The organism is Actinoplanes sp. TFC3, assembly GCF_001553785.1.
GTDB lineage: Bacteria > Actinomycetota > Actinomycetes > Mycobacteriales > Micromonosporaceae > Actinoplanes.
In genome coordinates this window covers 1,949,584-1,992,735 of the sequence record NZ_LOJP01000001.1, presented here as the reverse complement: position 1 = coordinate 1,992,735, position 43,152 = coordinate 1,949,584, and the positions used below count along the sequence as shown (strand labels likewise).

Genomic DNA, 43,152 nt, shown 5'->3' with positions numbered 1-43,152 from the left:
GGGCCCGACCACCCCGCCCCCCAGCGGCAGTGGCAAGAACGTGGTCGGCTACTTCGCCGAGTGGGGCGTCTACGGCCGCAATTACCACGTGAAGAACCTGGTCACGAGCGGCTCGGCGGCCAAGCTGACGCACATCCTGTACGCGTTCGGCAACACCACCGGCGGCCAGTGCTCCATCGGTGACTCCTACGCCGACTACGACCGGGCCTACAGCGCCGCGGAAAGCGTCGACGGCGTGGCCGACACCTGGGACGCCGGCGCGCTGCGCGGCTCGTTCAACCAGCTGCGCAAGCTCAAGAAGCAGTACCCGAACCTCAAGGTGATCTGGTCGTTCGGCGGCTGGACCTGGTCCGGCGGCTTCACCCAGGCCGCGGCGAACCCGACCGCCTTCGCCAACTCCTGCTACAACCTGGTCAAGGACTCCCGCTGGGCCGATGTCTTCGACGGCATCGACGTGGACTGGGAATACCCGAACGCGTGCGGCCTGGCCTGCGACAGCAGCGGCCCGGCCTCGTACAACAACGTGATCACCGCGCTGCGCAACAAGTTCGGCAACAGCTTCCTGGTCACCTCGGCGATCTCGGCGGACGGCTCCAACGGCGGCAAGCTGGACGCGGCCGACTACGCCTCGGGCATCGCGAAGCTCAACCTGGTCTTCCCGATGACCTACGACTACTACGGCGCGTTCAACCCGCAGGGCCCGACCGCCCCGCACTCGCCGCTGACCTCGTACGCCGGCATCCCGACCAACGGGTTCTGGTCCGACGCGGCGATCCAGAAGCTCAAGAGCAAGGGCGTGCCGTCCAGCAAGATGCTGCTCGGCATCGGCTTCTACGGCCGTGGCTGGACCGGTGTCACGCAGGCCGCCCCGGGTGGCACCGCGACCGGCGCGGCAACCGGCACGTACGAGCCGGGCATCGAGGACTACAAGGTCCTCAAGAACAGCTGCCCGGCCACCGGCACCATCGGCGGCACGGCGTACGCCAAGTGCGGCAGCAACTGGTGGGGTTACGACACCCCCGCCACGATCGGCACCAAGATGACGTACGCCAAGAACCAGGGTCTGGGCGGCGCCTTCTTCTGGGAGTTCTCCGGTGACACCAGCAACGGTGAGCTGATCTCCGCGATCAGCAACGGTCTCAAGTAACCATCCCACGTATCGGGGCGCCGGGGTCCTCCCGGCGCCCCTTTCGTGTCCACGGATAGGCTTCCACCATGCAACGTGAGTGGCATCAGCTCAGTCATCCCGGGGTCGGTGCGACGGCCCTGCAGACCTCCCGCCCGTCCACCGACTCCGCCGAGGACTCGGCGCTGGGTCTGGACCGATGGCGTGAGCTGCCGCGGGTGCAGATGCCGCCGTGGGCCGACCTCAAGGAGGTCGCCGAGGTCTGCAAGGTGCTCGACAACGTGCCCTCGATCGTCGCGCCCTACGAGGTCGACCAGCTACGCCACCGCCTCGCCGAGGTGTGCGAGGGCCGGGCGTTCATGCTGCAGGGCGGCGACTGCGCCGAGACCTTCGCCGACAACACCGAGAGCCACCTGCTGGCCAACGCGCGCACGTTGCTGCAGATGGCAGTCGTGCTGACCTACGGCGCGTCGATGCCGGTGGTCAAGGTGGCCCGGGTTGCCGGGCAGTACACCAAGCCCCGTTCGGCGGCTACGGACTCGCTCGGGCTCCCGGCGTACCGGGGAGATCTGATCAATTCCCTCGAGGCCGACGAAACCGCTCGGATCGCCGACCCCCAGCGCATGATCCGGGCGTACGCCAACAGCGCGGCGGCCATGAACATGCTGCGCGCCTACCTGGCCGGCGGGCTGGCTGATCTGGCCGGCTTGCACGACTGGAACAAGGACTTCGTGCGCGCCTCGCCGGCCGGGGAGCGCTACGAGGCCATCGCCCGCGAGATCGACCGCACCCTTGACTTCATCCGCGCCTGCGGCATGACCGACGACGAGGCGCTGCGCACGGTCAGCCTGTACTGCTCCCACGAGGCGCTGGCCCTGGAATACGACCGCGCGCTGACCCGGGTGTCCGGCGACAAGGCGTACGGCCTGAGTGGTCACTTCCTCTGGGTCGGCGAGCGCACCCGTCAGCTCGACCACGCGCACATCGACTTCATCAGCCGCATCGCCAACCCGATCGGCGTCAAGCTCGGCCCCGGCACCTCCCCGGAGACCGCGATCGAGCTGTGCGAGAAGCTCAACCCCAGCAACGAGCCGGGCCGGCTCACCCTGATCAGCCGGATGGGCAATGGCAAGGTCCGCGACGCCCTGCCGCCGATCGTGGAGAAGGTGCACGCCGCCGGGGCCAAGGTTGTCTGGCAGTGCGACCCGATGCACGGCAACACCCACGAGTCGTCAAACGGCTACAAGACCCGCCACTTCGACCGCATCGTCGACGAAGTGCTCGGCTACTTCGAGGTCCACCGCGGCCTGGGCACCCACCCCGGCGGCATCCACATCGAGCTGACCGGCGAGGACGTCACCGAGTGCCTCGGCGGCGCCCAGGGCATCGAGGACCTCGACCTGCCCGACCGCTACGAGACCGCCTGCGACCCGCGGCTCAACACTCAGCAGAGCCTGGAACTGGCCTTCCTGGTGGCGGAGATGCTGCGGGGCTGACCTGCGCTCGGACCCGGTGACCCGGTCGGAAGACCGTCGTCGCTGACGATCCACGTGCTCGTGGCCTCCGGGAATTCAGCCGGGGGTCACACCACAACACCTCCTGCCTTCATGGCATTGCAGTCGTATTGCCAACCCGCTACCCTGAACCAATGCGGTCGTATTGGAAAAGGCTCATCCCGCGGTCAGAACCGGCTCCCACCCAGGCGTTCGGCTACTTCAAGGTCATCAAGCCGCTCTACGCCGTCATCATCGTCATGTCGGTGATCGAAATCCCCGGTCTCGACCTGATCGTCGCGCACGTCGTACCTTGGGAGCCCGCTCGCTGGATCGGACTCGCGGTAGGCGTCGCCGGGCTGGTCTGGATGCTCTGGTCCGCCGCCGCGCTTGCCAGGAATCCGCACGTCATCGGGGCGGATGGCATTCGGATCCGGCGGGGGGCGAAGCTCGACATCTTCGTGCCGTGGGACGACGTCGAGCGGGTCAGCAGGCGTGCGCGGGCGCTGCAGGGCACCAAGTCGGTGCAAGAAGAGGACGGGATCCTGCAAATCGGGGTCGCAAGCCAGACCACAATCGACATCCGACTGGTACGACCACAGCGCCTTCCCCTGCCCGAGCACCCGACCGGCCTGGTGTCGGAAGTCCACATCTACGCTGACGACCCGGACGGGTTCCAACGGAAAGCCGAGCAACTGTGCCGAAAAAAGTCGACCCCCAGGAGCGACGTACCCGCATCGCCGACGCGCTGATGCGGGTTGCCGCCGAGCGCGGGCTCGAAGCCGTCAGCCTTCGCCATGTCGCAGCCGAGGCCGGCGTTTCGGCGGGAATGGTGCAGCACTACTTCCGCACCAAGGACGAAATGATGGTATTCGCCTTGGACGTGGTGCGTGAGCGCGGTCAAGTTCGCGTTTCCCGGGCGGTAGCGGAGTTGGGGGAGAACCCGGAACCGCGGGCTTTACTTCGTACCGTGATATCGGCAATTCTTCCTCGCGACGAGGAATCCCGGGGCGACGCCAAAGTGGGTCTTGCCTTTCTTGCCTATACGGCAGTGCGCCCGGAAGCGGCGGAAAGCCTGCGCAAAGACGTTGAGGAGATGATCAGGTACGTCCAAACCCTCGTTCCCGTGCCCGGCGGCGCCGAAGGTTTGCTGGCCATGATGGAGGGACTCGGCCTGTACGTCATCGGCGGTTATTACAGCCTCGACCAGGCCTTGAAGGTCCTCGACGCCCACCTGGACCTGTTGTTCAACGCTGGACCATAATGAGCTTCCCATCCGCCGCGATGAGCAGGCCCTCCTGCGCGCAATAGACATGCTGGAAGCCAGCCGCAACCTCTGGCAGGCCGAAATGGTCGCCTACGCTGCCCGCCGCACCCACCAGAAACCAACCCGCAAAAAGGAACCCCAACCGCTGCCCGCAATCTGGTACGGCCATGAGCGCGCCGCCACCCAATTCCGCCAGAAATGGTCGGCTGCAGCGGATCCCGAGGCGCTCCGGGAACAACGATGACCAGCGGTCGATGCGCCCTCGAGCACCCGGAGATGATCCCGGTCTCCCCGAAGGTGCTCCAGCGCGTCCCGCACCTCCTCAACCTAGGACCCCGCTCAACCCCCGTCACTCACCCGGCAGAGGAGTTGTGAATTCCTCGGTTCCCAGCACCTGCAGCAACTGCAGCCGTTCCCGGCTTTCCGCGTCCGCCGGGGTGAGCACCAGCAACTGCTGCCCCAGATCCGGCGTGACCAGCGTTTCGCAGTCCATCGTCAGCGGCCCGACGCGCGGGTTCATCAGCGTCTTGCGGTCGGCGCGGCGCACCGCCACCTCGTGCTCGGCCCACAGCCGCCGGAATTCCGCGCTCGCTGCCTGCAATTTGCGGACAAGACCTTCCACCGTCGGGTCACCGGATCTCCGGCCTGCCACCGCGCGCAGGTCGGCCACGAGCTGGCGGCTCTGGTGGTCGCTTTGCCCAGCCGGATGCACCTCGCGCATGGGGGGCTCGGTGAACCAGCGGTAGATCAGGTAGCGGCGGTCGCCGGTGAACCGGGTCTGGTCGCCCGCGACCAGCAGCGACATCCGGTTCTGGGCGAGCACTTCGCCGAGGTCGGAGAGCACCATGGCGGGGGAGTCGACGAGCAGGTCGAGCATGCGCAGCAGGCCGGCACGGGCGAGCCGGGCCACCCCGTCAGCGGGTGGCGGCTGGTGGCCGGCCAGATGGAACAGGTGGTTGCGCTCGTCGTCGCTCAGACGCAGCGCCCGGGCCAGCGCGCCGAGCAGTTGGGTGGACGGCTGGCTGCTGCGGCCCTGTTCGAGGCGAACCACATAGTCGGTGGACATGCCGGCCAGCGCGGCCACCTCTTCGCGGCGCAGGCCGGTCGTGCGGCGCCGGGGGCCGTCGGTGAGGCCCACCTCGGCCGGGCGGATTGCCTCGCGGCGCCGGCGCAGGAAGTCCGCGAGCTGATCACGCTGCATGCTCTCATCGTGGCGCACCGCGAGCGCTCCCATCCAGGGAGGCGCACTCCCAGGATGAACTCTCCGCTGCCGCATCCGGTGAGGGCGGCGCAGGCTGAAGGACATGAAGACACGATCACTGGGTACGACCGGACCGTCCGTTTCCGCGCTGGGTCTCGGGGCCATGGGCATGTCGGACGGCGCCTACGGTCCCGCCGACCGCTCCGAAAGCATCGCTACCGTGCACGCCGCCCTCGATGCCGGCGTCACGCTGATCGACACCGGCGACTTCTACGCCATGGGCCACAACGAGATGCTGCTCGGCGAGGCTCTGCGTGGCCGCGACCGGGACAGCTACGTGCTGAGCGTCAAGTTCGGGGCGTTGCGCGGGCCGGGTCAGGAATTCAACGGCACGGACGGGCGCCCCGAGGCGGTCAAGAACTTCTTGGCGTACTCGCTGAACCGCCTCGGCGTCGACTACATCGACATCTACCGCCCGGCCCGGCTCGACCCCGCGGTGCCGATCGAGGACACCGTCGGTGCTGTCAAGGAGATGATCGACGCCGGGTTTGTGCGGCATGCCGGGTTGTCGGAGGTCAACGCCGGGACCATCCGGCGGGCGCACGCGGTGACCCCGATCGCCGACCTGCAGATCGAGTACTCGCTGCTGTCGCGCGCGGTGGAGGCCGAGGTGCTGCCGACGCTGCGGGAGCTGGGCATCGGCATGACCGCGTACGGCGTGCTGAGCCGGGGTCTGATCTCCGGCCACTGGACCGCAGCCGGTCCCGGCGACGCCCGCGCGTTCAGCCCCAGGTTCGCCAGCGGCAACGTGGAGCACAACCTGACCCTGGTGGAGGCGCTGCGCAAGGTCGCCGAGGCCAAGGGCTGCACCGTCGCGCAGCTCGCTATCGCCTGGGTCGCCGCGCAGGGCGAGGACATCGTGCCGCTGATCGGCGCTCGCCGGCGCGAACGGCTCGCCGAGGCCCTGCCCGCGCTGGACGTGCAGCTCGGCGCGGACGACCTCGCCGAGATCGAGCGGGCGGTGCCGGCCGGTTCGGCCCGCGGCGATCGGTACCCGTCGGCGTTCATGTCGAGCCTGGGCGTGGGCAACTAGAGGTGCTGCCCGTCGTGGGGCTCGGCATGCACCACGAGCTGGACACCGTCGTACCCGGCAACAATCAGCCGATGGCGGTGCACGTGATCACCCGGGAGCAGTTCCTACGAGCGCAGGCTCTTCAGTAGCGCGATGTCCGCGGCGTGCCCCTCGTGTTCCTTGGTCGGCGTCTCGACGATGATCGGGATGCCGGCCGTGGCCGGGTGGGCGAGCAGCTCGGCGAACGCTGCCGTCCCGATGGTTCCGGCGCCGATGCTCTCGTGGCGGTCGCGGGTCGAGCCGCAGGCGTCCTTCGAGTCGTTGGCGTGGATCAGCATGAGGCGATCACCCACCGTGCGTACCAGGGAATCCAGCGTGCTGGTCATCCCGCCCGGCGTTGCCAGATCGTGGCCCGCCGCCCAGGCGTGACAGGTGTCGAAGCAGACGCCCATCCACGGGTGGTTCTCGACCGCCGCCAGATAGGGTCCCAGATCCTCGACCTTGGACGCCAGGCTGCGACCACCACCCGCGCTCGGCTCGACGAGCAGCTTGGGCAGACCCTCCGCGGCCGCCCGGTCGAGCAGCGGCAGCAGCGCCTCGCGAAGCTGATGCATCGCCTTCACATCGTGCGCCGGATCGACCGAGCTGCCCGCGTGATAGACCACCGCTTCCGCGCCGATCGCCTTGCCCCGCTGCAGCGCGTGCGCGAGCGTGCCGACCGAACGCTCGACGGTCAGGTCGGTCGGAGAACCCACATTCACCAGCAAGGAAGCATGGATGTACGTCCGCAGCCCCCGTTCGTCGCACCCGTGGCGGAACAGGATGTCCTGCTTCGGGTCACCGGGCGGCAACGCCCACCCGCGCGAGTTGGACACGTAGACCTGGACCGCCTCCGAGCCCGCCGCGTCGGCGTAGGGCAGGGCCGCGTTGGCCAGACCACCGGATGTCCTGGTGTGTGAGCCGACCGGGCGGTTCAGAAGCAATTCAGGACGACCTCCGACTGCGGGGCAACCTGCGTGTTGCCGGCCGGGTTCTGCTGACGTACCGGCGGATTGGGGTTGAACGGGTTGGGATTGTCCACCCTGACCCGCAGGCCCATGCCCTGCAGGGTCTGCGCCGCCTGCTGGCACGGTTGGTTGGTCAGATCCGGCACGGTGACCAGCGGCGGGCCCTTGCTGACCTCAAGCTTGATCGTGTCGTCCTTCTCCGCGCCGGTGCCCGCCTTGGGGGACTGACCGATGATCGTGTCGGCCGGCTTGTCGCTGTCCTTGTACTGCTCGACCACCTGCAGGCCGAGGTTCTGCAACTCGGTGCGGGCGTCGTTGATGTTCTTGCCGCCCAGGTCGGGCACGCTGATCGGCGCCTTACCCTTGCTCACCACGACCGTGACGGTGTCACCGGGCTTGAGCTGCTCGTCGGCCTTGGGATTGGTGGACAGCACGATGCCCTTGTCCGCGGTGTCGCTGTACTGACCGGTGCCTTCCTTGTACTTGAGCTTGCTGTCCTCGATCTGGCCCTTGGCGGCGGACTGCTCGAGACCCACCACGTCGGGCACCGGGTAGCGCTCCGGGCCCAGCGACAGCGTCAGCGTGAGGATGCCGCCCTTGACGATGCGCTCACCGGCGGGCGGGTCCTGGCCGAGCACCACGTCCTTCGGCGCGTTCTCGTCGTAGCGGCCTGCGTCGAAGCGCACCTCGAAGCCCTGCGAGGTGCCTTCCTGCTCGGCGACCGTCCGCGTGCTGTTGAGCAGTTGCGGCGCGTCGGTGTAGCGGCCCAGCGTCACCCACCAGGTGCTGCCGGCGATGGTCAGCACCATGAGCGCCACCGCGACGAGGATGAACAGGCGGCGGCGATCGCCGAGCAGCCCGGTGCGCGCCGGCTCGGGGGCGGCGTAGCGGCGCTGGGCGCTGCGGGTGCGCGGGCCCTGGTCGGGCAGGCGGGCCCAGGCCGGCCGGTCGTTCTTCGCCGCCGACCCGACCGACGGCAGCATCGTGGTGACCGCCGGGACGATCCGGGTGGCGTCGGCGGCCGGTCCGCGCGCGGGCACCTGGCGCAGCAGCGCGGTTTCCACGTTGGCGGCCCCGAGGTCGTCGCGGACCACCTGCACCTCGGCCAGCAGCGCACCGGCGTCGGTGGGGCGGGCGCCGGGGTCGCGGAGGGTGGCCCGGGCGACCAGGTCGTCGAGCACGGTGGGCAGGCCCTTGACGATGCTGGAGGGCGCCGGCACGTCGTTGTCCACGTGCTTCCAGGCGATCTCGACCGGCTCGCCGCCGTCGTAGGGGACCTTGCCGGTGAGCATCTCGAACAGCACGACGCCGGCCGAGTAGACGTCGGAGCGGGCGTCCGAGCGCCCGTCGGTGACCAGCTCCGGTGCCACGTACGCCACCGTGGCCATGAGCTGGCCGGAGTCGTCGGAGGAGCTGGCCTCCACGGCGCGGGCCAGGCCGAAGTCGGCGACCTTGACCACGCTGTCGACCAGGTTGGCGATGCCGCCGCTGGGTGCCTCGGCGACCAGCACGTTCTCCGGCTTGACGTCGCGGTGGACCAGGCCGGCGCGGTGCGCGGCGGCGATGGCCGAGAGCATCTGCTCCAGGATCGCCAGGGCCTCGACCGGGTTCAGCCGGCGGCGCTGGGTGAGCAGGTCGCGCAGGGTGCGGCCCTGGACGTACTCCATCACCAGGTAGGGCAGACCCTGGTGGCGGCCCTGGTCGTAGACGGCCACCACGTTGGGGTGGGTGAGCCGGGCGATGGTCTTCGCCTCGTCGGTGAAGCGGTCGACGAAGTGCACGTTCGTCGCCTGCGAGGGGTGAATGATCTTCAGCGCGACGGTGCGTTCGAGCCGGTCGTCGACCGCTGTGTACACGGTCGCCATGCCACCACGGGCGACGCGGCCCGTGATGCGGTAGCGCCCGTCAATCGTCGTGCCGATCAACGAGTCGGCGACAGTCATGTCCATCGGCGTGAAGTGTATGTGGCCTTGTCCGCAAGGTGGTCCAGGATCTCCCAGCTGAGACCGAATGGGTACAGCGTGTCGTGCCCACCTGCGCAAATAGTGAATAAGGCCCGCCGGGCGGCGGGCCTTATCGTGACAAATCGGATCAGTCGGCGTGCGAGTGGCTGGACTGCTTCGTGGCACTCGGCGGGTTCAACGGCGCACCGCTCGGCTCGGCTGTGGGCGCCGGCGGGGCCGGCTGCGTGCCCGGCTGCGTGCCCGGCTCGCTGGCGGACGGCGTCGGCGACGGGTCCTGCGGCGTCGACGGCACGAAGGTCGGCGTCGGCACCGGCGGAGCCAGGCAGCACTCGCCCGGATCGGCGGGCTCACTCGTCGGCGCCACTGTGGTGCGTGGCGGCTGCGCCGGTGTCACCACGGGCCGCGGAGGCGTCGTGGCCGGTACGGCCGTGGTGGGAATCACCCGGATTGTCGACCGCGCTGGAGCCTTGCGAACCGTTTTGGTGCCCGCCCCGAAGCCCTCATTGGACAGCTCACGGCGGGGGGTGTTGCCCGGCGCGGCAGCAGCCAGCGGGTACGGCTCCACACCCTCGTCGTTGTCCCCGGCCAGCGTGCCGATTCCGTTGACCACGGCGAAGTAGCTGCCCGTGGCCCCGGCTACCGCCAGCACTCCGAGCGCCGCCACCGCAGCGGGCCGCCGGGGCCGCCGGTGCACCCCGGCACCGCCGAACGTGCTGAGCCCCGTGCTGGTGACCTCCGCATGGTGATCACCAGCGGGCGGGGTGTTGCGCCGGCCCAGGTCGTAGCGCAGCGAGCGCCACGCGCCGGCCACCTCCGTACGGGTCCTGCCCCAAAGGGTCATCGCGCCTTCTTTCCTTCTCCGCCGGCCGGGGCGGTCCCGGCTGGCTGGCAGACAACCCGCCATGGCACGCTGGTCGGGTGACCGAATCCGTAACCAAGGGCCCCACCACCTGGGTCAATCTGCCGGACGTCGCGGAGCGGCTCGAGGTGTCGATCAGCAAGGTGCACCAGCTGATCCGCGACCGCCATCTGCTGGCGGTCCGGCGCGACGGCATCCGCGTGGTGCCCGCCGAGCTGGTGGCCAACAGCACCGTGCTCAAGCACCTCCCCGGCATTCTCACGCTGCTCCACGACGCTGGGTACAACGACGAAGAGGCCATCGGGTGGCTCTACGAACCCGACGAGACGCTGGATGGCTGCGGGGCCAAGGCGCTCGGCGGGGACAAGGCGCGCGAGGTCAAACGGCGAGCTCAGGCCCTCGGGTTCTAGAGCGTCAAACGGCGCGCCGGGTAGCCGCCTCGGCCAGCTCCAGCAGCACCGTCCTCGCCTCTGCGTCGATGCCGGGTTCCTCCAGCGCGTCCAGAGCGGTGGCGGTCAGCGTCGAGATGTGGGCTTCCACGCGGTCCAGCGCGCCCGTGGACGTGATGATCTCGCGCAGCCCGTCGATCTCCCGCTCGGAGATGTCGGACCTGCCGAGACCGTGGTCCAGCTCGCTGCGTTCGGTTTCGCTGGCTTTTTCGTACGCCGCCGCGATCAGGTACGTCCGCTTGCCCTCGCGCAGGTCGTCGCCGGCCGGCTTGCCGGTCTGAGCCGGGTCGCCGAAGACGCCCAGCACATCGTCGCGGTATTGGAACGCCTCGCCCAGCGGTAACCCGTACCTCGAATAAGCCGTCACCACGGCCTGGCCCGCCCCGGCCAGCGCGGCCCCCAGCAGCAGCGGGCGCTCGATCGTGTACTTGGCCGACTTGAACCGGGCGACCTTGCCGGCCCGCTCCACCGACGTGTCCCCGGTAACGGGCGTGAGCACGTCGAGGTACTGCCCGACGGTCACTTCGGTGCGCATTTCGTCGAACACCGGGCGCGCCCGCACCAGCGCGTCCGGATCGGCCCCCGAGCCGTGCAGCAGCTCGTCCGACCAGACCAGCGCCAGATCGCCGAGCAGCACCGCCGCGTTGTCGCCGAACGCATCCGCGTCCCCGCGCCACCCCGCCGCCAGGTGCCGGGCCGTGAACCGCTTGTGCACCGACGGCTCGCCGCGGCGGGTGTCCGAGCGGTCCATCAGGTCGTCGTGGATCAGGGCCGCCGCCTGCACCCACTCCAGCGCGGCCACCGCAGCAACGACCTGGTCGCAGTCCTGGCCACCGGCACCGCGGTAACCCCAGTACGCGAACGCGGGCCGCAGCCTCTTGCCGCCGCGCAGCACAAACGCCTCCAGAGCGTCCGCCACGTCGGCCAGCGAGTCGTCGATCGCGAGCAGCCGGGTGCGCTGCGCAGCCAGGAAACCGGTGAGAGCCTTGTCGACGCGGGGCCGCAGGCCGGCGCGTTCCAGCGGGGAGGTCACGCCGCCCAACGTAGCCGCTGGGCTTGTAGGGTGGAGCCGTGGCTACCGGTCTTCCTTCTCGCCTGCCCGCGACGCCTTCCATCGGCGACCTCATCCGGCGGCCCGGGCCCACGTTCTCGTTCGAGTTCATGCCCCCCAAGACGCGCGAGGCCGAGCAGTTGCTCTGGCAGACGATCCGCGAACTCGAGCCGCTGCGCCCGGACTTCGTGTCGATCACCTACGGCGCCGGCGGCAGCACCCGCGACACCACTGTCGACGTCACCGAGCGGGTTGCCACCGAGACCACGCTGCTGCCCATGGCCCATCTGACGGCGGTGAACCACTCGGTCGCCGAGCTGCGCAACGTGATCGGGCGGCTGGCCGGAGCCGGCATCCGCAACGTGCTCGCGGTGCGCGGTGACCCGCCCGGTGACCCGACCGGCGAGTGGGTGCAGCACCCCGACGGAGTGCTGTACGCCGAGGATCTGGTGCGGCTGCTGAACGAGGTCGGCAACTTCAGCGTGGGGGTGGCGGCTTTTCCGTACAAGCATCCTCGCTCGGCCGACACCGGCGCCGACACCCGCAACTTCATCCGCAAGTGCCGCGCCGGCGCCGATTTCGCGATCACCCAGATGTTCTTCGAGGCCGACGACTACCTGCGGCTGCGCGACCGGGTCGCCGCGGCCGGCTGCGACACCCCGATCGTGCCCGGCGTCATGCCGGTGCTGCGGATGGCCACCATCGCCCGCTCGGCGCAACTGTCCGGAGCGCCGTTCCCACCCGCGCTGCTGAAGCGCTTCGAGCGCGTCCAGGAAGATGCCGACGCGGTCCGCCGCCTGGGCATCGAGCTGTGCAGCGAGATGTGCCAGCGGCTGCTCGACGAGGGCGTGCCCGGCATCCACTTCATCACCATGAACCGCTCCACCGCGACCCGCGAGGTCTGGCAGCACCTCGCGGACGCGCCCGCCGCTGCAGCGTGACCTGGCAGGAGTACGCGACCGCCTGGTCCGCGCTGCACGGCGGTTTCGACCCACGCTCGGCGTCGCCCCTGGTCCGTGGCTGGGTGCGGCTGGCCTGGCGCGGCGGCACCGTGCTGGCCCGCCTGGGCGTCGGCCCGTCCACGGTCACCACCATCGGGCTGGTGCTGTGCGCGCTGGTGCCGTTCGTGCCGCTGCCGACCGGGGCGGTGCTGGTGCTGCTGGCCGCGTTCGCCGACGCCTTCGACGGGGCTGTGGCCGTGGTGACGGGCAAGGTCAGCCGGCTCGGCTTCGTCTACGACTCGGCCGCCGACCGGCTCGGCGAACTGGCCTGGCTGGCGGCGTTCTGGGTGGCCGGTGCGCCCGGCTGGCTGGTGGTGACGGCGCTCGCGGTGAGCTGGCTGCACGAGTACGTACGGGCTCGGGCGGCGGCGAGCGGGATGGCCGAGATCGGCGCGGTGACCGTGGCGGAGCGACCCACCCGGGTGTCCGTGGCGATCAGCGGCCTGGTGGTCGCCACCCTCGCCGGCGTGGTCCACCCGGGCTGGGAGAGCACCGTGGTGCTGATCGCGGTGATCGTCTGGGTGGCCCTCGGACTGATCGGATTGGCGCAGCTCACGGTGGCCGTCCGGCGTGCGCTGACCGACTAAATCCGTTGTCCTGACGGCGCTGTCGTCTTACCTTTTGGTCACGTCCCCGGGGGGAGGTGACCTGTCATGAGCGTGGTGCTCGTCCTCAACGCCGACTTCGGCCCGTTGCACCGGGTCAGTGTCCGGCACGCCATCCGCATGCTGTTCCGCGAGGTTGCGGTCGTGGAAGAAGCCCAACCGGACACCCACATCGGGGTGTTCCCCATCCCGACCGTGGTGCGCCTGGTCAGCTACGTCGTGACGCGCTGGCGTCACAGCCGCGGCCCGGCCTGGTCCCGAGCCGGCGTGCTGAGCCGCGACGGCCGGCGCTGCGCGTACTGCGGTGGCACGGCTTCGACCATCGACCACGTCCTGCCGCGCTCGCGCGGTGGTGAGAACAGCTGGAAGAACACCGTCGCCGCGTGCGGGCGTTGCAACCAGCGCAAGGGGGACCGCACCCCGGCGGAGGCGCGGATGCCGCTGAGCTGGACGCCCTGGGCGCCCAGCTGGACGCAGGCGGCCGCGCTGTAGGGAACGCGACCGGCGAGCCATCAAGACTGCCTTCAGTCCCTATAAGGCGGCGGGGCGGTTGGACGGGGGGTTCGCCGGTCGTCCTCTCTGCGTAGGAAGAGCGTCGTTGATCAGGTCGTCGATCTGCTCGTGATGCTGAGGTTCCTCGCCCAGGATGCCGGCGCCGGCGCGCAGCCCGTGCTCTGTGCCGCCCTGGCCGGCATCCCCGGCGGCAGCTTCGCCGGGCCCGAACACCTCGCCCACATGCGCGGCGGCGCCGAATTCGTCGGCCGCTCCAGGGCCGCCCGTGACGCGGAGCTGGCCCGCCGCCTGTGGACAGGGTCCGAACAGCTCACGGGATCATCCGTTACGAGATGATCCGGCGGTAGGATCGTTGGATGGCTCAGCAGGCTCCCGAACGAACCGTGCGCGACCTCACCGGCATGCTCAACGTGGCCGGCCACGCCCTGACCAACCGCTTGGCCGCCGCGCTGGCTGAGGTCGGCCTGACCCCCCGCATGCAGTGCATCCTCGTGCACGCCCTGGAGGAGGAGCGCACCCAGATCCAACTCGCGGCGCTGGCCAACCTCGACAAGACGACCATGGTGACCACCGTGGACGACCTGGAGGGCAGGGGATTCGCCCAGCGTCGCCCATCGGCCATAGACCGTCGTGCCCGGATCATCGCGGTCACCGAGGCGGGTCGCAGAGCCGCCGAGGAAGGTCAGCGCATCGTCGACGAGGTGCACGGCCGAGCGCTCCAAGCCCTGCCGTCCGAGGTTCGCGACGCCTTCGTCGTCGCGCTCGCTCAATTGGTGGACGACCGGGACGACGACCTTCCCAAACCGGTCCGCCGAGCCCGGCAAACCAGGTGACAAAGAGATAGTCCACATCTAGACCATCTGCTACGGTCGGGTCATGACACCCAACCGGGCTCTGGCAGTGCTCTGTACAGCGGCACTCATGATTGTTCTGGACAGCACGATCGTGGCCGTGGCCGTACCCGTCATCCAGAACGATCTCGGGTTCTCGCCCGCCGGCGTGGCCTGGATCGTCAACGGCTACCTGATCGGCTTCGCTGGCTTCCTGCTGCTGGCCGGGCGCCTCGGCGACCTCATCGGCGCCCGCACGGTGTTCCTCGCCGGCCTGGCCACCTTCACCGCCGCGAGCGCCCTGTGCGGCCTCGCCCCCACCGCCGCTCTGCTGGTGACCGGCCGTTTCATCCAGGGCGTCGGCGGGGCTTTGGCCTCCGCCGTCATCTTCGGCATAATCGTGCGACTCTTCCCCGGCCCGGCATCGCAAGCCCGCGCCATCGGCGTCTACAGCTTCACCCAGGCCAGCGGCGCTGCGGTCGGGTTCGTGGCCGGCGGCCTGCTCACCGAGGCGGCCGGCTGGCCGTGGATCTTCCTGGTCAACCTGCCGATCGGTGCGGTCGCCCTGATCGCCGCGCTGCGCGTGATCCCCCGGGACGCGGGCCTGGGCCTGAGCGAGGGCCTGGACATCCCCGGAGCCGTACTGATCACGATCGGTCTGTCGGCCGGTGTCTTCGCCATCGTTGACAGCCGGCTGGCCCTGGGCGCCGCGGCGGTGCTGCTGGTGCTCGGCTTCCTGGTCCGCGAACGCTTCGCCCATAAGCCCCTTGTGCCGCTGCGTGTCCTGCGCAACTCCCGGCTGCTCATCACCTGCGCAGCCATGGTGCTGATCTTCGCCACCGGCATGGGCTTTCAATTCATCATGGCCCTGTACGCCCAGCACGCCCTCGGCCTTGACGCCATCGGAACCGGCCTGGCGTTCCTTCCCACCCCGATCGTGATCGGCCTGATGTCCCTGCTGGTGGCGCCCAGAACCACGGCCCGTTTCGGGGTACGCCCCGTGCTGATCGCCGGCCTCATCTTCCTGGCTGCCGGGTTGCTCCTGCTGGCCCGCATGCCCGCCGCCGCCACCTACGGGACCGGCATCCTGCCGCCCCTGACCATCATGGGCCTCGGTATCGGCGTGGTCATCCCGGCGATCATCATGCTGGTCATGTCCGAAGTGGCCCCCGCCGACACCGGCCTGGTCTCCGGCCTGGCCAACACCGCCCAGCAAGCGGGAGGCGCGCTCGGCCTGTCGGTCCTCGCCGTTGTCGCCGCCCAGGTGCCGGCCTCGGAGGTGGGCGGGTATGCCCGTGCTTTCCTGGTGGCCGCGGGCTTCGTCCTCGGGGCGGTTCTGCTGGCCCTGGCCGGCGGTCGCCGACGGACGGGGCCATGTCAGCCCGAGCCTGTCAACGTATTGTTGACAGATGGGCGAGGGGCCGATCTCGGAGGTCCTCCAGCAACTGGCGGAGATCCAGCCGGCGCGGGCCAGGCTCGATGAGCGTGAACTGGAGCTGATCGACAGGGCTCGGCAAGCCGGCGACACGTGGATGCAGGTGGCCGCCGCGCTGGGGTTGTCCAGCCGGCAGGCCGCCGAGCAGCGCCGGCAGCGGCTGGCCGGGGCGGCTCGGGCTCGGCGCAAGGAGCAAGACCTGCGCTACGCCCACAGCATGGTGAATCTCCGCGAAGCCGTCGACGACCTGCACCGCAGCATCGCGGCCGACCGGCGATGGACGAGCCGTTTCACCCGCGCCGCCCTCGTGCGCACGACCATCGAGATTGCCCTCGACGCTCCGCCCGGCGGGCTGTTCGCGCTCACCGCTCAGGCCGTGGAGGACCTCACAGGCACGGACCAGCGGAGCCTTCCCGGGTACGTCCGGCTGGCTTACCGCAAGGTGCAGGATGTGTTGTCAAGCAACGGTTGACACAAGTGCCGGGCATTGCTCGTACCACATGCAGGTCTTGACGATGTGAGTCGTGCAGACTCAACGTAACGCTGTCCTGTTCGTGGCCACCTCCCTTCTGTCCGGGCTCGGCAGCAGCGCCATGGCCCTGGTGTCGGGCATCTGGATCTTGGACCTGACCGGTTCTCCGAGCCGAGCCGCGCTGGCCGGGCTCGCCGTCTATCTGCCGACCCTGGCCGGGCCGGTGCTCGGGCGGCTCGTCGACCGCTTGCCCCGCCGGCTGCTGCTCATCGCTACGAACCTCCTGCTCGCGGCCTCCCTGCTCAGCCTGCTCACCGTCTCGTCCCCGGCCCACGCCTGGCTCGTCTACACCGTCTCCTTCGTGTACGGCACCAGCTACGTCCTCCTCGACGCCGGCGAATCCGCAGTCCTCCCGTCCGCCCTGCCACCGACGGAACTCGCTACGGTGAACGGCTGGCGATCCAGTGCCCAGGAAGGCATGAAACTCATCGCCCCACTGGTCGGCGCCGCCCTCTACGCCTGGCACGGCGGCCACCTGGTCGTAGCCGTCAGCGCCCTTCTCCCGCTGGCAGGCGCACTGCTCTACGGCTTGCTGCGACTGCGCCCGCCCACCCCGCGCGCCGCCACCGTAAGGGCGGGTCTCCAAACCACCCCCACAGTGCGAAGGACCGTGGCCGTAGCCGCCGTTGCCATTGGTATGTCAGCATTCGCCACCGCCGCCCAGTACGCGGTGGTGACCGAGGACCTGAATCTGCCGAGCACCTTCCTCGGCGTGCTGGTCAGCGCGCAGGGCGCCGGCTCCGTTGCAGCAGGCATGGGCGTCGGCCGGTTGATTGCCCGGCGCGGTGCCCTGGGTGTCGCGGTTGCCGGTGCAGCGCTGTACGCCGTCGGGCTGCTGGTGCGCTGTCTGCCGTGGTGGCCCGCACTTGTGGTGGGTGCGGTCATCGGCGGCGCCGGTCTCCCGTGGACGTTGATTGCGGCGGTTACCGCGGTGCAGAGCGACACTCCGGATCACCTCCTCGGCCGGGTCTCCGCGACCGCCAACGCCGTGATGTTCGGCCCCGTCGCGCTCGCCAACCCGCTCGGTGCGCTGGCCGTGCACCTGGGCGCGCGGCCCGTGTTCGTGATCGGCGCGCTGGCCTGCCTGGCCACGGGCTACGGCACGAACGTCGCCAAGTCGGCGGGGTCCTCGGTGACGCGGGCAATGTAGTTGTCCGGGCGTACCAGGAAATAGGTTGGCTTCTGGACGTCGTAGATGTCGTGTGCGTCGATCGTGAAGCTGTCCACGCCGGGCACCGTCGGGGCCGGGGCATCCACTGCCAGCAGCGTCCAATGCGGACCGCGCAGCAGGTCGAACACCCGCCTGCCGTTGCCTGGCGCGTCGGGTGCCCGATCGCCGGCTCGCACCCGGCCCGGCTCGGCCCGGTGGTCGACGGCGAGCGAACTTCCGCGGTAGTTGAGCGATAGCTGACGCAACACCGGGTCGTCGCGTCGCAGGGCCGTCTCCGGATCCTCGCTGTGACGCTTGTGCAGCCGCGAACTGATGCCCAGCACCGCGGCGGCGACCGGCAGGCGCTCCTCCTCGTAGGTGTCGAGCAGCTTGTCGTCCCCGCTGGCCAGCTTCCAGCCCAGGTTGTAAGCGTCCTGCACGCCTGTGTTGAGCCCTTGACCGCCGGCGGGGGAGTGCACGTGCGCGGCATCTCCGGCCAGGAACACGTTGCCCACGCGGAAGCGGTCGACCATGCGCATGTTCGCCCGGTACATCGACCTCCAGCCGACGTCCTGGAACGTGACCTGCGGCGCCACCTCGGCCAGCGCGTCGGTGACGGACGTAGCGTCCGGCGCGGTCAGTTGCCACAGATCGGTGCCGGGCAGGGGGCACAGTCCGAGCTTCTGCGAACGCCCGTCTGGTCCGGGCCAGATGTGCCAGGCGTCGCGGCTGAGCCCGGTCAGTCGCACGTCGGCCACCAGCATGGTCTGCGTCTCGAACGTCTCGCCCTCGAAGCCAACACCTAGCTGCGCCCGCACGGTGCTGCGGCCACCGTCCGCGCCGGCCAGGTAGTGCGTGGTGACCGTTTCGCCGGTGCTCAGCGTGACGTGGACGCCGTGCGCATCCTGGCTGAAGGTGGTGACGCTGACGCCATACTCCACGGTGCCTCCGAGTTCGGTCAGGCGGTCGGCCAGCAACTGCCCGGTACGGAACTGGGGAACCATGAGCGCGTTGGGGTGCGGGACGTCGGGCGTCGGCTCGTGCAACTCGTCCATCCGCCAGTCGACCTGCTGGCCGTCCGGCCTGTGGATGCGCAGCGGCGGGTAGTCGGCTCCGGCTGCTAGAAAGCGGTCGAGCACACCGAGGTCGTCGAGCGCTTCCAACGTACGAGGCTGCAGGCCCTTGCCCCGGGAGCCTTCGAACGGATGCGGTGACGCCTCGACGATGCGATGCGCAACGCCCCGTCTTTGCAGCTCGATGGCGAGCGTCAAACCGGTAGGTCCAGCCCCCGCGATGATCACGTCCATGACGTCTCCCGTCGAGTTGGATGAATCAAAATTCAGTGAACTCGGATTCACCGTAGGGTGGCTGATACCGTCTGTCAAGTGACGGCTGTGGGGGCGCGGAGGCAGCAGGCTGCGCAGACCGAGGCGGAACTCAAAGCCGCAGCGGTGCGCGTTTTCGGGCGATCGGGCTATCTGAATGCCAAGATCACCGACATCACGGCGGAGGCCGGGCGGGCAGCCGGTTCGTTCTACAAGCACTTCACCAACAAGGAGTCGTTGCTGGAGTCGCTGCTGGCCGACGTGCTGCACCAGGGTGACGAGTCGGTACAGCTCGAAGGGCACGATGACGACTTCAGCAACCGCGACGCAGTGCGCTGGCACGTCGCCCTCTACTGGGACTTCCACCGGCGCAACCGGGTGCTGCTGGACGCGCTGCGGCAGGCATCGACCATTGACGTGGTGTTCGCCCAGCGGTTGCGCGATCTGACCGAGCCGGACGTGCTCCACATGGCCGGCCACCTGCAACGGGCTCGCGACTCCGGCCTGGCCCTGCCGGGAGATCCGGTGGTGCTGGCCAGCGCTTTCGCCGCGCTCATGTCACAGTTCGCGGCGACCTGGCAGGCCGGTGAGGGCCCAGATCTGGGCCGGGAGCTGGATGACGACGAGGCGATCGAGACGCTGACCTCACTGGTCTACTCCGGAATCGGCGGCTGCGCCCAGCAGTAATCGCGCAACTACTTGTCGCAATGATGCCTATTCGAGACCTGTCCACGCAGCCAAGGGACAGCAAGTTCACAGGCGGACCGTTACCGTGCTCGGCGTGACTGACCAGCCTTACGGTTCCGCGCCTGCGTCGCAGGCGCCATATGGAAACTACCCAGGTGCCCCGGCACCGGCTCCGCAGGACACCTCCACCAACGGCTTCGCCATCGCGTCGCTGGTAACGGGTATCTTCGGGCTCAACCTGTTCGCCATCATCTTCGGCTTCGTCGGCTTGTCGCAGATCAAGAAGAGCGGGCAGAAGGGGCGTGGCCTGGCGATCGCCGGCATCACGCTCGCGATCCTCTGGATCATCGGCCTCATCCTGCTGTTCGTGCTGGTGCTCAACGCTGCCAACGACGTCAAGGAGCAGGCCAAGCCGAACTACACCGGCGACGTGCGGGTGACGAACCTCAGCGCCGGCGACTGCGTCAACGGCATCAAGGAGTCCACCTCGCTGCAGAACCTGCCGAAGACCCCCTGCACCGGCAAGCACGAGGGCGAGGTGTTCGCCGTCTTCGACCTGCCGGCCGGCGACTACCCGGGCGCCGACGCCGTGGCCAAGCAGGCCGAGGACGGGTGCACCAAGCGCTTCGACAGCTACTCCGACACCAAGGACGAAGCGATCCAGTTGTTCTACCTGCACCCGCTGGAAGCGTCCTGGAAGATCGACCGTGGCGTCACCTGCATCGCCACCAAAGAGGGCGGCCTGACCGGCTCGCTGAAGAAGTAACGCCTTTACGGACAAGCAAAGCGGGCCCGGACATCATTGTCCGGGCCCGCTTTGTGTCCTGAGATCAGCGGCGCTTGCCAACCGCCTTGCGGTAGTCGGCGTTGAGCCGGCCGATCAGGTTCAGCGGGATGCCCTTGGGACAGACCTCGGCGCACTCGCCCATGTTGGTGCAGCCACCGAAGCCGGCCGCGTCCTGGGCGTCCAGCATGTCCACCACCCGGCTGTCGCGCTCCGGCTGGCCCTGCGGCAGCAGCCCGAGGTGCGCGACCTTGGCCGCGGTGAACAACATGGACGAGCCATTCGGGCACGCCGCCACACACGCGCCGCAGGCGATGCAGGTGGCCGCCTCGAACGCCGCGTCCGCGTCCGGCTTGGGCACCGGCGTGGCGTGCGCGTCCGGGGCCGTGCCGGTGGGAGCGGTGATGAAGCCACCGGACTGGATGATGCCGTCGAACGCACCGCGGTTGACGACCAGGTCCTTGATGACCGGGAACGCCGCCGCCCGCCACGGCTCGACGTCGATCACGTCGCCGTCCTTGAAGTGGCGCATGTGCAGCTGACAGGTGGTGGTGGCCCGCTCGGGACCGTGCGCCACGCCGTTGATCATCATGCCGCACATGCCGCAGATGCCCTCGCGGCAGTCGTGGTCGAAGGCAACCGGGTCGTCGCCGTCGAGGATCAGCTTCTCGTTGAGAACGTCGAGCATTTCGAGGAAGCTGGCGTCGGGGGAGATGTCTTTGACGTCGTACGTGACCATCTGACCCTTGTCCTGAGGGCCGGACTGGCGCCACACGCGTACCTGGATGTCCATTACTTGTAGCTCCGCGTGCTCGGGTGGACGTATTCGAAGTCGAGGTTTTCCTTGTGCAGCGTCGGGGCCTGCCCGGTGCCGCCGAACTCCCACGCGCCCACGTAGCTGAACTGGTCGTCGTGACGCAGGGCCTCGCCGTCGGGGGTCTGGCTCTCGGCGCGGAAGTGACCACCGGCGGACTCGGCGCGGTGCAGGGCGTCGATGCACATCAGCTCGCCCAGCTCAAGGAAGTCGGCGACGCGGCCGGCCTTCTCCAGGTTCTGGTTGAGCTGTTCGCCGGTGCCGGGCACCTTGACCCGGCTCCAGAACTCCTCCCGCAGCCCGCGGATCAGACCGATCGCCTTGGTCAGGCCCTCCTCGGTGCGCTCCATGCCGCAGTACTCCCACATGATGTGGCCGAGTTCGCGGTGGAACGAATCCACTGTCCGGTCGCCGTTGATCGAGAGCAGCTTCTGCACGCGCTCCTCGACCTGGGTGCGAGCGGCGACGACGTCCTCGTGGTCCGGCGTGATTTTCTCGTACGGACCAGAGGCGAGATAGTTCGCCAGGGTGTGCGGCAGCACGAAGTAGCCGTCCGCGAGACCCTGCATGAGCGCCGACGCACCGAGCCGGTTGGCGCCGTGATCGGAGAAGTTCGCTTCGCCCACCACGAACAGGCCCGGGATCGTCGACTGCAGGTCGTAGTCGACCCACAGCCCGCCCATCGTGTAGTGCACGGCGGGGTAGATGCGCATCGGCACCTCGTACGGGTCCTCGCCGGTGATGCGCTGGTACATCTCGAACAAGTTGCCGTACTTGGCCTCCACGGCGTCGCGGCCCAGCCGGGAGATCGCGTCCGCGAAGTCCAGGTAGACACCGAGCCCGCCGGGGCCGACACCGCGACCCTCGTCGCACACGTTCTTGGCCGCGCGCGACGCGATGTCACGGGGCACCAGGTTGCCGAACGACGGGTAGATCCGCTCGAGGTAGTAGTCGCGGTCGTCCTCGGGGACGTCGCCGGGGGCCCGCTTGTCGTCGCCGCGCTTGGGTACCCAGACCCGGCCGTCGTTGCGCAGTGACTCACTCATGAGCGTGAGCTTGCTTTGGTGCGTACCCGATTCCGGAATGCAAGTGGGGTGGATCTGGGTGTAGCACGGGTTGGCGAACAATGCGCCCTTGCGATGGGCGCGCCACGTCGCAGTGACGTTGCAGCCCATGGCGTTCGTCGACAGGAAGAAGACGTTGCCATAACCGCCGGAGGCCAGCACGACGGCGTCGGCCAGGTCGATGGTGATCTCACCGGTGACCATGTCGCGCACCACGATGCCGCGGGCCTTGCCGTCCACGATGACCAGTTCGAGCATCTCGTGACGCGCGAACATCTCGATGTTGCCCAGACCGATCTGGCGTTCCATCGCCTGGTAGGCGCCGAGCAGAAGCTGCTGACCCGTTTGGCCCCGGGCGTAGAACGTCCGCGACACCTGGGTGCCACCGAACGAGCGGTTGTCGAGCAAGCCGCCGTACTCGCGGGCGAAGGGCACACCCTGCGCCACGCACTGGTCGATGATGTTCACGCTGACCTGCGCGAGCCGGTAGACGTTCGACTCGCGGGCGCGGAAGTCGCCGCCCTTGACGGTGTCGTAGAACAGCCGGTAGATCGAGTCGCCGTCGTTGCGGTAGTTCTTCGCGGCGTTGATGCCACCCTGCGCGGCGATCGAGTGCGCGCGCCGCGGGGTGTCCTGATAGCAGTACGAGCGGACCTTGTAACCGGCCTCGGCGAGCGTGGCCGCGGCGGAGCCACCGGCCAGCCCGGTGCCCACCACGATGACGCTCAGCTTGCGGCGGTTGGCCGGGTTGACCAGCTTGGCGGAGAACTTGCGGCGGTCCCAGCGGGTCTCGATGGGTCCGTCCGGAGCGGCCTGGTCGACGACCGGCTCGCCTTCGTTCCAGAAATTCATGTCAGTCCACCAATCCGGTGAGCACGGCGAACGGCACCGACAGGTAGCCGACGACCAGGACGACGGAAAGGACCAAGGCGACGGCCCGGGCGACGCGCTCGCCCTTCTTGGTCTGCTGGCCCAGCGTGCGGATCGAGCTCCACAGCCCGTGCCGCAGGTGGAAACCGACGGACACGATCGACAGCGTGTAGAACAGCGTCACGTACCAGCGGGAAGGGGCGAAGTCGGCCACCACGTTCGCGTACGGCTGCCCGGGCGCCCCGTGCGGGTTCAGCGTGCCGGTCGTCAGGTCGAGGATGTGGTAGACGATGAACAGCAGGATGATCACGCCACCCCAGCGCATCGTGCGCGCGGCATAGCTGGCCTGCACCTTGGGACGGTGGGCGTAACGCACCGGCCGGGCCTTGCGCGCGCGCCGGGCCAGGATGGTGGCGATCGCGATGTGCGCGATGGCCGCCACGGTCAGCACGAACCGCTGGATCCACAGGTACCAGTCGTTGGGCAGCAGAGGCGTGCCGATCGAGCGCAGCCAGTGCGCGTAGTGGTCGAACGTCTCGGCGCCGAAGAAGATCTTCAGGTTGCCGATCATGTGCGCGTACAGGAAGCCGACCAGCAGCAAGCCGGTGACCGCCATGACCAGCTTGAGCACGACCGAGGAGCGTGCCCCGGCCGGCCGGCGCTTACCCTTGGCGGCCGGCACCGTCTTGGCCGGACCTGCCTTCTGCACCGGGGGAGTTTTCGTATCTACCGCCACTCCTTGGACGGTAAGAACCTCCGAGCGATTCGTCTAATGCATGATCGGGTAGGTAAGCATAGAGGTAGGCTATCGAAGTGCAGCTTCAGCAGCTCCGGTACTTCCTGGCAGTCGAAGAAACCCGGCATTTCACCCATGCGGCGGATATTGTGGGCGTCTCGCAGCCCACTTTGAGTAAGCAAATTCACAGCCTGGAATCAACCCTCGGCGCGCCGCTGTTCGAACGCGTCCGTAACGCGGTGGCGCTGACCGCGGCTGGCGAAACCCTCTTGCCGCTCGCCCGCCGGATGGTCGCCGACGCGGATGCCGCCCGCGATGCCGTGCAGGAGATCGTCGGTCTGCGCCGGGGCCGGGTTCGCGTCGGCGCCACGCCCAGCCTCTGCTCGTCGCTGGTCCCGGGCGTGCTGCGTCGCTTCCGGGCCGAGTATCCGGACGTGGAACTCGTGGTCAACGAGGGCAGCTCGCAGGACATGATCGCCCACCTTCTCGCCCGCGACCTGGACCTGGCCCTGATCGTGCACCCCGAGCAGGGCGTCGACCCGTCCCTGCACGCCGCTCCGGTGCTGCGCGAGAGCCTGGTGGTGGCCTCCATGGCCTCCGAGCCGCCGCTGACCGGGAAGGATCAGATCGAGCTGACCGACCTGCGGAACACCCCGATGGTGATGTTCCGGGCCGGTTATGACCTGCGCGACGTGACGCTGGAGGCCTGCGAGCTAGCGGGCTTCACGCCGCTTTTCGCGGTGGAGGGCGGCGAAATGGACGCGGTGCTGGCTTTTGTCGAGGCGGGACTCGGGGTGGCCCTGGTGCCGAGCATGGTGCTGGCCAACCGTCCGCTGCTGCGGGCCACCCCACTGGCCCCGCCCGGAATGCGCCGAACCATTGCCTTGGCTCACCGGCGACGCGCCATTCTTCCGCACGCCGCCGAGGCCCTGCGGGCCACAGTGCTGTCGCATATCGCGACGGGGGAGCTACCGGTCGGGGTGCACCCGCTCTAGAAAAATCACGATGTCGTACGCCCGCAGCACATCGGGACCATCCCCTGCGAAACAGAATCTGGTGTGGAGCCGTGCAGATCGACCTGGTCGCGATTGTGGTTGAGGACTACGACCCCGCCATCGAGTTCTTCACCCAAGCCCTCGGCTTCGAACTCATCGAGGACTCCCCGTCACTGACAAACGACGGCCGGCCCAAACGCTGGGTAGTGGTCCGCCCGCCCGGCGCCCAAACCGCAATCCTGCTCGCCCAAGCCGATGGCAACCACCAACACGAAGCAATAGGAAACCAAGCAGCCGGCCGCGTCGGCTTCTTTCTGCGCACCACCACCTTCGAGGCCACCTACGCCCGAATGGTCGCCGCCGGCGTGACCTTCCTGACCGAACCCCGAACCGAGCCGTACGGCAGAGTAGCCGTCTTCCGCGACATCGCCGGCAACAAGTGGGACCTACTCGGCTGAGGCTTCTGTTGTAACGAGAAGGGCATCACGGACCTGCTGATCGAGCAGCAGCCGCACTGTGTCGGGGACGTCCGCAAAGACCACGGCGGCGCCGGGTTGTTGCACCTGACGGAGCACAGCCTGGCACACGTCCGCGCACGGTTGTTCCCGAATCATGTGAAGCAGGCGGCCCGGCTCGTAGAGGTTTTCGCCCCGGACGGCACCTGACCACTCGCGCAGGCAGAGAACGACCACCTGGTAGACGTTCTGCCGGGCCTTGGCCAACGAGAACCGGTTGAGTCCGCAGACGTCTATGGTTTGTCGGCCTTTCTCCGTCAGCGGACGATACTCACCCACCAGCAAAGACAGGCTCAGGTGCTCGAAGGGATCTTCGGTCGTCGGATCCACCAGTAACGGCAGGCCGTGTTCGTCGAGCGGAAAGCGATCGCGTTTTTGGTGGCTGTTGCAGTGTGAGCAGGCCAATAGATGATTGAGCCAGTCGAAGGCGCGCAGCGGCGGCTTCCAGATCCACTAGCTCCCGGCGCAAACGCACGGCCTTCTCCGAGTAAGGCGTGTCCAACCCGAACAGTTCGGACATGACAGCGTCGTCGCCACTGCCGTACACAATTCGTTCGTACAGGTCCTGATCAACGATGTGAGCCGGTTCGTTCTCGTCGGGGCCGGGTAGGCGAATAAGCCCGCGTTCGTCGGCCGCCTGACAGATGTACGGGCTGTGGGTGGTGACGATGAATTGCGTCTGCGGGAAATGGCGTTTCAGCCAGCCGCCGATGCGCTTCTGCCAGGAGACGTGCAGGTGGGCGTCGATCTCATCGATGATGACGACACCCGGCGCAGCGATGACCGTTGCGCCGTCCGCCTTGCTTGAGTCAAGGGCGCCGTAAGCGTCGTATATCTGCTTCAGGAGATCCACCACGAGCGCGGTGACCGTGCGGTAGCCGTCGCTCATCTCCCGCAGGGGGAAACGGTGGCCGTGCCGCTCGACCCACAGTCCCTCGGAATCGACCTTCTGGATCCTGTACCCGTCGGGCAGGAGCTCATCGCCGAGAACAGCCAAGGCCACGTTCTTCAGCTTGTCGGCGCCAGGACGCTTTTCGAGGGACCTGAGGTGCTGTTCAATAAGCCAGGTCACGCCTTCGGCCAGCGGCGCATCCTCGTGGAACAAGCTTGTCATTCGCGCTGCTGGACCGCGACTCAGCGTCAGCCGTTGGGCGTCTCCTGATCCGCCCGCGAGTCGCCGGAACGGGCCGTAGGCAGCGCAGAACCAGCCAACGGGATTGTCGAGCCACGGACCGTTGTGCGCTGTCGCCTCGTCTTCGGGGAAACCACCGGTGAGCGAGGGCTGGACAATGCGCACAGTGGGCGGTGACTCGAGGGGCATCAACCAATTGAGGGATGCATCAAGCGATTCGCCATTGAGCCGCGGCTCTGGTGTGCCGAAGCGGTCGATGCCCGTTTCGTGGGTAAGGCGCACTCTCACAGAAGCGTGGCGTGCGCCGACGGAAACCCAGTTGCTGAAGTCGGGCACCAAGTTCCGGGCTACAGCGGGGCCTCCAACAGCCAAGGCGATAGCCCGCAACAGTGACGTTTTCCCAGACCCATTGCGACCGGCGAGAACGGTCCAGCCGGACAGAGATCCGCCGGGGCGGGTGAGGTCAAGCAAAACCGTGCGGGCGTCATGGAATCCCCGTACGTTTCGCAGCTCGATCTCTTTGATGTAACACCCGGCACTCCTTTGCCCGCCAGTTCGACCAGCCTATGCCAAGCTCACCGCTACAGGCTGGTTGCGGTTCGGATCAGGTCGGCGACTGCTTTTGATCGGCTGTGCGGGGGCCAGGCGATCAGGGTTGTCACCGGTGGGGCGTCCAGGATCGGGACGGTGGCGACGTTGTCGCGGAGTTGGGAGCGCACCGATTCCGGGGCGAGGAACATTGTGCGGCCCAGGCTGATCAGTTGCAGGAGCTGGGTGTGGTTGTGGACTTCGGGGCCGGGGCCTTGCGGGTAGCTGCCGTCTCGGCGGGGCCAGCGGGGCATCGGCAGGTCCGGCAGGTCGGTGAGGTCGGCCAGGCGCAGGTGGGCTCTGGTGGTGAGAGGGTGCCCGGCCGGGAGGACGGCGACCTGGCCTTCGGTGGACAGTTCCTCGGTGTCGAAGCCCGTTGCGTCGTCGAAGGGATGGTGCAGGAAGGCCACATCGGCGCGGCCGTCGCGGAGCAGCGTTTCCTGTTCTCCCGGGCCGCAGAGGAGCATCTCCACCTGAGCAGCGTCGGGTGAAGCCGCGTACGCGTCCAGGAGTTTGGCCAGCAGCTCGGCGGAGGCTGCGGCTTTAACAGCCAGGACGATGCTCGGGTGGGCCTGGGTCGTGGCGCCGGCGCGGCGGGTGCGGTGTTCGGCGGCTTCGACGGCGTCGAGGGCTGCGCGGCCCTCGTGCAGCAGGACCGTTCCGGCTTCGGTGAGGGCCACTTTGTGGCTGGTGCGGTCGAACAGCGTGGTACCCAGGCGGCGTTCGAGCTGCTGGATGGCTCGCGACAGCGGGGGCTGGGCCATGCCGAGACGTTGGGCGGCCCGGCCGAAGTGCAGCTCTTCAGCGACGGCAACGAAGAACCGCAGTTCGCGAGTTTCCACCAGGTGAGCCTACAAGCCGCCGGTAACGCTGCGTTGTGGCGATGTCGCCGAGCCCCACACGACGTCACCAGCAATTAGTGAAGGTTCCAAACGCTACGCGTGGGCGCCCACGCGGTACCCGAACCGCGTGTGACCTTGCAACCGCAGGTCTTGCCGGAGTCCATAGGGCTCGTGATGGTGAGCGGAATCAGCGACCAGCGGCGTTGCGGAAACCAGCAATCCCGGCGGCGACGGGGAATTCAAGCCGGCCCGATCCCGTCCGCGACGATCTTGGCGGACAGCGTCACCATCGGTAACCCTCCACCCGGGTGCGCCGACCCGCCCACCAGGTACAACCCGTCGACCGGGCCGCGGTTGGCCGGTCGCAGCAGACCTCCGGCCGTACCGTAAATGGCACCGCCGGGAGCCGCAGTTGCCGCAGCCAGATCGGCGGGCGTGCGGGTTTCCAGGAACCGCACCCGGTCGCGGACGTCGAGACCGCGCGCGGCCAGCACGCCCAGCAAATGGTCTGCGTAAGCCGACGCCAACCCGGGCCTCTGCCAGTCCACCGCACCCGCCGCCGTGCCGTGCCGGGGGGCGTTGACCAGCACGAACCACGCCTCGGCGCCGGGGGGATGGACGGCGGAGTCGGCGGCTCGGGTGATGAAGATGGCCGGGTGGGAGGCCGGTCGGGCGCGGCGGCCTTGCGCGGGGTTGCCGAAGACGGCGTTGAACTCCGCGTTGTAGTTGCGGGGGAAGAACACTGTGTGATGGGCGAGCTGGGGTGTTGACCCTTCGACGCCGAGGAGCATGACGAATCCGGCGAGGCTGCGGTCGGACAACGTCGCCAGGCGGGACGGCGTGGGCAGCAGCGTGCGGTACAGGGTGGCCGCGTCCACATCGGAGACGACGATGTCCGCCGGTTCGAAGGTGCCGGCGGCGACAACCCCGGTCACCTGACCCGCGACCGTGGTGATCGACGTGACCGGCGACGACGTCACGATCCGCACGCCGAGCGCAGCGCACCGGGAGGACAGCGCCGGAGCCAGCACACCGAGGCCGCCCGGCAGGTACCAACCGCCGAAGGCCAGCTCCGCGTACGGCACAGCTGCCAGCGCGGCGGGCGCCCGCCGGGGATCGGCGCCGGTGTACGTGGCGTAGCGATCAAGCAGCATCCGTAACCGCCAGTCACGCAGATACCGATACCCGAGCCCGCGCAGTGACCGCCCCGGCGCAATAGCCAGCAGGTCCGGTACCCGCCACGACAGCCGGGCCAGCGTGCTCGCGGACACCTCCCGCTGCAGTACGGAGTGCCACGACGCGTTCCAAATTCGTTGCGCGCGAGCCCAGAACCGCGACCAATCGGCGGCTGCGGCGGCCCCGAAAGCGTCGGCAATTCGTTCGCGGAACACGTCCGGATCCGACGACGAATCCAGCACCGAACCGTCGGGGAAAACGTGGCGCACCACCGGATCCAACGCCTCGGTGTCGAGATGCAGACCCAGGTCGGCGAACACCTGCGGCAGAGTCAACAGGCTCGGTCCGGTGTCGAACAGAAAGCCGTCACGCTCGTACCGGCCCAGTTTGCCGCCGAGCGTGGGCGCGCTTTCATGCACAGTGACCGTGTGTCCGGCCTCGGCGAGCCGGATCGCCGAGGCAAGCCCGCCAACGCCCGCGCCGACCACCACGATTGTGCTCATACCGTTCGCCCTCGCCAGGTCAGTTGCCCGCGGCGGCGGCGCCGGAACGAGCGCATCACCAGCCCCGCGAACAGCACGATCGAGATCGGCTGGGCCAGCGGGTCGGGCCAGATCCGCCCGCCCGTCGCGGCCGCCGTGATCATTCTTCCGGCAACACCCATCCCGTACGCACAAAGCGCCATCGCCGCCTGCTCCCACCGCCCGGCGATCGCGAACCCGGCGGCGGCAACGGGCGGGGCGGCGTACAGCAAAAGCAGCATGGCCACGACGGCGGTTGCCCCGGCCGGGGAGCCGAACGAGGCCCACAGCGACTTGCTGTAACCGTCGGCGAGCTCCCGCCACGAGGAGTACATGAGACAGCCGGCCAGGCGGGACCCGTCGGCGATCGCGATCTGTCCGCCGCCACGTTTGACCGATCGGGCCAGCCCGATGTCCTCGAGCACATCGGCGCGCACCGACGCGTGCCCACCGGCCTGCTCATAACCGGCCCGGTCAACGACCAGCCACTGCCCACCGGCGGCCGCGAGCGAGGGTCGCGGGGAGCGTTCCATTGCCCGTACCGGAAGAAATGTCAGCCACGACCACTGCAGAAGTGGCTGTACGAGCCGACCGGCGCCCAGGATTTTCGGATACGGCGACAGCAGCGTCACCTGCGCCGATCGCAACAACGCCACGCCACCGGCGATCGCATCCGGCTCGAGAACCACGTCGGCGTCGACGAACACGAGCACGTCCGCACCGCTCGCCGCCGCGGCCAATTGGGCGCACGCGTGCGGCTTGCCCAACCATCCCGGCGGCAGCGGCTCACCGGTCAGCACGTGCACCTTGTCACCGGCCACCGCGCGGACCACCTCCGCGGTGCCGTCGGTGGAACCGTCGTCCAGCACGAAAATGTGCAACTCGGGGATGCCGCGCTGACCCAGCAACGACTCGAGGCACGGCGTCACCCGCTCGGCCTCGTCACGCAGTGGCAGCAGCACAGCAACGCGCTCGGTGACATTGGCTCCCCGCACCGGACGGCGCAGCCGAGCCGCATTGACGAGCGTGTGCCCGGTGAGCGCCACCCACGGCAGCACAGCGAGCCATGTCATGGGCGTCTTCGGACCAGTGGAAGGGCCAGCGGAAGGGCCAGCGGAAGGACCACTGCACCCATCAGAACGCCACCCCACAGCGCGGACCACGGCAGCCCGAGGAAGACCGCGTGGGCGAGCACGGAGGAAGCGTAGGTCCAGAGCCACAACGCGAGCATCGAAGCGTCTTCGGGCTGTTTCTCGCACGGCCCGACGGCGTAGCGCAGCACGACCATCAGGACCAGCGCGAACCCGAGCCAGCCGGCATAGTTGCCGATCGGAATGCCGGGTACGCCGGGCAGCGCCGGGGTGGGGGAGTTCCACGTCCAGTAGTGCTCGGCCACCATCTGCGGGTCGAGGAACAGGTCCCACGCGGCCAGCCCGAGCGCTGCCACCACCACGCGCGCCCACGCCGAGCGGGCCAGTCGCAGCGCCGCGAGCCAGGCCGGCCAGGCCATCCAGGTCCAGGCCAGCGGGATGATCAGCGGAACGCCGAGCACCTTGGGACCGAGTTGACCGGAGTAGTTGTACGTACCGAAAGGAAAGCCGGTAGCAACCCCGATCGCCTCCACCGCAAACCCACCGAGCGTGGCCGTGGCAACCAGCGCTACCGCCGCCCGCGCCCCCCGGCTCCAAGCCGCGTGCGCCACCGACAGCAGGTAGCCGAGCAGCACCGTCAGCACCGTCATCGCGGCCCGCACCGAACCACTGGTCAGCGGGTAGCTGATCTGCACCAGGATCAGCAGCCCGAGCAACGCCCAGAGGCCCCTGCCGGTCTTGGCGACAGTGGAGAACCTCTGCGACGCCAGGGAGGTGGACAGCATTCAGATGCCGACGATCCTCGGGGCGTCCTCGGCCGGCGCGCGCTCGGTCAACGGCAGTTCGCGGCCCAGGATCGCGAACGCCCGCTCGTCGCCGGGAAAGTAGAACTGCCGCAGCACATCCTCGAAGCCGAAGCGCCGATACAACCGCCACGCACGCGATTGCTGTTCATCGGCCTCCGGCGTCGACAGAAGAACAGTCTCGCCTTCGGCCATCGCGAGCAGCGCGCGCAACTGCCGGGCGCCGATGCCGTGACCTTGGGCGCTGGGCCGCACGTGCAGCTCGACGACCTCGAAGCAGTTGCCGAGCCAGCGGTGCCGGTCGGTGTCGTCGAGAGCGGACCGGACCTGGTCATGCCACCACTGTCCGGTGCCCGACGCGTAGCCGTAACCGAATCCGGCAAGCTGACCCTCGGTGGTCAACGTCGCCACCGCCCGGAACCCAGCCCGGCGCACATGCGCACCGATGTACCCGCGGCGCGTCTGCAACAGCTCGGAGCGGTAACCCATCGCCTCGCCGTACACGCTCACCACGTCGTCCAGCCGCCGGAGCATGTCGTCCGGTTGCCAGGGGACGAGCCTCATCGCTCTCCTTCCCGCCAGCCCAGCACGGCCCTGTCGCCGCTGATGTCCCGCACCGCAAACCGCGCGAACAAGTCCTCCGCATACCAGCCCACGGCCGCTGTCCGCTCGATCACCGCACGGTGCTCCGGCTGACGGTACGCGAACGTCGTCAGGTCCGCCGAGCTGCGCCACACACTCACGGTTCCCTGCCACCCCACGGGCGCCTCCCCGACCCCGAACCGCGCCAGCAACCCTGGAGATCCCGCCAGCTCCCTGGCAACCGGCGGCACGGCATTCCAGAACGTCAGAGCCTTGACCGCCCGCAACCGAGCCCGGGTCAAAGCCAGAACCATTTCCCCGGTACGTCCAAAGCCCCCGGCCGGCTCACCCGCATCTGTGCTGGCTGTTCCCGGTGGGCGGCTGGCCGGGCGGCGGCTGCTTTCCCCGAAGGGTTTCTGCCCCGACCAACCGCCGTGGCTCATGATCGGCGTCAGGTCGACACGGGCGCTGCTCTGCGCGAGCCGATCCCAGGCTGCGCCCACCACACCCAGGTCTCCGCCGTCCGCGGCATCCCAGGAGACCACTGCCGCGTACCGGGTCAGATCGGCGTCGCCCGGCCCGAAGCTCAGGCCGGTTCCGGTGCCGAGAAGCTTGCCGAACCGTACCCCCGGCAGGCGGCGCAACCGGCGCGGGTCGAGCGCCATCCGGGTGAGAGCGCCGCCCAGCGCACGCCGGGGGACTCGCCATACGTGCAGCGTGACCAGCGGCGGGGATGCGTTCATCCCTGAACGTTACTTCTTGATCAACTCCGACACCCACAGGCGGTGGAAGACCGTGCGTTGCGCCACGACGTAAAGGTCAGTGACAACCTTCTGCTGGTTTGCCGGGAGCGGGTCGAGCGGCTTGCCGGACGGGTCCGAGGACACCAGCCAGATGCGCTCGGTGGCGCCCAGGCACGCTCTGGTGTCACGGCAGGCGGGGTGCACCCACGAGTAGGCCTGGCCGGCGGGCTGGTCGACCAGGATTTCGCGGGGCTGCTGGGGCGCCGGCTCGTCACGCCATTCGTAGCGGAAACCGCGGTGCAGGTACGGGTAGCCGGTGAAGATGATGCCGTCGCCGGGTTGCTGGCGTTCGCGGATGAACGCGGCGGCCGCGCGGAACGAGTATTCGCTCTCCACGGCGTTACTGCGAACCTTCGCTTGCTGGTCCCACCCGGCGAAGGCGAGCCCGGCCGCCGCCACCACCGTCACCGCGGCGAGCGTGGTGACCGTTTCTGATCCGGCCAGCCGGCGTAGGGCGAACCCGCCGAGCAGAATCCACGCCGGCACCGTGAACAGCAGGTAGCGCGGGTAGAAGAAGTGAAACTCGTCGAACGTCACGTACGCGATCAGCGGCGGCAGCAGCGTCCACACCGCCAGGAATCCAGCCGTCCAGGCGCGCTTCTCGAACGCCGTCACGGCCAGCGCGCCCAGCCCCACGACGAGGAAGAACCCGGCAACCGCGAAGCTCATGAAGACCTCGCCGGGGAACTGCTGCACCCGCTCCCAGGTGGCGTCGGGGATCCACGAGATCTGCTTGCCTTGGCTCTGCCCGCGCAGCACGAGCGGCGAGATTGCCAGGACCGCCAGCAGCACCGCGGCCGGCCAGCCGGCCAAGGCCCGCTTCTTGGTGGTCAAGTACGCCCATAGAACCAGCACGAAATGCGCGGCGAGAGCCATCAATGCGACAACGTGGCTGCAGCCGATCCACGCCACCGCCACCGCGTACCCGAGCCAGCGCCAAACAGTGGGCCGTTCGATCGCGCGCAGCAACAACCACACCGCGGTCACCGAGGCAAGCATCGCCATTGCGTACGGGCGCGCTTCTTGGCCGTACCGGGAAATGACCGGAACGACCGGCACCAGAAGCCCTGCGACAAGACCTGTTGCCGGGTCGGACAGGCGTCGCCCGATCAGGGCGATGACGGCGGCGGCGAGGGCCATGAACAGGGCCGAGGGCAGGCGCAGGGCCGTCTCGGAGTCGCCGAAGATGGCGATCCAGCCGTGCATGAGCACGTAGTAGGGAAGCAGGACGACATCCACGGTTTCGACGAGCTTGCGCAGATCGCCGAAGGACAGCGTGCTGGCCCACCAGGTCGCGTTTTCGTCGCGCCATAATTGCCGGTCGCCGAGGCCGATCAGCATTACGATCAGGGTGACGACGAACGGGGGCAGGGCAATGCGCAGCGGCACCGATTCGCGCAGCCGCCGACCGGCGCTGGCCGGGGCCTCCTCGCCGCCGGCTACGTCACTGGTTGCGCTCGCGGACGTGGCGGTATCGGGGGCCATGGCGGGCACTCCGGAATGAAGAGCGGATGCGGAAGCTGTTCATCTTAGAGACATGCCCCGGGCAAGGACCTCGACGGCCTTGATGACGGCCGCGCGGGGAGCTTCGCGCCAATCGGGGGAGACGGGTTCCAGGCTGGTGGAAAGCGGATAGCGCTCGCGAAGATCGGGTAGCTGATTGTGGACCGCCAGCCACTGCGCCGGGTCGATCGTCTCGTAAGCAGCGGCGGTTTCGGCGCAGGAGCGCACCGTGGCGTACAGGATGGTGATTGCGGCGGGATTGCGGACTTTCCAGCGCTGAAAAATCTGCAGGAGCCGTTCGAGCCAGTCCTGTTCGTTGGGGCCTTGCGTTGCCTGGGACCAGGGCCGTGAGGCCAGCCATGGATGACGCAGGTACAACGCGAACAAGGCGAGGGCCCAGGCTTGCAGATCGGCAGCGAGATCAGGGCCCGGATCCGGCCATGACGGCAGAGCGCTCGCTTGGTCCTGCATGAGGGCGAGCAGGTTTTCCTTGGTTCCGACGTACGGATACAGCGCCATCGGCGTCTTCCCGAAACGCGCCGCTATCGAACGCGTGGAAACCGCGGCGAGCCCTCGATCGTCGGCGATCTCGATGCCGGCTGCGAGGAGCTCATCGAGGTCAAGCTGCTGACGGGGGCCGCGCCGAGGCGTCGGCAGGGTGGTGCCGCGATGACGCCAGAGGCGGCGTACGTGGTCGTCGTATACCATACTCCTTACACTATAAGGAGTTGTCATGGATGTGACCGTACTGGGCTCCGGGCCCGCTGTTCTGCTGCCAACCTCCATAGCTGCGGTCGATGGTCCGGCCGCCGAGGAAATGCGCGCGTGGGGCATGGATCCCAATGCCGGGCACACGATCGCCGCCACCCTCGTGGAAGCCGGCTTTCAAGTGATTGCCGTCGACTACGAGAAGGAACTCACCGATTATCCGAAGCCGGACACCCTGACTGCGGACCACCTGGCGGCCGGCTTGCTGGCTGTCGCCGATCAGGCCGGGGTGGACCGCTTCGCCTGTTACGGCTATTCGTGGCTCGCGCTCGCCGGGCTGCAACTCGCCATTCGCACCGACCGGCTGACCGCGCTGGCGATGGGCGGCTTCCCGCCGCTCGGTGCGCCCTATGGCCCGATGCTTGCCGTCACGAAAGCGGCTTATCAGGCAGCCCTGGAGAACAAGCCGGCGCCGGAGAACGTCGAGCCCGGCGACTGGGACGCCGCGGGTATCTCCCGGACCCCCGACCAGACCCGCCAATACGTCACGCTCTACGAATCCCTGCAAAACTTCGACGAGCGAGAAGCCCTCTCCCGGGTACGACCACAGCGCCTCGTTTTCGCCGGTGAGAACGACAACATCGACTACGGCCCGAAGTGGGGCGACACCCGGGTGGCCATCGCCGAGCCGCTGCGCGAGTACGCGGCCGAACTCGGCGAGCGCGGCTGGATCGTACGGCTGATTCCCGGGGCTGATCATCTCAAAGCCATGCATGCCGCTCAGGTCCTGCCGATTCTGCTGCCTTTCCTGCGCGACGCCCTCAGGGAATGAGCACGATCTTGCCGCGGGTGTGCCGCTTCTCCAGTTCGGTGAAGGCTTGCGCAACGGCCTGCAGCGGGTAGGTCGCGGCAATCGGGAATTCGAGGCTGCCGTCCGCCACGAGTTTCGCCATTTCGGCCATGACCCCGGGTGTCGAGGCCACCATGCTGCCCTCCGCCTTGACCCCCAGCTCCTCAGCCAGATCGAAGGCAATGATCGTGTTGATGCGATCCCGCGGCACCCCGAGGTCGATGGCCAGCCGCACATATCCGGGCCCGAAAAGGTCGATGAAAGCGTCCAGATCGCGTGGCAATCGCCCGGCCAGCCCATCGCCATAATGCACCGGCAGCACCCCGTGCGACGTCAGCCACTCGTCGTTGGCCGGCGACGCGATGCCCAGCACCTCGACCCCGCGTGCCCGCAGCATCTGCACCACCAGGACGCCCACCCCGCCGGCCGCCGCCGACACAGCAACCTTCTCCCCGGGCTGCGGATCAACAGCCCGGACCGCGGCGTACGCGGTGCAGCCCACGACATACAAGGAGCCGGCCACTTCCCAGCTCAGCTGCGCCGGCTTGCGGATCAGCTGGCTCACCGGAACGGCGGTGTGGGTGGCGTGGCTGGACCGGGTCCACGAGAACCCGAGCACCTCGTCACCCACCGCAAACTCGGTCACCCCGGGGCCGATTTTGATCACCACGCCGGCCAGGTCGCTGCCCTCGCCGGACGGGAAGGACGCGGGGAAACGGTTGTGCAGGGCGCCGGTGCGGATGCCGGCCTCACCCGGGTTGATCCCGGCCGCGCGAACCTCAACGAGCACCTCGCCGGCCGCGGGCTCCGGCATCGGGATGTCAGCGACGTAAAGAACGGACGGGGCGCCGTACCGGTCGAATCGCACGGCTTGTGCAGTGTTCTTCATACCTTAGATCTTAAGCACTAATAACCTCAGTACTATAGAGCTTGTGGACCTGCTCACGTTGTTCGACGACCTGGTACGAGTCGAGATTCAGCTCTGGAACGCCCTGGACGCCCGCTTACGCGCGGAGTGCGATGTGCCGCTGGGCTCGCTGAAGGTTCTGCGAGTGATCGCGGAAACCCCCGAATGCCGGGTCCAAGAGGTAGCCGGCGCGCTGACCATCACGGTCGGTGGAGCCAGCCAGTCCGTCGACCGCCTCGAACGCCGCCAGCTATGCGTCCGCACGCCCCACCCTCGAAACCGGCGTTCCTCAGTGCTCGAACTGACCGAGGCGGGGCGGCGGCTGCTGGCGGAAGGAAACGCGGTGCAAAAGCGGCATTTGCGGGAGGTGCTGGGGGAGGCGCTGACCGCCGAGGACCGGGAACGGCTCGGCAAGATTCTGCAGGCGCTGCAGGGCGGGGCCGCTTCCGCGCCTTAGAACAGGGTGACCGGTGCCGGTTCGGGTAAGGGTTCGAGGGCGGGGACCTGGGCCCGTACCTCTTCGTGGAAACGGCGGGCGAGGGGTAGGGCTTCGGCGTTGTCCGGGGTGTGGATGAAAATTGTGGGGGAGCGGCCTTCGCGCAGCCATTCCGCGGTTCTGGACACCCAGCGCTGCCATCCTTCGACCGTTTTGGTGGTGTCGTCGCGGCCCAGATAGCGCACGATGGGCTGGTCGGTAAGGGCGTTGGTTCGCAATGGCATGCGAGGCTTTCTGGTCCAGGCGTCGCGTTCGGCGTCGCTGGCCGGCAGATCGGTGAACAACGCAGTTGTGTCGAAGGGGACCCATTCGGCGTTGACGGTGGCCAGGGTTTCTTCGAGGGCTTGGGGCTTGTCGAAGAAGTCGCGGTGACGCACTTCCACGGCGTACCGGTAATGCTGCGGCAGCCGGCGCAGGAATCGGGCGAGAGTATCCAGGTCGGCCGGGCCGAACGAGCCGGGAAGCTGGATCCAGATGGCGTGGGCGCGGGGCCCGAGCGGTTCGATGGCGTCGAGGAACGCCCGCATTTCCAGGGCCACGTCGCCGAGGCGGCGCTCGTGCGTGACGATTTTGGGTAGCTTGGCCACGAACCGGAAATCGGAGCCGGTCTGCTCCGCCCATGACATGACAGTGGACCGCGGCGGCGTCGCGTAGAACGTGGTGTTGCCTTCGACGGCATTGCAATACCCGGCGTAGGAGCGCAGCCGTTCGTGCGGGCTTTGCGGCTGCGCCCAAGCCTTGTGGGTCCACTGCGCACAACCGACATGAAGACGCATTCGCCAACGGTAACGGCCGGGGCCGGCCACCCGGGAATCGGGCACGTGACGTACAGGTCAGCCCGCGAGATGCCGGTGCAGGAACCGGCGGTACGGCCGGCTGCTCCGGCAGCAGTGGAAGAACCGCTGGCCGCCATCTACCCTGGGCCACCAAGCATGCTGGCACCCAGGTCTTCGAGAGCCAACGATGAGCATCAGCGTCGCCCAGGCGGCGGCCTTCTTCCGCGACGTTGTCCGGCACCGAACGGGTTGGGATTTTACCGTTGACGAGGTGAACAACCGGCTGGCTCACGCTCTTGGTAAGGCGGGCGGCGTTGATCCGGTAGGCCGGGCGCAGGATGGGTAGGACAGCGTCAGCGGCTGGCGGAGAGTGGGGCAGGGATGCGGACGATTGTGGTTACCGGGGCGAGTTCCGGCGTGGGGTTCGAGGCCGCTAAGCAATTGGCCGCGCTGGGCGATCAGGTGATCGCGGTGGGGCGGGATCCCGGCCGTTTGGGGGCTGCCATGGCCGAGATTCGCCGGGTGGCTCGGGGGCCGGAGCCCGATGAGGTGCGAGCGGATTTCGAGTCGCTGGCCGATGTGCGCCGGGTTGCCGATCACGTGCTGGCGACGTACCCGAAAATCGACGTCCTGGCCAACAATGCCGGCGGCATGCTGGGGGCTTATCGCAAAACCGTTGATGGCTTCGAGGCGACCGCCCAGAGCAACCATCTCGGCCCGTTTCTGCTCGCCAATCTGTTGCGGGAGCGGCTGCGCGGCGGCCGGATCGTGTCGACGGCGTCCGAGGCGCACCGGCGGGCCCGCGTCGACCCTGATGATTTCACCGGGGACGCGTCGTCATGGAGTTCGTGGGGGTCCTACGGGGCGGCTAAGGGCGAGAACATTTTGTTCGCGGCCGAGGCGGCGCGGCGGTGGCCGGATGTGCTGTCGGTTTCCTTTCATCCGGGTGTCGTTCGCAGCAATTTCGGGGCCGGTAAGGCGGTCCGGTTCTTCTGGCGGGTGTGGCCGTTCATGACCAGCTCGAAGGAGGCGGGGGAGCTGCTCACGTGGCTTGCCACCGCACCCGCAACCGAGCTGACCGACGGGGCTTATTACCTCGGGCACAAGGTCAAAGACCCGCGACCGTGGGTGACCGATCCGGAGCTGGCCGCGCGGCTGTGGGAGTCGAGCGCGCGAGCGGTCGGCTTAACGGAGACGGCCGGCGGGGCGGGTCGATAACCCTTATCCGCCGCGTTCATCATCTATCTCACTTGGGGCTCCCACCTGGGCTTCCGGCTTTGTAGCGTGGCTGATCATGCTGCCCCGGATCGGTACCACGCCGCGCTGGTGGGCCGGCGCAGCCCGGTCCGCGGCGGGGCTCAGCCTGCTCGCGGTCACCGCGCTGTGGCTGGCCGGAGCGCCCGGATGGTCGCTGGGGGCGCTCGGGCGGCTCGCCGGGCTGTGGTCGGCCGGCCTGCTGCTCCTGCAGGTGCTGCTCATGGCCCGGATCCCGCTGGTCGAGCGCGCGTTCGGGCAGGACGCGCTGGCGCGCGGGCACCGGTGGACCGGGTTTTCGTCCTTCCTGCTGCTGGCCGCGCACATCGTGCTCGCTATTGTCACGCACAGTGAGTTCTGGACGTACCCGGGCCTGCTACCGGCGATCGGCGGAACGACCGCGCTGATCCTGGTGGTGCTCACCTCGCTGCGCTGGACGCGGCGCCGGCTGCGCTACGAGGCCTGGCACCTTTTGCACCTGTACGCGTACCTGGGTGTCGCGCTCGCTTTGCCGCACGAGATCTGGGCGGGAAGCGACTTCGCCGGTTCTTATGCGCGGGCTTACTGGCTCGCTTTGTATGCCCTGGCAGCCGGGAGCGTCATCGTTTTCCGGGTGCTCCGGCCGTTGTGGCGTACCGTCCGGCATCGCCTGGTCGTCGATCACGTCGTACCGGAAGCCCACGGGTTGGTTTCGGTGTATTTACGCGGCCGGAACCTGGATCGCCTTCCGGTGCGGGCCGGGCAGTTCTTCGTGTGGCGTTTCCTCGACGGACCTGGCTGGACGCGCGGCAACCCGTTCTCGTTGTCCGGCCCGCCAACCGGTAATCAATTACGCATCACGGTCAAGCAACTCGGTGACGGCAGTTCCCGGGTCGCCCGCCTCCAACCCGGCACGCGGGTGCTTATCGAAGGGCCTTACGGCAGGCTGACCGCGGAGTCCTATCGCGGCGGCCCGGTGACAATGCTGGCCTGCGGCGTCGGGATCACGCCGCTGCTGGCACTGCTGTGGGATTTACCGTACGGCCACAACCAAGCGACCCTGATCTATCGCGCACGCCATCCCGGCGAGGTCGCTTTCCTCGACGAGATCGAATGGCTGGCCGAACGCCGCGGGGTGCGGCTGGTGCCGTTGATCGGACCGCGCGCCCAGGCGACATCGTGGCTGCCGCTGGAATACGCCGACTACACCGATGCCGAAGCGCTGCGCGAATTGTCACCCGACATCACCGGCCACGACTTATATGTGTGCGGCCCGGATCTGTGGACCGAAGCGGTGCGCTCGGCTGCTCGATCGGCGGACGTTCCGGCGGGACAGGTGCACAGGGAACGATTCGGCTGGTGACCCGCATTCTTCTCTGGGTGCTGATGACGGCGCTGATCGTGGTGCTGCTGTTCCTCTATCAGCCCTGATCGCCTGGGCGCAGGCTCAGTCGGTGAGCATGACGAGTTGCCGGGTGGCCCGGGTCATGGCGACATAGCGGTCGACGTCATGGCGCAGTCACCGCGAAATCCGACAGCGGGGCCATCAAGGTGACGCTGAGCGAGCCCGCTTCGGTGACGGCCAAAGCTGGTAGCGGCAATGTCACGGTGACCGTTCCGCCCGGTCCGTGCCAGGTCAAGGCGCACAGCGGTTCGGGCGGCTAGAGCAAGAGCCGCTACCTCGCCAGATCTGGAGACCGCCAGCGGCACCATCTCCCTCGCCACCGCCTGATCCCCGTTCGCCTTGCATTTTTGTCAGAGGGGGGTGCTAGTCTTCCAGGAGTTAGAACGAGTGTTCGATTGGTTCGAACGACTGTTCCAGCCGGTGTCTGCTGCGGCCTCGGGCCTGCCGCAGACGGGGCCGGGGCGATCGGCGGCAGGTCGAACGGTCGGGCTGACTACGGGAGCCATGTTCGCGGCAGGCTCCCACGGGTGCGGCACCCGCGAAGTGTCGTACCAGGTCCCGGGCATTCGCGGGCCCGAGACCGAGACCAGGCAGGACCGTCGTCCGCCGCCCACGACCCCCGGGCGGCGGACGACGGGCCCGCCGGCGCAAGTCCGGCCGGGTGTGGTGTGGGGAAGCTTCACACCCGGCCGGCACCGCCGCTGTGCTTCCTCCGCAGCGGATCGGGCCGTCGCCTCACAAGGCGCCGGCCAGCACGTCGGATGCGACACGCGAGGAGAGAGCCATGGGGAGCAACCCGGCAGCGAGCCTGAGACAACCACCTGGCATGCCCAGTTTGTGGGATGCCGCAAGCCACGACGCCGTCTCTGATGCTGTGCCTGCCCCGCGTGACCCCGGCGAGCGCGAGTCTCGGGCAGGCGCGCCCCGGCAGATCGGACCTCCGGTGTACGGGCACGCGCCCACGGCCGGCGCCCAGCCATCCCCGACGATCCCGGCCAACCTGCTGCCCAACCGCACCCCGGCCCAACTGCTGGCAATCGCGCACGAGGGCCTGCGGGAAGCCGCCCGAACCCGGCCTGACGGCTTGCGGTACGCGGCTGCCCACCTGGCCGCCCTGCGCGCCGCTGCTGCTGTGCTCGCGGCCCGTGCCCGGCCGGCTGCTCCGACCCGGCGCAATCAGGTGACCAGCGTGTGGTCGTTGCTGGTGCTGGTGGCCCCGGAGTTCGGGGACTGGGCTACTTACTTCGCCCTCGGCGCTACCAAACGGGCGGCTGCGGAGGCGGGCATTCCGCGGGTGGTGACCAGCCGCGAGGCTGATGACTTGCTGCGCGCGGCCGAGAGTTTTGTGGGGCAGGTGCAGGAGGCGTTGGGGGTCAGCTTTCAGCCCCGGCTTGAGGCCGCTTGACGACTGATGGTGTGGGTGGACTCGGCGCGGTTGGTGGTAGCCGGGCCTTCGGCGGGCTTGTACCTGGGCCGGTGGTGGTTGGGCTTTGCCGCCGATGGTTGTTGAGTTCTGATCGTCGGCGGTTTGAGTTCCGGCTGACGTTGGTCTTCACGTCCGGTTGCTGACGGCCTTCACGTTCTGGCTGCTGGCGGTTTAAGTCTTAGCGCCTGGTGGGCCTCACTTCCTGTGGGCGTCAGCCTTCGAGATTTTGGCTTGGCCATGAAGATCAACTTCGATGTGGTGTACAGCGGGGCGGAGACAATGGCCGGGCGCATGATCAACGGTGCGGCGGCCCTTGCTGAGCTGGTACGGCCTGCCGGGGAGACCGACGCCGGAGGGCTGCAGCGGGTGCTGCCGGTGCTTTCCGAGCTGGGCGGTTTGCTGCCGTGGCGAGGACTGCAGCGCGGAAGCACCGTGGCTGTGGGTCTTACTTACGAGAGTCCGCCTCGGCGGGTAGCCCAGGAAAGCTATGTGGGCGGCACCCGGCGCGCTCGCGAAGGTACACGGGCTGGGGTTGCCTGGGGACAGCGAGCGCCGGTTGCCGAAGTGGGAAGCAACGGGGGCACCTCCCTGCTCCTGGCTCTTCTCTCCGCCGCCTCGCACGCCGGGTCCTGGTGCGCGGTGGTGGGAGTGCCGGCGCTCGGGGCGCTGGCTGCCGCGGAAAGTGGGGTAGCCCTCGACCGGTTGGCTTTGGTTCCTGACCCGGGACCGGAGTGGCCCACGGTGGTGGCGGCGCTGATCGACGGCGTGGACGTCGTGGTACTTGCTGTTCCCGGCCAGGTTTCCCCTTTGATCACCAGCCGGTTGGTGGCCCGGGCCCGGCAACGGGGGTGCGTACTCGTCCCCTATGGACGCTGGGACGGCGCCGATGTCACGTTGCAAGTCACCCAGGGGCAGTGGGAGGGGCTTGCGGAGGGGCGCGGGCGGTTGCGGCGGCGGCGGGTGAC

The 43,152-nt window shown here is 68.5% G+C and carries 47 protein-coding genes and 2 pseudogenes; 27 read left to right on the top strand and 22 right to left on the bottom strand.

Translation table 11 applies throughout. The features are described 5' to 3' along the window. From TFC3_RS09175 to TFC3_RS09155, 5 genes are all read left to right on the top strand, one after another. The coding region (locus TFC3_RS09175) for a glycoside hydrolase family 18 protein (protein ID WP_067498119.1) at nt 1–1,147 on the top strand (1,147 nt) is incomplete at its 5' end. 68 nt (nt 1,148–1,215) lie between these two features. After that, nucleotides 1,216–2,622, top strand: a complete 1,407-nt coding sequence (locus TFC3_RS09170) for a class II 3-deoxy-7-phosphoheptulonate synthase (protein ID WP_067498116.1) — start codon at nt 1,216–1,218, stop codon at nt 2,620–2,622. Between the two features lie 152 nt (nt 2,623–2,774). Further along, nucleotides 2,775–3,371: a hypothetical protein gene (locus TFC3_RS09165; protein WP_067498113.1), complete on the top strand. Its 597-nt coding sequence runs from the start codon at nt 2,775–2,777 to the stop codon at nt 3,369–3,371. Beyond that, nucleotides 3,371–3,883, top strand: coding sequence for a TetR/AcrR family transcriptional regulator (locus TFC3_RS09160; protein WP_236718040.1), 513 nt, complete (start codon nt 3,371–3,373; stop codon nt 3,881–3,883). Before TFC3_RS09165 ends, TFC3_RS09160 begins: the two co-directional genes overlap by 1 nt. Before the next feature lie 49 nt (nt 3,884–3,932). Next, a complete protein-coding gene (locus TFC3_RS09155; RefSeq protein WP_067498107.1) occupies nt 3,933–4,130 on the top strand; it encodes a hypothetical protein in 198 nt (65 codons plus the stop codon). Nucleotides 4,131–4,235: 105 nt separating this feature from the next. Here TFC3_RS09155 and TFC3_RS09150 read toward each other — a convergent pair whose 3' ends face one another. After that, on the bottom strand, nt 4,236–5,087 hold the full coding sequence (locus TFC3_RS09150; RefSeq protein WP_067506296.1) for a helix-turn-helix transcriptional regulator: 852 nt from the start codon (nt 5,085–5,087) through the stop codon (nt 4,236–4,238). Nucleotides 5,088–5,190: 103 nt separating this feature from the next. On the opposite strand from TFC3_RS09150, the gene TFC3_RS09145 reads away from it, so the two are divergent. Beyond that, nucleotides 5,191–6,180 (top strand): aldo/keto reductase, encoded by a 990-nt coding sequence (locus tag TFC3_RS09145; RefSeq protein WP_067498104.1) that lies wholly within the window; start codon nt 5,191–5,193, stop codon nt 6,178–6,180. Nucleotides 6,181–6,182: 2 nt separating this feature from the next. Further along, nucleotides 6,183–6,308 carry a hypothetical protein gene (locus TFC3_RS39965; protein WP_255363753.1) on the top strand — a complete coding sequence of 42 codons (126 nt, stop codon included), beginning with the start codon at nt 6,183–6,185 and terminating at the stop codon, nt 6,306–6,308. Here TFC3_RS39965 and TFC3_RS09140 read toward each other — a convergent pair. The 3 genes from TFC3_RS09140 to TFC3_RS09130 all read right to left on the bottom strand — a co-directional run bounded on the left by TFC3_RS09140 (nt 6,285) and on the right by TFC3_RS09130 (nt 9,971). After that, nucleotides 6,285–7,142: a deoxyribonuclease IV gene (locus TFC3_RS09140; RefSeq protein WP_067498101.1), complete on the bottom strand. Its 858-nt coding sequence runs from the start codon at nt 7,140–7,142 to the stop codon at nt 6,285–6,287. The two genes, TFC3_RS39965 and TFC3_RS09140, sit on opposite strands and share 24 nt — an antisense overlap. Further along, nucleotides 7,133–9,115 carry a Stk1 family PASTA domain-containing Ser/Thr kinase gene (gene pknB, locus TFC3_RS09135; RefSeq protein ID WP_067498098.1) on the bottom strand — a complete coding sequence of 661 codons (1,983 nt, stop codon included), beginning with the start codon at nt 9,113–9,115 and terminating at the stop codon, nt 7,133–7,135. The genes TFC3_RS09140 and pknB overlap by 10 nt, the downstream gene beginning before the upstream one ends. Nucleotides 9,116–9,257: 142 nt before the next feature. After that, a complete protein-coding gene (locus tag TFC3_RS09130; protein ID WP_153040154.1) occupies nt 9,258–9,971 on the bottom strand; it encodes a hypothetical protein in 714 nt (237 codons plus the stop codon). 77 nt (nt 9,972–10,048) lie between these two features. Between TFC3_RS09130 and TFC3_RS09125 the strand changes: the two genes are divergently transcribed. Next, nucleotides 10,049–10,399 (top strand): Rv2175c family DNA-binding protein, encoded by a 351-nt coding sequence (locus TFC3_RS09125; RefSeq protein ID WP_067498092.1) that lies wholly within the window; start codon nt 10,049–10,051, stop codon nt 10,397–10,399. A gap of 4 nt (nt 10,400–10,403) precedes the next feature. On the opposite strand, the gene TFC3_RS09120 is transcribed toward TFC3_RS09125, so the two are convergent. Then, nucleotides 10,404–11,459 carry a polyprenyl synthetase family protein gene (locus TFC3_RS09120; protein ID WP_067506293.1) on the bottom strand — a complete coding sequence of 352 codons (1,056 nt, stop codon included), beginning with the start codon at nt 11,457–11,459 and terminating at the stop codon, nt 10,404–10,406. A gap of 50 nt (nt 11,460–11,509) precedes the next feature. Between TFC3_RS09120 and metF the strand changes: the two genes are divergently transcribed. The 8 genes from metF (at nt 11,510) to TFC3_RS09080 (ending at nt 17,555) form a co-directional block, all read left to right on the top strand. Then, nucleotides 11,510–12,430 (top strand): methylenetetrahydrofolate reductase [NAD(P)H], encoded by a 921-nt coding sequence (gene metF, locus TFC3_RS09115; RefSeq protein ID WP_067498089.1) that lies wholly within the window; start codon nt 11,510–11,512, stop codon nt 12,428–12,430. After that, nucleotides 12,427–13,077, top strand: a complete 651-nt coding sequence (locus TFC3_RS09110; protein WP_067498087.1) for a CDP-alcohol phosphatidyltransferase family protein — start codon at nt 12,427–12,429, stop codon at nt 13,075–13,077. The genes metF and TFC3_RS09110 overlap by 4 nt, the downstream gene beginning before the upstream one ends. A 66-nt stretch (nt 13,078–13,143) precedes the next feature. Next, nucleotides 13,144–13,587 (top strand): HNH endonuclease, encoded by a 444-nt coding sequence (locus TFC3_RS09105; protein WP_067498084.1) that lies wholly within the window; start codon nt 13,144–13,146, stop codon nt 13,585–13,587. Between the two features lie 129 nt (nt 13,588–13,716). Continuing rightward, nucleotides 13,717–13,944, top strand: a complete 228-nt coding sequence (locus TFC3_RS09100) for a hypothetical protein (protein WP_067498081.1) — start codon at nt 13,717–13,719, stop codon at nt 13,942–13,944. A 20-nt stretch (nt 13,945–13,964) separates the two neighbouring features. Then, nucleotides 13,965–14,441 (top strand): MarR family winged helix-turn-helix transcriptional regulator, encoded by a 477-nt coding sequence (locus TFC3_RS09095; protein ID WP_067498078.1) that lies wholly within the window; start codon nt 13,965–13,967, stop codon nt 14,439–14,441. A gap of 43 nt (nt 14,442–14,484) precedes the next feature. Beyond that, nucleotides 14,485–15,921, top strand: a complete 1,437-nt coding sequence (locus tag TFC3_RS09090; RefSeq protein WP_082771940.1) for an MFS transporter — start codon at nt 14,485–14,487, stop codon at nt 15,919–15,921. Beyond that, nucleotides 15,848–16,345, top strand: a complete 498-nt coding sequence (locus TFC3_RS09085; RefSeq protein ID WP_082771939.1) for a hypothetical protein — start codon at nt 15,848–15,850, stop codon at nt 16,343–16,345. Before TFC3_RS09090 ends, TFC3_RS09085 begins: the two co-directional genes overlap by 74 nt. Nucleotides 16,346–16,397: 52 nt before the next feature. Continuing rightward, complete coding sequence (locus TFC3_RS09080) at nt 16,398–17,555, top strand: MFS transporter (RefSeq protein ID WP_067498072.1); 1,158 nt, start codon at nt 16,398–16,400, stop codon at nt 17,553–17,555. Here the strand turns inward: TFC3_RS09080 and TFC3_RS09075 are convergent. Next, the gene (locus tag TFC3_RS09075) at nt 17,501–18,862 is read right to left on the bottom strand and encodes an FAD-dependent monooxygenase (protein WP_067498069.1); all 1,362 of its coding nucleotides are present in this window, start codon (nt 18,860–18,862) and stop codon (nt 17,501–17,503) included. The genes TFC3_RS09080 and TFC3_RS09075 overlap by 55 nt on opposite strands. Before the next feature lie 78 nt (nt 18,863–18,940). Here TFC3_RS09075 and TFC3_RS09070 point away from each other — a divergent pair, with 78 nt between their 5' ends. Together TFC3_RS09070 and TFC3_RS09065 are read left to right on the top strand one after the other, a co-directional pair. Further along, nucleotides 18,941–19,567: a TetR/AcrR family transcriptional regulator gene (locus TFC3_RS09070; protein WP_067498066.1), complete on the top strand. Its 627-nt coding sequence runs from the start codon at nt 18,941–18,943 to the stop codon at nt 19,565–19,567. A 94-nt stretch (nt 19,568–19,661) separates the two neighbouring features. Next, nucleotides 19,662–20,333: a DUF4190 domain-containing protein gene (locus tag TFC3_RS09065; RefSeq protein WP_161952555.1), complete on the top strand. Its 672-nt coding sequence runs from the start codon at nt 19,662–19,664 to the stop codon at nt 20,331–20,333. Nucleotides 20,334–20,397: 64 nt separating this feature from the next. Here the strand turns inward: TFC3_RS09065 and TFC3_RS09060 are convergent, their stop codons facing one another. Genes TFC3_RS09060 through TFC3_RS09050 form a run of 3 tightly spaced genes read right to left on the bottom strand, consistent with a single transcriptional unit; the run spans nt 20,398 to nt 23,730 of the window. Beyond that, entirely contained in the window at nt 20,398–21,144 is a 747-nt protein-coding gene (locus TFC3_RS09060; protein WP_067498061.1) for a succinate dehydrogenase/fumarate reductase iron-sulfur subunit, read from the bottom strand. Further along, nucleotides 21,144–23,081, bottom strand: a complete 1,938-nt coding sequence (locus TFC3_RS09055; protein ID WP_067498058.1) for a fumarate reductase/succinate dehydrogenase flavoprotein subunit — start codon at nt 23,079–23,081, stop codon at nt 21,144–21,146. Before TFC3_RS09055 ends, TFC3_RS09060 begins: the two co-directional genes overlap by 1 nt. A 1-nt stretch (nt 23,082) precedes the next feature. Beyond that, nucleotides 23,083–23,730: a succinate dehydrogenase cytochrome b subunit gene (locus tag TFC3_RS09050; RefSeq protein WP_255363802.1), complete on the bottom strand. Its 648-nt coding sequence runs from the start codon at nt 23,728–23,730 to the stop codon at nt 23,083–23,085. Between the two features lie 176 nt (nt 23,731–23,906). Here TFC3_RS09050 and TFC3_RS09045 point away from each other — a divergent pair, with 176 nt between their 5' ends. Together TFC3_RS09045 and TFC3_RS09040 are read left to right on the top strand one after the other, a co-directional pair. Next, entirely contained in the window at nt 23,907–24,830 is a 924-nt protein-coding gene (locus TFC3_RS09045; RefSeq protein WP_082771937.1) for a LysR family transcriptional regulator, read from the top strand. A 71-nt stretch (nt 24,831–24,901) separates the two neighbouring features. Next, the gene (locus TFC3_RS09040; RefSeq protein WP_067498052.1) at nt 24,902–25,288 is read left to right on the top strand and encodes a VOC family protein; all 387 of its coding nucleotides are present in this window, start codon (nt 24,902–24,904) and stop codon (nt 25,286–25,288) included. Here the strand turns inward: TFC3_RS09040 and TFC3_RS09035 are convergent. The 11 genes and pseudogenes from TFC3_RS09035 to TFC3_RS08990 all read right to left on the bottom strand — a co-directional run bounded on the left by TFC3_RS09035 (nt 25,277) and on the right by TFC3_RS08990 (nt 35,121). Next, nucleotides 25,277–25,675 carry a hypothetical protein gene (locus tag TFC3_RS09035; RefSeq protein ID WP_153040153.1) on the bottom strand — a complete coding sequence of 133 codons (399 nt, stop codon included), beginning with the start codon at nt 25,673–25,675 and terminating at the stop codon, nt 25,277–25,279. The genes TFC3_RS09040 and TFC3_RS09035 overlap by 12 nt on opposite strands. After that, nucleotides 25,617–26,813 carry an AAA family ATPase gene (locus TFC3_RS35475; RefSeq protein ID WP_201787132.1) on the bottom strand — a complete coding sequence of 399 codons (1,197 nt, stop codon included), beginning with the start codon at nt 26,811–26,813 and terminating at the stop codon, nt 25,617–25,619. Before TFC3_RS35475 ends, TFC3_RS09035 begins: the two co-directional genes overlap by 59 nt. Nucleotides 26,814–26,840: 27 nt before the next feature. Further along, a pseudogene (locus TFC3_RS40425) lies at nt 26,841–26,987 on the bottom strand (AAA family ATPase); the annotation flags it as partial. 71 nt (nt 26,988–27,058) lie between these two features. Further along, nucleotides 27,059–27,907, bottom strand: coding sequence for a LysR family transcriptional regulator (locus TFC3_RS09025; protein WP_067498042.1), 849 nt, complete (start codon nt 27,905–27,907; stop codon nt 27,059–27,061). Nucleotides 27,908–28,146: 239 nt separating this feature from the next. Beyond that, nucleotides 28,147–29,586: an NAD(P)/FAD-dependent oxidoreductase gene (locus tag TFC3_RS09020; RefSeq protein ID WP_067498039.1), complete on the bottom strand. Its 1,440-nt coding sequence runs from the start codon at nt 29,584–29,586 to the stop codon at nt 28,147–28,149. After that, the gene (locus tag TFC3_RS09015; protein WP_067498037.1) at nt 29,583–30,677 is read right to left on the bottom strand and encodes a glycosyltransferase family 2 protein; all 1,095 of its coding nucleotides are present in this window, start codon (nt 30,675–30,677) and stop codon (nt 29,583–29,585) included. Before TFC3_RS09015 ends, TFC3_RS09020 begins: the two co-directional genes overlap by 4 nt. Beyond that, nucleotides 30,674–31,480 carry a carotenoid biosynthesis protein gene (locus TFC3_RS09010; RefSeq protein WP_067498034.1) on the bottom strand — a complete coding sequence of 269 codons (807 nt, stop codon included), beginning with the start codon at nt 31,478–31,480 and terminating at the stop codon, nt 30,674–30,676. The genes TFC3_RS09015 and TFC3_RS09010 overlap by 4 nt, the downstream gene beginning before the upstream one ends. Next, the gene (locus TFC3_RS09005) at nt 31,481–32,062 is read right to left on the bottom strand and encodes a GNAT family N-acetyltransferase (protein ID WP_067498032.1); all 582 of its coding nucleotides are present in this window, start codon (nt 32,060–32,062) and stop codon (nt 31,481–31,483) included. It lies immediately after the preceding gene. Further along, entirely contained in the window at nt 32,059–32,823 is a 765-nt protein-coding gene (locus tag TFC3_RS09000; RefSeq protein ID WP_067498029.1) for a monooxygenase, read from the bottom strand. Before TFC3_RS09000 ends, TFC3_RS09005 begins: the two co-directional genes overlap by 4 nt. Before the next feature lie 9 nt (nt 32,824–32,832). Beyond that, nucleotides 32,833–34,368: a glycosyltransferase family 39 protein gene (locus TFC3_RS08995; RefSeq protein ID WP_153040152.1), complete on the bottom strand. Its 1,536-nt coding sequence runs from the start codon at nt 34,366–34,368 to the stop codon at nt 32,833–32,835. 39 nt (nt 34,369–34,407) lie between these two features. Beyond that, nucleotides 34,408–35,121 carry a TetR/AcrR family transcriptional regulator gene (locus TFC3_RS08990; protein ID WP_067498023.1) on the bottom strand — a complete coding sequence of 238 codons (714 nt, stop codon included), beginning with the start codon at nt 35,119–35,121 and terminating at the stop codon, nt 34,408–34,410. Between TFC3_RS08990 and TFC3_RS08985 the strand changes: the two genes are divergently transcribed. Then, complete coding sequence (locus TFC3_RS08985; RefSeq protein ID WP_067498019.1) at nt 35,120–35,926, top strand: alpha/beta fold hydrolase; 807 nt, start codon at nt 35,120–35,122, stop codon at nt 35,924–35,926. The two genes, TFC3_RS08990 and TFC3_RS08985, sit on opposite strands and share 2 nt — an antisense overlap. Here TFC3_RS08985 and TFC3_RS08980 read toward each other — a convergent pair. Next, entirely contained in the window at nt 35,916–36,833 is a 918-nt protein-coding gene (locus TFC3_RS08980; protein ID WP_067498016.1) for an NADP-dependent oxidoreductase, read from the bottom strand. The genes TFC3_RS08985 and TFC3_RS08980 overlap by 11 nt on opposite strands. Nucleotides 36,834–36,876: 43 nt before the next feature. Here TFC3_RS08980 and TFC3_RS08975 point away from each other — a divergent pair, with 43 nt between their 5' ends. Then, nucleotides 36,877–37,308, top strand: a complete 432-nt coding sequence (locus TFC3_RS08975) for a MarR family winged helix-turn-helix transcriptional regulator (protein ID WP_082771935.1) — start codon at nt 36,877–36,879, stop codon at nt 37,306–37,308. Here TFC3_RS08975 and TFC3_RS08970 read toward each other — a convergent pair. Continuing rightward, nucleotides 37,305–38,123 (bottom strand): DUF72 domain-containing protein, encoded by an 819-nt coding sequence (locus tag TFC3_RS08970; RefSeq protein ID WP_067506283.1) that lies wholly within the window; start codon nt 38,121–38,123, stop codon nt 37,305–37,307. The genes TFC3_RS08975 and TFC3_RS08970 overlap by 4 nt on opposite strands. 187 nt (nt 38,124–38,310) lie before the next feature. Between TFC3_RS08970 and TFC3_RS37870 the strand changes: the two genes are divergently transcribed. The 5 genes and pseudogenes from TFC3_RS37870 to TFC3_RS35470 form a co-directional block, all read left to right on the top strand. Further along, nucleotides 38,311–38,469 carry a hypothetical protein gene (locus tag TFC3_RS37870; RefSeq protein ID WP_161952554.1) on the top strand — a complete coding sequence of 53 codons (159 nt, stop codon included), beginning with the start codon at nt 38,311–38,313 and terminating at the stop codon, nt 38,467–38,469. Nucleotides 38,470–38,504: 35 nt separating this feature from the next. Continuing rightward, entirely contained in the window at nt 38,505–39,341 is an 837-nt protein-coding gene (locus tag TFC3_RS08965) for an SDR family NAD(P)-dependent oxidoreductase (protein ID WP_173745310.1), read from the top strand. A gap of 76 nt (nt 39,342–39,417) precedes the next feature. Continuing rightward, nucleotides 39,418–40,719: a ferric reductase-like transmembrane domain-containing protein gene (locus TFC3_RS08960; protein ID WP_067498010.1), complete on the top strand. Its 1,302-nt coding sequence runs from the start codon at nt 39,418–39,420 to the stop codon at nt 40,717–40,719. 985 nt (nt 40,720–41,704) lie between these two features. Next, complete coding sequence (locus tag TFC3_RS08955; RefSeq protein ID WP_067498007.1) at nt 41,705–42,166, top strand: SAV_6107 family HEPN domain-containing protein; 462 nt, start codon at nt 41,705–41,707, stop codon at nt 42,164–42,166. A 300-nt stretch (nt 42,167–42,466) separates the two neighbouring features. Further along, nucleotides 42,467–43,152, top strand: a pseudogene (locus tag TFC3_RS35470) (hypothetical protein); the annotation flags it as partial.

Excerpts from the sequence above, each read along its gene's own strand:
- TFC3_RS09015 (WP_067498037.1), bottom strand. The coding sequence starts at position 30,677 with ATGACATGGCTCGCTGTGCTGCCGTGGGTGGCGCTCACCGGGCACACG.
- TFC3_RS09145 (WP_067498104.1), top strand. The coding sequence starts at position 5,191 with ATGAAGACACGATCACTGGGTACGACCGGACCGTCCGTTTCCGCGCTG.
- TFC3_RS09000 (WP_067498029.1), bottom strand. The coding sequence starts at position 32,823 with ATGAACGCATCCCCGCCGCTGGTCACGCTGCACGTATGGCGAGTCCCC.
- TFC3_RS09075 (WP_067498069.1), bottom strand. The coding sequence starts at position 18,862 with ATGGACGTGATCATCGCGGGGGCTGGACCTACCGGTTTGACGCTCGCC.
- TFC3_RS09005 (WP_067498032.1), bottom strand. The coding sequence starts at position 32,062 with ATGAGGCTCGTCCCCTGGCAACCGGACGACATGCTCCGGCGGCTGGAC.
- TFC3_RS37870 (WP_161952554.1), top strand. The coding sequence starts at position 38,311 with ATGAGCATCAGCGTCGCCCAGGCGGCGGCCTTCTTCCGCGACGTTGTC.
- TFC3_RS08970 (WP_067506283.1), bottom strand. The coding sequence starts at position 38,123 with ATGCGTCTTCATGTCGGTTGTGCGCAGTGGACCCACAAGGCTTGGGCG.
- TFC3_RS09060 (WP_067498061.1), bottom strand. The coding sequence starts at position 21,144 with ATGGACATCCAGGTACGCGTGTGGCGCCAGTCCGGCCCTCAGGACAAG.
- TFC3_RS08985 (WP_067498019.1), top strand. The coding sequence starts at position 35,120 with ATGGATGTGACCGTACTGGGCTCCGGGCCCGCTGTTCTGCTGCCAACC.
- TFC3_RS09020 (WP_067498039.1), bottom strand. The coding sequence starts at position 29,586 with ATGAGCACAATCGTGGTGGTCGGCGCGGGCGTTGGCGGGCTTGCCTCG.
- TFC3_RS09095 (WP_067498078.1), top strand. The coding sequence starts at position 13,965 with ATGGCTCAGCAGGCTCCCGAACGAACCGTGCGCGACCTCACCGGCATG.
- TFC3_RS09055 (WP_067498058.1), bottom strand. The coding sequence starts at position 23,081 with ATGAATTTCTGGAACGAAGGCGAGCCGGTCGTCGACCAGGCCGCTCCG.
- TFC3_RS09085 (WP_082771939.1), top strand. The coding sequence starts at position 15,848 with ATGGGCGAGGGGCCGATCTCGGAGGTCCTCCAGCAACTGGCGGAGATC.
- TFC3_RS09105 (WP_067498084.1), top strand. The coding sequence starts at position 13,144 with ATGAGCGTGGTGCTCGTCCTCAACGCCGACTTCGGCCCGTTGCACCGG.
- TFC3_RS08980 (WP_067498016.1), bottom strand. The coding sequence starts at position 36,833 with ATGAAGAACACTGCACAAGCCGTGCGATTCGACCGGTACGGCGCCCCG.
- TFC3_RS09150 (WP_067506296.1), bottom strand. The coding sequence starts at position 5,087 with ATGCAGCGTGATCAGCTCGCGGACTTCCTGCGCCGGCGCCGCGAGGCA.
- TFC3_RS09090 (WP_082771940.1), top strand. The coding sequence starts at position 14,485 with ATGACACCCAACCGGGCTCTGGCAGTGCTCTGTACAGCGGCACTCATG.
- TFC3_RS09155 (WP_067498107.1), top strand. The coding sequence starts at position 3,933 with ATGCTGGAAGCCAGCCGCAACCTCTGGCAGGCCGAAATGGTCGCCTAC.
- TFC3_RS08960 (WP_067498010.1), top strand. The coding sequence starts at position 39,418 with ATGCTGCCCCGGATCGGTACCACGCCGCGCTGGTGGGCCGGCGCAGCC.
- TFC3_RS08995 (WP_153040152.1), bottom strand. The coding sequence starts at position 34,368 with ATGGCCCCCGATACCGCCACGTCCGCGAGCGCAACCAGTGACGTAGCC.
- TFC3_RS09165 (WP_067498113.1), top strand. The coding sequence starts at position 2,775 with ATGCGGTCGTATTGGAAAAGGCTCATCCCGCGGTCAGAACCGGCTCCC.
- TFC3_RS09160 (WP_236718040.1), top strand. The coding sequence starts at position 3,371 with ATGCGGGTTGCCGCCGAGCGCGGGCTCGAAGCCGTCAGCCTTCGCCAT.
- TFC3_RS09010 (WP_067498034.1), bottom strand. The coding sequence starts at position 31,480 with ATGCTGTCCACCTCCCTGGCGTCGCAGAGGTTCTCCACTGTCGCCAAG.
- TFC3_RS08990 (WP_067498023.1), bottom strand. The coding sequence starts at position 35,121 with ATGACAACTCCTTATAGTGTAAGGAGTATGGTATACGACGACCACGTA.
- TFC3_RS09130 (WP_153040154.1), bottom strand. The coding sequence starts at position 9,971 with ATGACCCTTTGGGGCAGGACCCGTACGGAGGTGGCCGGCGCGTGGCGC.
- TFC3_RS09170 (WP_067498116.1), top strand. The coding sequence starts at position 1,216 with ATGCAACGTGAGTGGCATCAGCTCAGTCATCCCGGGGTCGGTGCGACG.
- TFC3_RS08965 (WP_173745310.1), top strand. The coding sequence starts at position 38,505 with ATGCGGACGATTGTGGTTACCGGGGCGAGTTCCGGCGTGGGGTTCGAG.
- pknB (WP_067498098.1), bottom strand. The coding sequence starts at position 9,115 with ATGGACATGACTGTCGCCGACTCGTTGATCGGCACGACGATTGACGGG.